Annotated in this window: 46 protein-coding genes and 2 pseudogenes (2 of these 48 only partly in view); 41 read left to right on the forward strand and 7 right to left on the reverse strand. The window is 41.3% G+C overall.

Going from position 1 to position 57,671, the window contains the following annotated elements; all coding sequences use genetic code 11:
• Window positions 1-275, reverse strand: a pseudogene (locus AB1A03_RS03540) (cation transporter); its annotated part reaches 166 nt to the left of the window's first position; the annotation flags it as partial.
• Window positions 276-430: 155 nt separating this feature from the next.
• Between AB1A03_RS03540 and AB1A03_RS03545 the strand changes: the two are divergent.
• From AB1A03_RS03545 to AB1A03_RS03575, 7 genes and pseudogenes are all read left to right on the forward strand, one after another.
• A complete protein-coding gene (locus tag AB1A03_RS03545; RefSeq protein ID WP_354623192.1) occupies window positions 431-793 on the forward strand; it encodes a hypothetical protein in 363 nt (120 codons plus the stop codon).
• Window positions 794-932: 139 nt separating this feature from the next.
• Window positions 933-2,228 carry a TolC family protein gene (locus AB1A03_RS03550; protein WP_354623193.1) on the forward strand — a complete coding sequence of 432 codons (1,296 nt, stop codon included), beginning with the start codon at window positions 933-935 and terminating at the stop codon, window positions 2,226-2,228.
• 12 nt (window positions 2,229-2,240) lie between these two features.
• A complete protein-coding gene (locus AB1A03_RS03555; RefSeq protein WP_354623195.1) occupies window positions 2,241-3,680 on the forward strand; it encodes an efflux RND transporter periplasmic adaptor subunit in 1,440 nt (479 codons plus the stop codon).
• A complete protein-coding gene (locus tag AB1A03_RS03560; RefSeq protein WP_354623196.1) occupies window positions 3,677-6,823 on the forward strand; it encodes an efflux RND transporter permease subunit in 3,147 nt (1,048 codons plus the stop codon). Before AB1A03_RS03555 ends, AB1A03_RS03560 begins: the two co-directional genes overlap by 4 nt.
• Window positions 6,820-7,527: a hypothetical protein gene (locus AB1A03_RS03565; protein ID WP_354623197.1), complete on the forward strand. Its 708-nt coding sequence runs from the start codon at window positions 6,820-6,822 to the stop codon at window positions 7,525-7,527. Before AB1A03_RS03560 ends, AB1A03_RS03565 begins: the two co-directional genes overlap by 4 nt.
• A gap of 343 nt (window positions 7,528-7,870) precedes the next feature.
• The gene (locus AB1A03_RS03570; protein WP_354623198.1) at window positions 7,871-8,926 is read left to right on the forward strand and encodes an efflux RND transporter periplasmic adaptor subunit; all 1,056 of its coding nucleotides are present in this window, start codon (window positions 7,871-7,873) and stop codon (window positions 8,924-8,926) included.
• Window positions 8,926-12,044, forward strand: a pseudogene (locus AB1A03_RS03575) (multidrug efflux RND transporter permease subunit). The gene AB1A03_RS03570 and the pseudogene AB1A03_RS03575 overlap by 1 nt, the downstream one beginning before the upstream one ends.
• Before the next feature lie 55 nt (window positions 12,045-12,099).
• Here AB1A03_RS03575 and AB1A03_RS03580 read toward each other — a convergent pair.
• From AB1A03_RS03580 to AB1A03_RS03600, 5 genes are all read right to left on the reverse strand, one after another.
• Window positions 12,100-12,993, reverse strand: a complete 894-nt coding sequence (locus AB1A03_RS03580) for a GGDEF domain-containing response regulator (protein ID WP_354623199.1) — start codon at window positions 12,991-12,993, stop codon at window positions 12,100-12,102.
• 12 nt (window positions 12,994-13,005) lie between these two features.
• On the reverse strand, window positions 13,006-13,980 hold the full coding sequence (locus AB1A03_RS03585; RefSeq protein ID WP_354623201.1) for a response regulator: 975 nt from the start codon (window positions 13,978-13,980) through the stop codon (window positions 13,006-13,008).
• Entirely contained in the window at window positions 13,970-14,437 is a 468-nt protein-coding gene (locus AB1A03_RS03590) for a DNA-binding transcriptional response regulator (protein ID WP_354623202.1), read from the reverse strand. Before AB1A03_RS03590 ends, AB1A03_RS03585 begins: the two co-directional genes overlap by 11 nt.
• Before the next feature lie 50 nt (window positions 14,438-14,487).
• Complete coding sequence (locus tag AB1A03_RS03595; protein WP_354623203.1) at window positions 14,488-16,023, reverse strand: sensor histidine kinase; 1,536 nt, start codon at window positions 16,021-16,023, stop codon at window positions 14,488-14,490.
• 158 nt (window positions 16,024-16,181) lie between these two features.
• Entirely contained in the window at window positions 16,182-17,204 is a 1,023-nt protein-coding gene (locus AB1A03_RS03600; RefSeq protein WP_354623204.1) for an amino acid ABC transporter substrate-binding protein, read from the reverse strand.
• A gap of 137 nt (window positions 17,205-17,341) precedes the next feature.
• Between AB1A03_RS03600 and AB1A03_RS03605 the strand changes: the two genes are divergently transcribed.
• The 10 genes from AB1A03_RS03605 to AB1A03_RS03650 all read left to right on the forward strand — a co-directional run bounded on the left by AB1A03_RS03605 (window position 17,342) and on the right by AB1A03_RS03650 (window position 28,677).
• The gene (locus AB1A03_RS03605; protein WP_354623205.1) at window positions 17,342-18,049 is read left to right on the forward strand and encodes an SDR family oxidoreductase; all 708 of its coding nucleotides are present in this window, start codon (window positions 17,342-17,344) and stop codon (window positions 18,047-18,049) included.
• A 347-nt stretch (window positions 18,050-18,396) separates the two neighbouring features.
• The gene (gene cysD / locus AB1A03_RS03610) at window positions 18,397-19,305 is read left to right on the forward strand and encodes a sulfate adenylyltransferase subunit CysD (protein WP_354623206.1); all 909 of its coding nucleotides are present in this window, start codon (window positions 18,397-18,399) and stop codon (window positions 19,303-19,305) included.
• A 97-nt stretch (window positions 19,306-19,402) separates the two neighbouring features.
• Entirely contained in the window at window positions 19,403-20,812 is a 1,410-nt protein-coding gene (gene cysN / locus AB1A03_RS03615) for a sulfate adenylyltransferase subunit CysN (RefSeq protein WP_354623207.1), read from the forward strand.
• A gap of 67 nt (window positions 20,813-20,879) precedes the next feature.
• Window positions 20,880-22,607 carry an SLC13 family permease gene (locus AB1A03_RS03620; RefSeq protein ID WP_354623208.1) on the forward strand — a complete coding sequence of 576 codons (1,728 nt, stop codon included), beginning with the start codon at window positions 20,880-20,882 and terminating at the stop codon, window positions 22,605-22,607.
• A 9-nt stretch (window positions 22,608-22,616) separates the two neighbouring features.
• Window positions 22,617-23,255, forward strand: a complete 639-nt coding sequence (gene cysC / locus AB1A03_RS03625; RefSeq protein ID WP_354623209.1) for an adenylyl-sulfate kinase — start codon at window positions 22,617-22,619, stop codon at window positions 23,253-23,255.
• Window positions 23,255-24,208 (forward strand): DHHA1 domain-containing protein, encoded by a 954-nt coding sequence (locus tag AB1A03_RS03630; RefSeq protein ID WP_354623210.1) that lies wholly within the window; start codon window positions 23,255-23,257, stop codon window positions 24,206-24,208. The genes cysC and AB1A03_RS03630 overlap by 1 nt, the downstream gene beginning before the upstream one ends.
• A 765-nt stretch (window positions 24,209-24,973) precedes the next feature.
• Complete coding sequence (locus tag AB1A03_RS03635) at window positions 24,974-26,578, forward strand: SLBB domain-containing protein (protein WP_354623211.1); 1,605 nt, start codon at window positions 24,974-24,976, stop codon at window positions 26,576-26,578.
• Window positions 26,575-27,627: an SLBB domain-containing protein gene (locus AB1A03_RS03640; protein ID WP_354623212.1), complete on the forward strand. Its 1,053-nt coding sequence runs from the start codon at window positions 26,575-26,577 to the stop codon at window positions 27,625-27,627. The genes AB1A03_RS03635 and AB1A03_RS03640 overlap by 4 nt, the downstream gene beginning before the upstream one ends.
• A gap of 77 nt (window positions 27,628-27,704) precedes the next feature.
• A complete protein-coding gene (locus AB1A03_RS03645) occupies window positions 27,705-28,406 on the forward strand; it encodes a Wzz/FepE/Etk N-terminal domain-containing protein (RefSeq protein ID WP_354623213.1) in 702 nt (233 codons plus the stop codon).
• Window positions 28,396-28,677, forward strand: coding sequence for a GNVR domain-containing protein (locus tag AB1A03_RS03650; RefSeq protein WP_354623214.1), 282 nt, complete (start codon window positions 28,396-28,398; stop codon window positions 28,675-28,677). Before AB1A03_RS03645 ends, AB1A03_RS03650 begins: the two co-directional genes overlap by 11 nt.
• A gap of 548 nt (window positions 28,678-29,225) precedes the next feature.
• Here the strand turns inward: AB1A03_RS03650 and AB1A03_RS03655 are convergent.
• The gene (locus AB1A03_RS03655) at window positions 29,226-29,750 is read right to left on the reverse strand and encodes a transposase (RefSeq protein ID WP_354623215.1); all 525 of its coding nucleotides are present in this window, start codon (window positions 29,748-29,750) and stop codon (window positions 29,226-29,228) included.
• Window positions 29,751-30,205: 455 nt separating this feature from the next.
• On the opposite strand from AB1A03_RS03655, the gene AB1A03_RS03660 reads away from it, so the two are divergent.
• The 24 genes from AB1A03_RS03660 to secE form a co-directional block, all read left to right on the forward strand.
• Window positions 30,206-31,606 carry an MBL fold metallo-hydrolase RNA specificity domain-containing protein gene (locus AB1A03_RS03660; protein ID WP_354623216.1) on the forward strand — a complete coding sequence of 467 codons (1,401 nt, stop codon included), beginning with the start codon at window positions 30,206-30,208 and terminating at the stop codon, window positions 31,604-31,606.
• A 1,089-nt stretch (window positions 31,607-32,695) separates the two neighbouring features.
• A complete protein-coding gene (rfbB, locus tag AB1A03_RS03665) occupies window positions 32,696-33,778 on the forward strand; it encodes a dTDP-glucose 4,6-dehydratase (protein WP_354623217.1) in 1,083 nt (360 codons plus the stop codon).
• The gene (rfbA, locus tag AB1A03_RS03670) at window positions 33,778-34,638 is read left to right on the forward strand and encodes a glucose-1-phosphate thymidylyltransferase RfbA (protein ID WP_354623218.1); all 861 of its coding nucleotides are present in this window, start codon (window positions 33,778-33,780) and stop codon (window positions 34,636-34,638) included. Before rfbB ends, rfbA begins: the two co-directional genes overlap by 1 nt.
• A 9-nt stretch (window positions 34,639-34,647) precedes the next feature.
• Complete coding sequence (locus AB1A03_RS03675) at window positions 34,648-35,208, forward strand: acyltransferase (RefSeq protein ID WP_354623219.1); 561 nt, start codon at window positions 34,648-34,650, stop codon at window positions 35,206-35,208.
• Complete coding sequence (gene rffA, locus AB1A03_RS03680; RefSeq protein WP_354623220.1) at window positions 35,195-36,328, forward strand: dTDP-4-amino-4,6-dideoxygalactose transaminase; 1,134 nt, start codon at window positions 35,195-35,197, stop codon at window positions 36,326-36,328. The genes AB1A03_RS03675 and rffA overlap by 14 nt, the downstream gene beginning before the upstream one ends.
• Window positions 36,321-37,358, forward strand: a complete 1,038-nt coding sequence (locus AB1A03_RS03685) for a TDP-N-acetylfucosamine:lipid II N-acetylfucosaminyltransferase family protein (RefSeq protein WP_354623221.1) — start codon at window positions 36,321-36,323, stop codon at window positions 37,356-37,358. Before rffA ends, AB1A03_RS03685 begins: the two co-directional genes overlap by 8 nt.
• Window positions 37,359-37,360: 2 nt before the next feature.
• Window positions 37,361-38,761 carry an oligosaccharide flippase family protein gene (locus AB1A03_RS03690; protein ID WP_354623222.1) on the forward strand — a complete coding sequence of 467 codons (1,401 nt, stop codon included), beginning with the start codon at window positions 37,361-37,363 and terminating at the stop codon, window positions 38,759-38,761.
• Between the two features lie 14 nt (window positions 38,762-38,775).
• Window positions 38,776-40,389, forward strand: coding sequence for an aldolase catalytic domain-containing protein (locus AB1A03_RS03695; RefSeq protein WP_354623223.1), 1,614 nt, complete (start codon window positions 38,776-38,778; stop codon window positions 40,387-40,389).
• Window positions 40,376-41,029 (forward strand): HAD family hydrolase, encoded by a 654-nt coding sequence (locus AB1A03_RS03700; RefSeq protein WP_354623224.1) that lies wholly within the window; start codon window positions 40,376-40,378, stop codon window positions 41,027-41,029. The genes AB1A03_RS03695 and AB1A03_RS03700 overlap by 14 nt, the downstream gene beginning before the upstream one ends.
• Entirely contained in the window at window positions 41,029-41,766 is a 738-nt protein-coding gene (gene kdsB, locus AB1A03_RS03705) for a 3-deoxy-manno-octulosonate cytidylyltransferase (protein WP_354623226.1), read from the forward strand. The genes AB1A03_RS03700 and kdsB overlap by 1 nt, the downstream gene beginning before the upstream one ends.
• Before the next feature lie 85 nt (window positions 41,767-41,851).
• Window positions 41,852-42,784 carry an EpsG family protein gene (locus AB1A03_RS03710; RefSeq protein ID WP_354623227.1) on the forward strand — a complete coding sequence of 311 codons (933 nt, stop codon included), beginning with the start codon at window positions 41,852-41,854 and terminating at the stop codon, window positions 42,782-42,784.
• A gap of 5 nt (window positions 42,785-42,789) precedes the next feature.
• Window positions 42,790-43,686 carry a glycosyltransferase family protein gene (locus AB1A03_RS03715; protein ID WP_354623228.1) on the forward strand — a complete coding sequence of 299 codons (897 nt, stop codon included), beginning with the start codon at window positions 42,790-42,792 and terminating at the stop codon, window positions 43,684-43,686.
• Window position 43,687: 1 nt separating this feature from the next.
• On the forward strand, window positions 43,688-45,100 hold the full coding sequence (locus AB1A03_RS03720; protein ID WP_354623230.1) for a hypothetical protein: 1,413 nt from the start codon (window positions 43,688-43,690) through the stop codon (window positions 45,098-45,100).
• Entirely contained in the window at window positions 45,100-46,134 is a 1,035-nt protein-coding gene (locus AB1A03_RS03725; protein WP_354623231.1) for a polysaccharide biosynthesis protein, read from the forward strand. Before AB1A03_RS03720 ends, AB1A03_RS03725 begins: the two co-directional genes overlap by 1 nt.
• Window position 46,135: 1 nt before the next feature.
• Complete coding sequence (locus tag AB1A03_RS03730) at window positions 46,136-46,321, forward strand: NAD-dependent epimerase/dehydratase family protein (RefSeq protein WP_354623232.1); 186 nt, start codon at window positions 46,136-46,138, stop codon at window positions 46,319-46,321.
• On the forward strand, window positions 46,293-47,240 hold the full coding sequence (locus AB1A03_RS03735) for a polysaccharide biosynthesis C-terminal domain-containing protein (protein WP_354623233.1): 948 nt from the start codon (window positions 46,293-46,295) through the stop codon (window positions 47,238-47,240). The genes AB1A03_RS03730 and AB1A03_RS03735 overlap by 29 nt, the downstream gene beginning before the upstream one ends.
• A 14-nt stretch (window positions 47,241-47,254) precedes the next feature.
• The gene (wecB, locus tag AB1A03_RS03740; RefSeq protein ID WP_354623234.1) at window positions 47,255-48,385 is read left to right on the forward strand and encodes a non-hydrolyzing UDP-N-acetylglucosamine 2-epimerase; all 1,131 of its coding nucleotides are present in this window, start codon (window positions 47,255-47,257) and stop codon (window positions 48,383-48,385) included.
• A 3-nt stretch (window positions 48,386-48,388) separates the two neighbouring features.
• Entirely contained in the window at window positions 48,389-49,591 is a 1,203-nt protein-coding gene (locus tag AB1A03_RS03745) for a glycosyltransferase family 4 protein (RefSeq protein ID WP_354623235.1), read from the forward strand.
• Entirely contained in the window at window positions 49,588-50,544 is a 957-nt protein-coding gene (locus tag AB1A03_RS03750; RefSeq protein ID WP_354623236.1) for a UDP-glucose 4-epimerase family protein, read from the forward strand. The genes AB1A03_RS03745 and AB1A03_RS03750 overlap by 4 nt, the downstream gene beginning before the upstream one ends.
• Window positions 50,545-50,554: 10 nt before the next feature.
• Entirely contained in the window at window positions 50,555-51,103 is a 549-nt protein-coding gene (locus tag AB1A03_RS03755; RefSeq protein ID WP_354623237.1) for a sugar transferase, read from the forward strand.
• Window positions 51,104-51,300: 197 nt separating this feature from the next.
• Window positions 51,301-53,238, forward strand: a complete 1,938-nt coding sequence (locus AB1A03_RS03760) for a polysaccharide biosynthesis protein (RefSeq protein WP_354623238.1) — start codon at window positions 51,301-51,303, stop codon at window positions 53,236-53,238.
• 189 nt (window positions 53,239-53,427) lie between these two features.
• Window positions 53,428-54,909, forward strand: coding sequence for a capsule assembly Wzi family protein (locus AB1A03_RS03765; protein ID WP_354623239.1), 1,482 nt, complete (start codon window positions 53,428-53,430; stop codon window positions 54,907-54,909).
• Window positions 54,910-55,601: 692 nt separating this feature from the next.
• On the forward strand, window positions 55,602-56,768 hold the full coding sequence (locus AB1A03_RS03770) for a nucleotide sugar dehydrogenase (RefSeq protein WP_354623240.1): 1,167 nt from the start codon (window positions 55,602-55,604) through the stop codon (window positions 56,766-56,768).
• Between the two features lie 552 nt (window positions 56,769-57,320).
• Window positions 57,321-57,671 carry the 5' portion of a preprotein translocase subunit SecE gene (gene secE / locus AB1A03_RS03775; RefSeq protein ID WP_354623241.1) on the forward strand. Its footprint extends 30 nt past the window's final position, so the window shows 351 of its 381 coding nt (coding positions 1-351); its start codon is at window positions 57,321-57,323; the stop codon falls past the right edge of the window.

The following is a 57,671-nucleotide window of genomic DNA, read 5'->3' on the forward strand; positions in this document are numbered from 1 at the left end:
CTATCTATCACGGTTAGCGTCGCGCTTTTATCGGCAGAGTCATAATCAGAGGGCGTGGTGGTTTGATAACCTTTAGCGCTGATTACGGCGAGAATCGCATGCACGCTGTTATCGTAATCGACACTCGCCGCGATAGTCAGTTGTGCACTTTTGCTAGGAAAATCGACGGTCGCGCTGACCCCCTCAATCTCATCGAAGGCGCGTTGCAATCGATTGGCGCAGCCATTACAGCTCATTCCCTCTATGGGTAATGTTAAAGTGCGAGATGAAGGCATAGTGAGTCCTGAGTCATAAACAGCGATAATTGAAGTTTAGACCTTACCCTAACGTTAAGGTCAATGGTCAATTAAATAAAATGGACGTATCTCCGTTGACATTCCCCTTGGGGTAAGGCTTATTATAAAAATACCATTTATCTATCGATGTTAATATGAGACAAGCGATTACTTTAATTTTGATGCTGACAATTATGGCGACTTTCACTCAGAAAGCGGCCGCATTTGCATCTTTATTGGATAATGGCATGGTTTCCATGAGCCACTGCCCGATGTCGATGGGATTAAAGCAAGCGCCGATGGAGATGGATAAAACAGATTGTCCAAGCAATGACAGTGCGCAAACGATGGATTGCCAAAGCGATTGTGATTTGATGACGGTTGTCTCTGTTCTCTATTTTATTGATAATGATACCTCTGTTAGCCAACTTATTTTGCTGCAAAGCTATCACCCCGTTACCACTTCCTCCCCCTATTATTTTTCCGAATCCCCATATCGGCCCCCCTTTATAGGCTAATTGTTTTTTTAAACGAAGATTTATTTTCAGGTGTTGATGCACCTAATGATTATAAAAAACAGTTAATTTATTATCCCTAACATCTTTATTTTTATCTGTTTATCGCAAATGAAGTGTGTGGGAGAGAAGGAAATAGAGGATGAAAATTACCTCCTGTTTATTAGTTATAAGTCGTTCATTACTGACGCGTTTGTTGAGCACTGCTATTTTACTTGCTGTCAATCATCTGGCCGCCGCAATGAGTCTTGAGGATGCGGAATATTTGGCGATTAAATCCGATCCTGCACAACAGATCTATCAATCAAAACAGGCCGCCTTGATTGCCCAAGGGGTAGCAGGTTCAACGCTGGCCGATCCGATGATCAAAATAGGCATGGCGAATATCCCGACGGATAATTTTGAGTTAGACCAAGATCCCATGACCCAACTTAGCTTTGGGGTGGCGCAGCAATTTAGCCGAGGCTCACAACGAGAATTGACCCAAGCTGGCTTTAACCAGCGTTCAGAAATAGCCGTTTTGCAAGCCTTAGATCGCCAATTGAGCGTAAAAAAAACGGTGCGTGAACTTTGGTTTAACATTTTATTTATTGATAAATCAATGCAAATCGTTAACGAAAATAAAGCCCTCTTTTTAGGTTTTTATCGCGATCTGCAGTCGAAATTCTCCTTGGGGTTAGCACAGAGTGATGATTTGATTTCTGCAGAAATTGAGATAGGTAAGTTCGATGAAAAATTGGCGTCACTGAATCAGAAGCGCCTTAACTATCGCACCTTACTGAGTGAGTATATTGGTCAATATGCCTACGACAAGCTACCCAGTGATATTCCCCAATGGTCTGAAACCCTCTCCTATGTCAGCACTGCAAAGGTGCAAGGGGATCATTATGATTTATTGACCATGCATCCAAAAACCAAAGCGTTAACGCAAGGCATTAGCGTGGCGGATAACGGCATTGCCTTTGCAGAAGAGAACTATAAACCGAGTTTTAAGGTCGAGGTGGGTTACGGGCAGCGCTTTAGTGAAGATGCGATGGGGCAGTCAAGGTCAGATCTGGTGAGCGCCTTTGTCTCCATGGATCTGCCTATCTTTACCGATAAACGTCAAGATCAGCAGCTTATCTCTGCGCAACATAACAAGGGGCAAAAACAAGCAGAACAGCGTCTCTTATTACGCCAATTGAATGCGTTGCTCAATAGTGAATTGATTAATTATCAGCAGATAAAAGAGCGCATGCAGCGTTATCAAACTAGCTTACTGAAACAGGCAAAGCAGCATAGTCAAATAGTCGAGGAGAGTTATCAATCTAATACGCGTTCCTTTAAAGCGGTGATTGATGCTTACATTCATGAGCAGAGCCTGACATTAGAGTATCAACAACTTTATTTTGAAAGCCTTAATATGCTTGCAAAAATTCGTTATTTACAAGCACTGTAATAGGAAAATAGGATGCGTTATTTAATTATTTTAATCATAGGATTAGTGGTCGGCTTCTTTGCCGCCAATATAGAACAGATCAATGGCCTATTTGCCAGCAGTGAAAAAAACGCTGAACCAGAAATTTTATATTGGGTTGCGCCGATGGACGCCAACTATCGCCGTGATAAACCCGGGAAATCACCGATGGGGATGGATTTAGTCCCTGTCTATGCAGAAACAAATAGTGCTACAAAAGCTGCGCCTAAAATCCTCTATTGGGTTGCGCCGATGGATGCCAATTATCGCCGTGATAAACCCGGTAAATCGCCGATGGGGATGGATTTAGTACCCGTTTATGAAGAGAGCGCGGGGCAATCTGAAGCAGGCCTTGTTACGATTTCGGCGCAAGTTGAGAATAACTTAGGTGTACGTACCGCTGCCGTGGTTAAAGGTGACTTTACAACGGAGATCAACACGCTCGGTACAGTACAGGTGAATGATGACGCCGTTTGGCAGATTAATAGCCGCGTATCGGGATGGATAGATAAACTTTACGTGAAATCGGTGGGCATTGAGGTTGGCAAAGGCGATCCGCTATTTGCATTATATTCACCAGAGTTAGTGCAAGCGCAAGAGTCGTTATTAAATGCCATGCATTTGCAACGCAGTGAACTGATTCGTTCATCGAAAGTGCGTTTACAAGCCTTGGGGGTGAATAGTGAGCAGATTGAAAAAATCGCTAAAAGTAAAAAAGTTTCCCAGAACATTACGATCTATGCACCGCAAAAAGGAACGATCTCAGAACTGAAATTAAATGAAGGTGCCTTTATTTCACCCGCCACGCAGGTTATCAAAGCGGTCAATTTAGACACGGTTTGGGTGGACGTAGAAATTTTTGCAGGGCAGGCTTCTCTGGTCAACTTGGGCGATAAGGCCGTTATGCAGCTAGACTATTTTCCCGGTCAGGCGTGGCAGGGTATTGTTAGTTTTATTTATCCAGAAATGAATGTTAATAATCGTACCTTGGTCGCACGTTTACAGTTTGATAACCCCAATGCGCAATTAAAACCGAACATGTTTGCACGCGTCCTTTTACAGCCTGAAATTGAGAAAAACAGATTACAAATTCCACGCCAAGCGGTTATCTATGCGGGCAATATGAACCGTGCTGTTTTAGCCTTAGGCAATGGTCAGTACAAATCGGTACTCATTAATTTAGGGTTAGAGAATAGAGACTCGGTCGAGGTGTTATCGGGTTTAAATGAAGGAGATAAAATCGTCACCTCGGCACAATTTTTACTCGACTCCGAGTCCAGTATTAGTGCCGATTTTGAGCGAATGTTAGAGCTTGAAAAAGCCAAACCAGTCGAGCCTGAATATGATTCGACCATTCCCGATGATTCCCTCGATTGGTTAGATTTAGGGGTAAATTGGCCGGCTAGTGGAGTAGCGAGTGAGGTGACCTCATGATTGCCAAGGTCATAAATTGGTCCATTAAAAACCGCATTATGGTGCTATTGATAACCGTGGCGATTGTTGCCTATGGGATATTTGCCGTACAGAAAACGCCGATTGATGCGATTCCCGATCTTTCCGATGTACAAGTCATCATCAAGACGAGTTATCCGGGGCAAGCGCCGCAAGTGGTTGAAGATCAAGTCACTTATCCTCTGACGACCGCGATGCTCTCGGTGCCGGGGGCAAAAACGGTACGTGGTTACTCCTTTTTTGGTGACTCCTACGTCTACATCATTTTTGATGATAATACCGATATCTACTGGGCTCGCTCGCGGGTATTGGAGTACCTTTCGCAAGTTGCCCCAAATCTCCCTAAAGAGGCGCGTTCAGCCTTGGGGCCTGATGCCACGGGCGTTGGTTGGATATTCAGTTATGCGCTGGTGGACAAAAGTGGTCAACACGATTTAAGTGAACTGCGTAGTTTACAGGATTGGTTCTTAAAATTTGAACTGCAAACCGTTGCGGGTGTTTCCGAAGTGGCAACGGTTGGCGGCATGGTAAAGCAGTATCAGGTACGGGTTGATCCGAATAAGTTACGTGCTTACAACCTATCGCTTAGCAAAATCATGGCGGCAATCCAGAGTGCCAATCAAGAGAGTGGTGCTAGCGTTATTGAGATGGGCGAAGCAGAATACATGGTGCGAACATCCGGTTATCTCTCATCGATAGATGATCTCAAGGCTATTCCATTACAGGTCAATAGGCGAGGGACGCCGCTATTATTGGGGGACGTGGCAACGATTAATCTAGGCCCACAAATGCGCCGTGGTATTACTGAACTTAACGGCGAAGGGGAAGTGGTCAGTGGCGTGATCGTGATGCGCTTTGGTGAAAATGCACAGGGTGTCATCGCAGCGGTTAAAGAGAAACTGAATGAGTTGCAAAAAAGTTTGCCGAGTGGTGTTGAAATTGTGCCAACCTATGACCGTTCTGAACTCATTGCCGATGCGGTAGAGAATCTTTACCATAAGCTACTGGAAGAGTTTATTGTGGTCATTTTGATCTGTGCCGCTTTCCTATTCCATTTCCGCTCCTCCTTGGTGGTCTTACTCAGTTTACCCATAGGTATTTTTGTCGCCTTTATTATTATGTCTTGGCAGGGAATTAACGCTAATATTATGTCCCTTGGCGGCATTGCCATTGCCATCGGCGCGATGGTTGATGGGGCGATCGTGATGATCGAAAATGTCCATAAGCATATGGAGAAAACCGAGCTAAACGATGAAAATAGGTGGCAGGTAATTAGCAAAGCAACCCTTGAAGTGGGGCCAGCACTGTTTTTCTCACTGCTAATAATCACCTTTAGTTTCCTACCAGTTTTTGCCTTGGAAGGGCAATCGGGCAAAATGTTTTCGCCACTGGCCTTTACTAAAACCTATGCGATGGCGGCCTCCGCAGGGCTGGCGATCACCTTGATCCCAGTATTAATGGGCTATTTTATTCGCGGCAAAGTGTTAGCTGAACATAAAAATCCATTGAATCGCCTGTTGATTGCTATTTACATGCCTGCGTTATCCCTGAGTTTACGTTTCCCAAAACTCGCGATCAGTGCTGCATTCACTATTTTATTAGTGGGGTTCTATCCGATCAGTCACATTGGTAGTGAGTTTATTCCACCTCTCGATGAGGGTGATCTGATGTATATGCCAACTACTTATCCGGGGATCTCCATCGGTAAAGCGCGTGAGTTGTTACAGCAAACCAATAAGCTGATTAAGACCGTGCCTGAAGTGAAAACCGTTTGGGGGAAAATAGGCCGTGCTGAAACAGCCACCGACCCTGCACCATTGACCATGATTGAAACCACCATACAATTTAAGCCCAAAGCGCAATGGCGCACGGGCATGACTAAAAAAATGATCATCGATGAACTCGATAGTTTGATTCAATTTCCGGGGTTAACTAACGCTTGGGTGATGCCGATAAAAACACGTATTGATATGTTGGCAACGGGGATTAAAACACCCATCGGGATTAAAATTGCGGGAGCAGATTTAGCGGAAATCGAAAAAATCGGCAAGCAGGTTGAGCTGATTTTAAAAGAGGTTAAGGGAACCGCCTCGGTCTATGCTGAGCGAGTCTCCGGTGGACGCTATGTGAAGGTCGACATTGACCGAGAGAAAGCTGGACGTTATGGGCTTAATATTGCGGAAATTCAGCAGTTAGTTGCCGTGGCGATTGGGGGTAAAAACATTACCGAAACCATTGAAGGGTTAGAGCGGTACCCCGTTAATTTACGTTATCCGAATGATTATCGTGATTCCGTCACTGCCTTGAAAACACTGCCGATAGTCACAGCAAATAAAATGAACATCAGTTTAGCCGATGTCGCCAATGTTTATATCGAAGCGGGTGCGCCGATGATAAAAACAGAAAATGCGCGTCTTAACGGTTGGATTTTTGTAGACATCGAAAACCGTGATTTGGGTTCCTATGTGCAAGAGGCAGAGCGGCAAGTCAATGAGCAAATTAATTTACCAGCGGGTTATTCGTTAGCTTGGTCTGGGCAATATGAGTACATGGAAAAAGCCAATGCGCGTCTGGCCAAGGTGATCCCTGTGACCCTCGTTATTATTGTTTTGTTGTTGTATTTCGCTTTTCGTCGAGTAGCTGAAGTATTGTTGATTCTTTCGACCTTGCCCTTTGCCTTAATGGGGGGGATTTGGTTGATGTTTTTACTTGACTATAACTTCTCCGTTGCCGTTGGTGTCGGCTTTATCGCGCTCGCTGGCGTTTCGATTGAAATTGGCGTTATTATGCTATTGTATTTAAATCAAGCATTAAGAGAAAAACAGGATAAGCGGCTTGAAAAGTTTAATCTTAATGATCTCAAAGAGGCTGTTATGGAAGGGGCTGGGCTGCGTGTGCGCCCAATCATGATGACGGTGGCCACCGTGGTCATCGGCTTAATACCTATTATGTACGGTGATGGTACGGGATCATCGGTGATGCAGCGTATCGCGACACCGATGATCGGCGGCATGGTTAGTGCCATCATATTAACGCTGCTGATTTTACCCGCAGTCTATTTTCAGTGGAAAAAAATGAGCTATACCCCTATTTTCAAAGGTCATTATAAAAAGGAAACATTATGAATATCAGAAAAAGTAAAATCGCATTAGCACTAACAGGCGTACTCTTTATGGCTATGCCACTTTCTAGCGCCTTCGCCGATCAAGACAGTTGTGAAATAAAAGAGACACGATTGGGTGAAAACATGAAGCACATGAAAAGTGAGTTGCGTGCCTATGTAAAAGCGTTTAAAAAAGATGATGCTAAAATGATGCAGGACCATCTTGATAACTTGTTGAAGTTAAGCGAGCAGGCTGCGCAGGAAACACCCGTTAAAATAAAAAACATGCAGGCGATGCACGATGATCACATGGAAGAGATGGACCATAGTGATATGGACAAGATGTCCCATGATGAGAAAAAAGATAAGAAAGATAAGAAAGATAAGAAAGATAAAAAGGATAAAAAAGAGAAAAAAGATAAGAGCGATAAAAAAGATAAAGACGCACATAACCATATGAAGGATAAACATGATCATGAAACGGATCACGACATGGACCTTGATATGGAGATGGATCATGATATGTCCGCTATGCCGACAATGGAGGGAATGAGTGCTGAGCAACATCATCAACATATGAAGTATTCTCAGGGAATGATGGAACTACAGGATCTCTTTAAAGCGTTAAATCAAACCAAAGATAAAGCTAAAATTAAAGAGATTTTAGAAAAAATAAAAGAGCACAGTAAAAAAAGTCATCAAAAATTCCGTCAACATTGTGATTGATTTTAACCCGTAAAATTGATCTGCGATTTATACCAACTCCGGTAAGTATGTGATCTAAATTTCGCGTAGGATAAACAGCTTAATTCAAGGCGTAATTTGACGTAAATGGTTATTCCCTTTGCGAAAATTACAACGCAGCAGTAAGTTGTTTTAACCAGTAAAATAGATCAGCTATTTATCGGAATTGGTATTATTCCGATTGCTATAATAATGAAAGCAACCGTTGCAGCACGGTTGCTTTCTTTTTTAAACTGGGCAAGGTTATTGAGGGTATTTCTGCTAAAATAACGCGATTGTATCTATTTGTTCCCCTCAATTGGGGCTATTTATTCAGAAGAGAGTTATGAATAAAAAACTATTTGCGCTTAGCTGCGTATTATTTTCCCTTGTGATTACCCCGTTTAGTGTCGCCAAGCAGGCAGCCCCTGCGCCACGTGCCGTACCCGTCAAGACCGAAGTTGTTGGACTGCAAGAGAGGGCGCAATCGATCTCCTTAATCGGTAAGTTGCAATCGCAGCACTTTGTGAATTTGGCCTTTGAAGTATCAGGTAAAATCAGTGCTATTCATGTTAAAGCCAATCAACAGGTAAAAGCTGGACAGTTATTGGTACAACTTGATGATCAAACGGCACAAACGGAACTACTTGAAGCGCAAGCCTATTTGGCGGATGAAAAACGTAAGTTAGCTGAATTTAGTAAGTTATTGTTAAAAAATGCCACTTCACGAACACAGGTCGATGCCCAGTCGGCGTTGGTAGAAATTGCAGCGGCCCGTTTACAGGCGGCAAAGGTTCACCTCGATTTACATTATTTACGCGCTCCATTTTCAGGTACCTTGGGCTTTATTGATTTTAGTTTAGGTAAACTCGTTAATGTAGGTGAAAGCTTACTAACCTTAGATGACTTGTCAGTAATGGATCTTGATTTACATATCCCTGAGCGTCATCTTTCTCAGCTTAGGATTGGCATGCCCGTTAGTGCAACGACCTATGCCTGGCCTGATAACCGTTTTATCGGAGAGATCAAAGCGATCGACTCTCGTATTAACAGCGATACACTTAATTTACGTGTACGAGTACAGTTTGCTAATCAGCAGCTACAACTGAAACCGGGCTTAATGATGTCAGCGAAAGTGAATTTCCCTGCCGTGGAACAAGCTATTATCCCTATTCAAGCGCTTGAATATTCAGGTAGTAAACGTTTTGTGTATGTGATTGATAAAGAGAGTCGTGTAACACGCCAAGAGGTGATACTCGGTGCACGTATCAATGATAGTGTGCTCATTGAAAAAGGCGTTAACGTCGGCGATGTGGTCGTTGTACAGGGCTTAGTGAATATGCGTGATGGCCTATTGATTAAAGATTTAGGTGACCCAAAAGATAACCGGGAGGTGCACTGATGTGGCTCTCTGATACAGCGGTAAAACGACCCGTTGTCGCGATTGTATTGAGTTTATTGCTCTGTGTCTTTGGTGGTGTCTCTTTTTCAAAACTCGCAGTGCGTGAAATGCCCGATGTAGAAAGCCCCGTGGTGACCATTAATACCCGTTACGATGGTGCTGCTGCCTCGATCATGGAAAGTCAAATAACCTCGGTGATTGAAGAGCAAATCACCAGTATTAGTGGTATTGATGATATCACTTCGGTGTCGCGTAATGGCATGTCTCGTATTACCGTTACCTTTGAACTCGGTTGGGATTTAACGGAAGGTGTCAGTGATATACGTGACGCGGTCTCAAAATCGATACGCCGTTTACCCGATCAAGTGGATGCGCCCATTGTCTCTAAAAATAATGGCGCGGGTGAGCCTTCTATCTACATAAATCTTAATTCAACGGTGATGGATCGAACACAGTTAACAGATTATGCGGAGCGTGTCCTAGAAGATAGATTTAGCCTCATTTCTGGTGTCAGCTCGGTATCATTGTCCGGTGGCTTGTATCAGGTAATGTACGTGAAATTGTTCCCTGATTTGATGGCGGGGCGTGGGGTGACGACCAAAGATATTCTCGATGCACTGAAAAGCGAAAATATTGAAAATCCCGCGGGTGAAGTGCGTAACGATACGACTGTTATGTCAGTGCGAGCGGCACGTTTATATGAAACCCCTCAGGACTTTGATTATCTGGTGGTACGCACCGCTAATGATGGCACACCAATCTATTTAAAAGATGTTGCTAAGGTGTCCGTTGGTGCTGAGAATGAAAATTCCTCCTTTAAAAGTAATGGTGAAATTAATCTTAGCTTAGGTATTATTCCGCAAACCGATGCAAACCCTTTGCAGGTGGCGCAAGCGGTGCAGCAAGAAGTGGACAATATCCAACAGTTCTTACCGGAAAATACCACGCTCAAAGTTGATTACGATGCGACTGTATTTGTCAAACAATCGATAAGTGAAGTTTATCAGACCCTGTTTATTACTGGCGGTTTGGTGATTCTGGTTTTGTATATTTTTATCGGGCAAGCGCGTGCTACGTTGATCCCCGCTATCACCGTTCCTGTCTCTTTGATCTCCTCTTTTATTGTTGCTTACTCCTTGGGCTTTTCCATTAACTTAATCACCTTAATGGCACTCATTTTAGCCATCGGTTTGGTCGTGGATGATGCCATTGTGGTGGTCGAAAACATATTTCACCATATTGACCGAGGTGAAAAACCGCTATTAGCGGCGTACAAAGGGACGCGTGAAGTGGGGTTTGCGGTTATTGCCACCACGCTTGTGTTGGTGATGGTCTTTTTACCTATCTCTTTTATGGATGGCATGGTTGGTCTATTGTTCACTGAGTTTTCGGTATTACTGTCGGTGTCAGTTATCTTCTCTTCACTTATTGCGTTAACTTTAACGCCCGTATTGAGCAGTAAAATTCTTTCCGCTAAACGCAAACCGAATGCTTTTAACCGTTTTACAGATGAACTTTTCCAGCGCTTAGAAGGTTTTTATCGAGATATCGTGAAGCAGGCAATCCGTTTCCGTTATGCTGCTCCTTTTGTGATTATCGCCTGTATTACAGGCTGTCTGTTTCTCTTTAAGGCGATACCGAGTCAATTAGCACCACAGGAAGATCGCGGTGTTATTTTTGCTTTTGTTAAAGGCGCGGAAGGAACCAGTTATAACCGTATGACGGCCAATATGGATATTGTCGAGGCGCGTTTGCTACCTCTATTAGGGGAGGGGTTGATCAAGTCAATCAGCACCCAAGCGCCCGCCTTTGGAGGAAACGCGGGCGATCAAACTGGTTTTGTGATCATGGTGTTGGAGGATTGGGCTGCACGAGATAAGAGTGCCCAGCAAGCCCTTGGCGTGGTACAAAAGGCGCTTGCCGATATTCCTGATGTGAAAGTCAGACCGCTTCTGCCCGGATTCCGAGGTGGCTCCAATAATCCAGTGGAATTTGTCTTAGCTGGTTCTGATTATAGTGAACTGAATGAATGGGCTGAATTACTCAAGGATAAAGCAGAACAAGCTGGTTACTTAAGCGATGGGCAACTCAATTATTCAGAGAAAACACCTGAATTGGTGGTGTCTATTGATAAAGAACGCGCGGCAGAATTGGGCATTAGTGTCAGTGATATATCCAGTACCCTTGAAGTGATGCTAGGTGGACGATCTGAAACAACCTATGTTGAGCGCGGTCAAGAGTACGATGTCTATCTACGTGGAGATGAAAATAGTTTTAATAATGTTACCGATTTAAGCCAAATTTATATGCGCAGTCGCAGTGGGCAATTGATCACCCTCGATACCGTGACAAACATAGAAGAACAAGCAGGTGCCAATAGACTCTCTCATACTAGTAAACAAAAATCGATCACTATCGAGGGGAATATGGGGGGCAGTTACTCTCTGGGGCAGGTATTAGATTATTTAGATGCGCAATCCGCATCATTGTTACCGGGGGATATATCTATCTATTATTCCGGTGAATCGAAGGATTTTAAGGAAAATCAAAGTAGCGTCTTAATTGTCTTTGCTTTAGCTTTGTTGGTCGCCTACTTAGTGTTGGCGGCACAATTTGAAAGTTTTATTAATCCGCTAGTTGTTATGTTAACCGTACCAATGGGCGTCGTAGGCGGGTTTATTGGCTTGAATTTGATGCAGCTGGGACTCAATATATATAGCCAAATCGGCATGCTAATGCTGATCGGCATGGTTACTAAAAATGGTATCTTAATTGTCGAGTTTGCCAATCAATTGCGTGATAAAGGGGTGAGTTTAGATAAGGCGATTATTGATTCTTCTGCGCGTCGTTTAAAACCGATCTTAATGACTGCATTTACTACTTTAGCAGGCGCTATACCGCTTATTTTATCAACGGGAGCAGGTTATGAAAGTCGAATTGCCGTGGAACTGTGGTCTTTTTTGGTATGTCCTTTGCTACCTTCATCACCCTCTTGGTCATTCCTGCAATGTATCGCCTCATTTCTGGCAACACCCATTCTCCGGGTTATGTACAGCAATTATTAGAAGCAGAACTTGCTGAAAATCAAATAGATAAACAGGCGAGAAATATCGATTAATAATGATGGATTGTGACACTAAGCCCGTTAATCATTAACGGATTTAGTGTTGCTGTTACATGACGCGGTTTCTACCTGCTTTTTTAGCAAGGTACAGGTTTTCGTCAGCCATTTTAATTAAAGTGGCTGCATCCCCGTTTTGCTCACCTATGGTGGTGGCAACTCCAATACTAATGCTGAGGCAATTTGAGACCTGAGAGCCTTGGTGTGGAAGTGCTAAATTTTCGATACCAAGGCGCAGCTTTTCCGCTATCTGCATGGCAGCCTCAGGTGTTGAATCGGGTAAAATAACGGTAAACTCTTCACCACCATAGCGGCAAACAATATCGGTTCTCCGTGCGATTAAACTTGATAGCGTTTGTGCAACGCTCAGCAAACATTGGTCACCGGCTGCATGGCCATAGGTGTCGTTATATTGTTTAAAATAGTCAATATCGATCATTAATAATGATAATTGCGAGTGATAACGTTGTGAAAGCAACCATTCTCTTGCTAAAAACTCATCAAACTTACGACGATTAGCAATACCCGTAAGCGCATCTTCATTTACTAGCTGCTGCAATAATTTACTCTGTTCTATCAGTTTTAAATGGTTTTTTATGCGCAGTTTAATCAAAGGTAAACGAAAGGGTTTGGAAAAAAAGTCGACGGCGCCAAGCTCTAACCCTCTAATCTCATTATCCATTTCATCTAACGCAGAGATAAAAATAACCGGTATTTTAGCGAATAGGGGAGACTCTTTTAGAGATTCACAAATTTCATAACCACAGACGTCGGGCATCACGATATCTAGTAGTATTAAATCTGGAATGGTGTTTTTCAGCCGCTGTAGCACCTCTTTAGAGTTACGAGCGACAATAATATGATAATCAGCGGATAAACACTGCGCTAGTACATCAATATAAAGCGGCTCATCATCAACGATAAGAATGGTGCTTTTGCTGGTCATTTTCTTTTGTTCCTAGCTAATATCTATTGCAGATGCCTTGAGCATCTCTAGCAGTTTGCTATGTGCGGCCTCAAATTCAAAGTTATCGAGCAAGATTGTTAAGGGTGTCATATCGATATTACTATCATCATCATTGAGCAGGCATTGTAGCTCAGATAGATGCTGCTTCGCCTCAAATGCCCCATCACGGAGCGATTTTTCAAGGAGCTTAAAAGTATGAGTTACTTTTTCTCTGTTAGGAATTTTGTTACCTGCAAGGTTATCACATGACTTACTGTGAACTGTAATATTATCAAGTAATTCCTGGAGGGTATCTTTAACTAGTTTAAAGCTCATGGCTAGTTTGTCAATTGCGACTTTAGATGAAGATGCACTCTGTCCCGCGAGGTTTTCTAGGTTTTTAGCGTCTTGGTAAAGTGTCTCGGCAGCAATGGTTGCCGCTACTCCTTTTAATGTATGCGCTATTCTTTTGATCTCTTGGAATTTATGTTCAGCGAAGGCATCGTTAATCGCCACTATGTCATCGCCATGGTTGTCGTAAAATTGCAGCAATAATTTTTTTAAAAAAAGTGCATCACCACCGACATTTTTTATGGCTGAGGCAATATTAATTGGCGAGTCTGTGCTTAATAGTTGAGCTGGAAATAGCGATTGCGTTGCTGGCACCTGTTTATTTAAAGGGAGTGGAAATTGGTCTGATTTTAATTTTGCGACGGAGGCTAATATGGCGGTAAACAATGTCTCTGGATCGAAAGGCTTAGCAATAAATAGATTGAATCCTACATCTAAAATCTCTTTCTGTACATTACATGCGGTTATCGCAGATAACGCGATAATGGGTAATTGCTGTTGATCATACTGCTTGCGTATTTGTGTACAGGTTTGGTAACCATTCATGCCCGGCATGTGAATATCCATCAGTATGACATCAAATTCGCCATCGCTTTGCTTGACTAGCTCTAATGCTTTTAAGCCATTATTTGCCACATAGACAGCCGCCCCTTTTTTCTAACAACTTGGTCGCTACTTCTTGATTGATAGGATTATCTTCGACCACTAAAATATTAATACCCTGTAACTTATTGCTGTGTTCTCTGTTTTTCTCTAGTAGTGGTGGCATGCCATTACTGAGGTTTTCCAGTTGTATTAAAAGGTTTTTTATGGTTATAGGTTTTTTTAATATGGCATCGATAGCATTTTCAAGCCCATGATTATCGGCCAGTTGCGAAGTCATTAAGATAACAAAGGGGGGATTTTCTCCTGCAAGTTCTTGGTTTACTTTAATTAGCTCGAGTATAGACGCTTTGCCCATTTTTTGATCCACCAATATGAAACCATAGCGATGGTGTGGGGCATTAAAGCTATCAGATAATTTTGCGATACCATCCTGTATTGATTGCGCAGTGTCGCTTGAAAACTGTAACCGTGTTGCGATATCAGTCATTTCCCGTCGAACGGTTTCATTACCATCAATAATGAGTAAGTGGCAATTTTTTATTGCCCCGTCATACAGGGAACCTGTAAGTGGCGCCGATGATAGAGAATCAGTAGGCAAGGCGAGCGGCAGGTCAAAAGAGAAGGTGCTACCTGTATTAAATTCACTATCAACCCGTAAATTTCCCCCATTAAGGTGATCAGGTTCTGGCTAATAGTGAGCCCCAATCCTGTTCCACCAAAACGTCTGGTTGTCGATGAGTCGGCCTGCGCAAAAGGGCGAAAGAGCCGTTTAAGTTGCTCATCGGTTATTCCAATACCGGTATCCTGTACGGAAAACTGAATACGCAGCGGTTGCTCTTTTCTCTTTAGCTGTTTAAGGGAAAGAATAACATGGCCCGAATTGGTAAATTTTATGGCATTATTCAGTAAATTTAATAACGCTTGGTGGATACGAAATCTATCACCGTAGAGTTGGTCGGGAACATCATGTTGCCCAACAATGATAATTTCAATATTTTTTTCATTGGCATTGACAATAACGAGGTTGATTAAATTGTTAAGAAGCGTATCGAGGCTGAAAATTTGTTTATCAATGATCAGCTGCTGCGCCTCTATTTTTGAATATTCAAGAATATCGTTAACAATATGTAACAATGTTTGAGAAGCGTTATTAACTTTACTCAGGTAATTGTGAGTCTCGGTGTCTACTTTACCCTGCAACGCGAGGTGATTTAAGCCAATAATAGCGTTTATTGGTGTACGAATTTCATGGCTCATATTGGCTAAAAAGTTAGCTTGAGCTTGCTCTGCTTTATTGGCCTTTTTTATCGAATCGAATAATTTTGTCATGGTGCGATTGATGTGGTCAGATAAAAACTGAAACTCACTGATCCCTTTATAAGAGGGGGGCTGTAACTCGGTTATCGCCTTGGTTATTTGTAAAATGGGTTTAAAAATAGAGAAATAGCTGATAGCAGCAAGACTGAATATAAAGAGGGCAAGTAAAATTAGAGTATTAGATATTTTTTTTGTAAGGGTAGTATTGTTCGTATAACTTTCACTACTTTTAACAAATAGAATATCCCATTGCCAAGGTTTAAAGGAACGTTTATAGATAAAATAAGGGGTTTCTTGAATATTCACGACCTGTAATTTTTCGTATTTTAGCTCTTTATTAATGAAACTTTGTAAGTCCGTTAACTGCTCTCCATTATAAACAGTGGTAACATTTTTTTCTTTAAAATTGGTGTAGATAAATTGCCCCTCTTTAAGGATCCCCGCTTTTAAGTCGTAGCGTTTAAAAAAGGTATCTAAGCGACGTATGGCCTTTGTATGGGCAATACGCGATACCACCGGGGTTATGACCTGATTATTGTTAAGCATTTCGTTTAGAGCGTGGTCGTTGATAAGAGAAACGTGGTCTGCCAATAAGGTATATTCCTGCTGCACCTGTGCGAGGGTAAATTTAGTATAGGCATCTTCGGCGTTATTAAATATGAATATAGCGCTGATAATTAAGAGTATCAGTATCTGCAAAAAGAGCCGGCTGACTAGGCCGTTGCCGAGGTATCTTTTATTTAGTTTGAAGGTCATTGCCACCGCCTATTTTTCAAGCACAATAGTGGTTGATGAAAGAGATTTTGGCCAGACGGTTTGCAGTACCCCATTTTGCCATTGACTTAAAAATTGGCGCTGTTTGATTTGTTTCCCCGTTTTGTCAACGGCAAATCGTCCAATGACGGTCACCGTATTCAGGCTAAGAATAGTCTCTGAACCTGCTGTGCATTAATGCTACCCGCTCTCTCTATTGCTTCTTGAAAAATTTCACCGGCGGCATAACTTAATGCAGAAATATAGGAAGGAGGCTGCTTAAACTGAGTGTGATAGGCATTTTTAAAGGAGGTAACATTCGCGTCATCATATTGTACATTTGTCACCCACCAAATGGAGGTGACGGTATGTTCAGCTAATGGCCCTAGCTCTGCTTGGTAGTATGCATCAGCAGCGCCCGACGCAGCACTAAAAAAGGTCATAGGCCTAGACGGGTTATTCGCTAATGCCCGACGCATGGCGATAGTTTCCTCTAATGAACCAGTAAAAATGAGATCGGTCGCATTGGTTTGGATAACTCGTTTCGCTAATTTATTGAAAGAGAACTCATTTTTATTGAATATATGATTGAGCACAATATCTACGCCAATGCTATCGGCCCATTCTTGAGCACCATCAGCAACCGAACGGCCGAAGGCATCATCAATACCGAGTATGGCTAGCTTGTGATCGCCATCAAGGGCAAGTATTTCAATAAAATCATTGGTAATATTGGTGGATACTTGTAAAAGTCCAAAGATATTTTTATAACCCTTACTCCATAATTCACTGCTATTGGCTATCATCGCGATTAGTGGGATTTTAGCTTGTTCAACGATGGGCATGATGGCCCCTGTTAATTTGCTGTTGTAGGGGCTGAAAAGAAAATTTATATTTTTGTTGCGAACATAATCTTGATAGATTGTCATGGCGCGCTTAGGGTCACCTTGATCATCTGTAAAGATCAGTTTAACGGGGTGGCCTAAAATCCCTTGGCCGCTATTAACTTGTTTTTGCCATAGTAGAAGACCATTTTTTATTGATGAGCCTATTCTGCTATTTTCGCCCGTTAGGCTTAATGACAATGCAAATGTAATCGGTTTTTTATCTAATGCTTGGCATAGCGGAGCAACCGAAAAAATGAGTATAAAAGAGAGCAACAAGCGAATATATTTTTTTAGCACCAGGAATCATCCATTATTAATGTTTCAATTATATTGTCTAATTAGCTGATTTTTATACTGATAAGTTGGCGAGGCATTGTATGCTAGTATTAATCATTGAGACCATTATCGCCAGCGCATTTTATAAGAGGTATAGCATGAGTCATTTACAGGGTAAAGTTATTTTAATTACAGGCGCGACATCGGGAATAGGGCGAGCTATCGCCCTGCAAGCGATTGCTAAGGGGGCGCGTTTAGCATTGTGTGGCCGAAGCGATGTTAAAATGCAAAAATTGCGTGCCGACTTGAGTAAGTATCAACATGTTTATAGTTCCTTCTTTGATATTACCAATGAGTCATTGACGATGGCATTTATTGGCGATGTGATTAACCACTTTGGGAAAATTGATATATTGATAAACAATGCCGGTGCTAATACCGCAAAAAATAGTGTTGTGGATATTAAAACTTCCGATTACGAATATATGATCAAACTCAACCAAGTCGCTCCCTTTGTGGTGATGCGCGAAGTGTTTAAGGATATGCAACAGCGTCAAGCTGGCCATATTGTTAACATTCTATCCTCGGTTTGTAAGTTTTCCAATCCAAGTATGGGTGCTTATACGGGATCTAAGGATGGTTTTGAGGGGATGACAAAGGTCTTTCGCAAGGAAGCTGCCGAAGATAACGTGGTGGTCACTGCGGTATACCCTGGTGGTGTCGATACTGATTTTCGAGCAATGGACCGCCCTGACTATTTAAGCTCTGACACCGTAGCACAAGCTATTATATCGATGCTTGAACTACCCGCTGAAGCCGCAGTTCATGAGTTATTACTGCGCCCGCATGTAGAGCGAAATTATTAACATTCTGTTGCCAGAATTTTGCATTCATCTAGGGCGAAAGCTTTAGTCATAGTGTTGCAATTACCGGGGCGCAGGCTTTAGCCTGCTAGTTGTTTGTGGGCTGAAGCCCACGCCCCTTGTGGAATTGTTTGCCGCTGGGGCGCAGGCTTTAGCCTGCTAATTGTTTTGGTGGGCTGAAAACAGGATGCGCAGAGCTTATCCGCTCATGATACTAAACTGTCGTTTAATTCGCTCCACGCATCTTCATAACACATTGCTTATATCATATAACATATCACTCTAATCTATCCGCTTATATTTCATGCATAATAAATTCCAGTTAAATCATGTGCAGTTGAAGGAATATCATGGACAAAAATAAACTCACTCACCTCAAGGCGCTTGAGGCAGAATCAATTCAAATTATGCGTGAAGTGGCAGCTGAGTTTGATAACCCAGTCATGCTTTATTCGATTGGTAAAGACTCATCAGTGTTATTACATCTGGCTCGTAAAGCATTTTATCCGGGTAAAATCCCTTTCCCATTAATGCATGTCGATACTAACTGGAAATTCAAAGAGATGATTGAGTTTCGGAACAAGTTAGCTGAAAAGTATGATTTCGATTTAATCGTTCATAAAAACCCACGTGGTTTAGCGATGAACATTAACCCCTTTGAACATGGTAGTGCTAAACACACTGATATCATGAAAACAGAAGGGTTGAAGCAAGCACTCGATAAATATGGCTTTGATGCCGCTTTTGGTGGTGCACGACGAGATGAAGAAAAATCGAGAGCCAAAGAGCGAGTCTATTCTTTCCGTGATAAAAAGCATCGCTGGGATCCTAAAAATCAACGCCCTGAGTTATGGAATATTTACAACTCTAAGGTGGATAAGGGCGAAAGTATCCGTGTGTTTCCGCTATCTAATTGGACGGAACTCGATATTTGGCAATATATCTATCAAGAAGGTATCGATATGGTGCCACTCTATTTTGCTGCGAAACGTCCCGTTGTGAAGCGTGATGGCGCGCTTATTATGGTTGATGATGAGCGTATGCCGCTTAACGAAGGGGAAGTGCCTGAAATGAAAATGGTGCGTTTCCGTACACTAGGCTGTTATCCATTAACGGGTGCCGTTGAATCGCAAGCGACAACATTACCGGAAATTATTCAAGAGATGTTGCTAACCACAACATCGGAACGCCAAGGCCGAGTTATCGATAACGATTCAGCTGGGTCAATGGAGAAGAAAAAGATGGAAGGGTATTTCTAATTAGCAATGCTAATGGAAATAGTGCCTTCAGCTTTCGGCTCTCACGAGCTATTGAGCAGATTTAATAACTGAAAATTATATTTTTCAAGGATTTAAAATGTCGAATGATACAAATTTAATTGCGACAGATATCGAAGAATATCTACGCGTACATGAAAACAAAGATCTGATGCGCTTTATCACCTGTGGTAGCGTGGATGATGGTAAATCAACACTGATTGGTCGTTTGCTCTATGACAGCAAGATGATTTTTGAAGATCAAATGGCTGCCATTGAAAAAGATTCGAAAAAATTCAATACCACCAATGAAGAGTTCGATTTGGCCTTGTTGGTTGACGGTTTGCAGTCAGAGCGTGAGCAAGGCATCACGATTGATGTCGCTTATCGTTATTTTTCCACGGAGCAACGCAAATTTATCATTGCTGACACTCCGGGGCATGAACAGTACACACGGAACATGGCAACGGGGGCTTCGACCTGTGATTTAGCCATTATTTTGATTGATGCGCGTCATGGTGTGCAGGTACAAACACGTCGTCATTCTTATATCTGTTCTTTATTAGGTATTAAGCATGTTGTGGTTGCGGTTAATAAAATGGATGCCGTGGAATACAGCCAAGATGTGTATAAGAAAATTAAAGCTGATTATCGTGCGTTTGCAGAGCAGTTAAATATTGCTGATATCCGTTTTGTGCCGATTTCGGCATTGAAGGGGGATAACGTTGTTAACGAAAGCGAAAACATGCCTTGGTATCCCGGTTCGCCTTTATTACGTTTATTAAATTCGATTCAAATTAAAACCGATACGAATGAGAAATTCCGTCTGCCAGTGCAGTATGTTAATCGACCAAACTTAGATTTTCGTGGCTTTTGTGGCACGGTTGCATCGGGTGAAATTCGCGTAGGCGATACGATAGAAGCACTGCCATCGGGTAAGCAAAGTAAAGTTAAATCGATTGTTACTTTCGATGGCAACCTTGATAGCGCTTTTGCGGGGATGGCGATTACCTTAACGCTTGAAGATGAAATTGATATTAGCCGTGGAGATATGATTGTTCGTCCCCATGAAAAGCCTGAATCGACAAAAAGTTTTGTTGCTGATGTGGTGTGGATGTCAGAGGAAAATCTTCATGTTGACCGTGAATATATTATAAAAGCGGGCCCTCATTCGACCTATGGTTCAGCGGTTGCTATCAACTATAAAGTTGATGTCAATAGCATGGAAAAAGGGGAGACGACTCAGTTAGCCTTGAATGAAATTGGTAACTGCCATTTTGAAGTGGCAGAGGCTCTACAGTTTGATGCCTATGCAGAGAATCGCAATACGGGGGCTTTTATTATCATTGACCGCCTCAGTAATTCAACCGTAGGTGCTGGTATGATAACCGGTTCAATTGAGTCTCAACTGAACAACAAACCAGCCTATAGTGCCTTCGAACTTGAGTTTAATGCCTTAGTACGTAAGCACTTCCCGCACTGGAATGCGAAAGACCTTCTTAAAGGATAATTGCTAAATGCTATCCACTGGCCGCGTTAGGCTAACAGTGGATAGCCCTAGCTAATGGCTGATTTATATGACGATTCAAGCGTATTTTGTTTTAGCGGTTTTTATAGGCACGATCGTTGGCCTGATTAAATTTCAGCAGCGTCCCAGTCTAGTGCTTGGCGTGACATTGTTGCTGTTATTTATTTCCGATACGGTGACCACTGAGCAGGTATTAAAAAGTATCTCTAATCAAGGTTTAGCGACCTTAGTTTTACTGTTGCTTTGTTCGCTAGCGCTTGAAAAAACGCGTTTGTTGCGCATTATTGCTGCGCGTGTTATCCAAAAAAATTATGCGTCAACATGGCTTCGCCTATTTGCCTTAACGGTATTTTCATCTGCTATTTTAAATAATACCGCGGTCGTTGCCACCATGTTAGCGCCGATTCGTAATAACCCCTATCATGCGGCAAGTAAATTACTGTTACCGCTCTCGTTTGCTGCTATTTTGGGGGGAACATTAACCTTGGTTGGTACCTCTACCAATTTAATTGTGAATAGTTTGGTGTTAGAGGCTGGATTGCCCTCACTTGCTTTTTTTGATTTTACGCTGGTGGGGGGATGCTTGGTTGTCTCATGTGGTTTGCTGCTCTGGGGATTGTGCCGTTTTCTACCCGAGAATAAAGTCTCCGCGGACGTGCAAAAATCCTACTTTATTGATGCGGAAGTGACGCAAACATCGGCACTGATTGGGCGTTCTATTGATGAAAATGGGTTGCGTCATTTAGAATCACTGTTTCTTGTCGAAGTGGTGCGCAATGGGCATCTGTTAAGCCCCGTTGCACCTTCAGAGATAATCCAAGGTAATGATAGATTAGTGTTCAGTGGAGATGTTTCTAAGGTCAAGCAGCTCAATCAGTTTGATGGTTTATCCATTTTTGCTGACCATCAGGGGTTGTTGGTGGATGATTTAACGGAGGTGGTGATCCGTCCCGAAAGTGTCTTGCTTGGAAAAACCTTAAAAAAAGTGGGCTTTAGGGCGCTCTTTGATGCCGCCGTTGTTGCCATCAAACGCGATGGTGAGAAAGTTTCTGGAAAATTGGGCGATGTCGTTTTAAGGGCGGGCGATTACTTGGTGTTAGCCGCTGGTGAAGACTTTAAATCGCGCCGTAATATCAGTAAGAATTTTATTCTAGTGAGTGATGTGGAATTAGATTCCATGCTCAGTGGTGCGAAGGAACTATTGGCTATCGTTGGCTTCTTTATCGCGATTGCCTGTGCCGCATTGGGATTAATTACTCTGTTTAAAGGCATGTTGTTGCTGTTGGGCGTATTGCTGATGAGCCGCTGTTTAACCTCTGGGGAATTATTACGCCGTTTACCCATTGATATTTGGCTCATTATCTCATCCGCATTGTTGTTGTCTAATGCATTGAATAACAGCGGTTTATTAGCTATTTTAAATGAGTTTGTGAATGGCAATGCAATGGGTTTTTCTCCTTTGCTAGCATTAATTGTTGTTTATATTCTCACTTGGACATTAACTGAGTTGGTGACTAATAATGCAGCAGCGGCGCTTATCTTTCCGATTGCCTACGGTTTGGCGAACAGTTTGGATGCTAATCCAATGGCGTTTATTATGGCGGTTGCCTTTGCGGCAAGTGCCAGTTTTGTTAGCCCCTATGGCTATCAAACCAACTTAATGGTGTTTAATGCAGGGCAATATAAACTGCTCGACTTTGTTAAAATTGGTTTACCCATTAGCCTTGTCTATGGGGTGGTGGCAATTACTGCGATTACGTTCGTTTTTGGACTGTAAAGGAAACATATGAATACTCCGTATATAGAAAAAGAAGTGCTTGGCGATAAATCATCGGATGTTGTTTGGCATCAAGCCGCGGTTTCCCATCAAGATCGTATTCAATTAAATGGGCATAAACCAGCGGTGCTTTGGTTTACTGGGTTGAGCGGATCGGGTAAATCGACCGTCGCCAATGCGGTTGACTTAATGCTTTATAATCTTAACGCAAGCACCTATGTTTTAGATGGTGATAATGTGCGCCATGGGCTTAATGGTGATTTAGGTTTTTCTGATGTTGACCGTGTGGAAAATATTCGCCGTATCGGGGAGGTCGCTAAACTGTTTGTGGATGCTGGTTTGATCGTGTCAACGGCATTTATCTCGCCCTTCATTGCCGACCGTGAAATGGTGCGCAAGCAATTGCCAGAGGGGCAATTTATCGAGGTGTTTATTGATACACCACTGGCCGTTTGTGAATCACGCGACCCTAAGGGGTTGTATAAAAAAGCGCGCGCGGGGGAGATTAAAAATTTCACAGGTATTGATTCCGCCTATCAAGCACCGGTTAATGCCGAAGTGCATGTGCAAACCGCAGATAAATCAATTCAAGCCTGTGCTCAACAGGTTATCGATTATTTACAAAAACAGGGTTATTTAGGCCGCTAATGAATTACGATATTTTTAATGGTGATGCCGACGGCATTATTGCGCTTTTACAATGGCGGCTCGCTTTCCCGCTACAGAGCCAGTTAATTACTGGGGTGAAACGTGATATTCAGCTAGTTGAAAAAATCACACCAGCGAAGGGTGATTCACTAACGGTGTTAGATATCTCCATGGAAAAAAATAGCACCGCGATAAAAGACGCATTAGCGGTTGGTGCTGCTGTTTTTTATGCCGACCATCACCGTGCGGGTGACATCCCAGAGCACCCAAAATTACAGGCGCATATCGACCTTGACGCCAATACCTGTACTTCATTAATTATTGATAAGCTTCTTGATGGGCAGTTTCACGATTGGGCGATTGCCGCTGCCTACGGTGATAATTTAATTGTTAAAGCCGACCAGCTCGCAGAATTGGCGGGGCTATCGCGTGAACAGGCTGAACAGTTAAAGGAGCTAGGGACATTAATCAATTACAATGGTTATGGAGCAAGTGTTGACGACCTGCATTATCATCCCGCGCAATTATTTAAAATGTTACGCAATTATCCTTCTCCCTTTGATTTACTAGCAGATAGCGAATCGCCTTTTTATGTTTTACAAAAAGGATATAACGCAGATATGGCAAAAGCGTTGGCCATTACGAATAGTTATCAAAGTGAGAAACTTGCTATTGTTGAATTGCCCGTTAAGGCTTGGGCGCGACGTATTAGTGGAGTTTACGGTAATTTATTGGCGAATAACGACCCTGACAGAGCACATGCCGTACTAACTGAAAACAGTGATGGGAGTTACTTACTTTCGTTGCGTGCGCCGTTAAGTAAAAAGCAAGGTGCAGGTGAAATATGTAGCCAATTCGCCACGGGTGGTGGACGAGCCGCCGCAGCTGGTATTAACGCCTTAGATAAAAAAGAGCTACAACGCTTTATCGATGTAGTCGAAAACACCTACTGACCTTCAGAATCGCAAGTTTCGCTTTGTGGCGCAGGCTTCAGCCAGAGTGTTGCAATCACCTGGGGCGCAGGCTTTAGCCTGCTTGTTGTTTTGGTGGGCTAAAAACAGGATACGCAGAGCTTATCCGCTCATGGCACTAAACTGCTGTTTAATTCACATACAGGGAATTGCACTTGGGGCGCAGGCTTTAGCCTGCTTGTTGTATTTGGTGGGCTAAAGCCCACGCCCCTTGTGGGCTGAAAACAGGATACGCAGAGCTTATCCGCTCATGATACTAAACTGCCGTTTAATTCGCCCCACGCCCCTTGTGGGCTAAAAACAGGATGCGCAGAGCTTATCCGCTCATGGCACTAAACTGCTGTTTAATTCACATACAGGGAATTGCACTTGGGGCGCAGGCTTTAGCCTGCTTGTTGTATTTGGTGGGCTAAAGCCCACGCCCCTTGTGGGCTGAAAACAGGATACGCAGAGCTTATCCGCTCATGATACTAAACTGTCGTTTAATTCGCCCCAGGCTCCTTTGTATAACTAAAAACAATATGTGTAAGGCTGATTTTGTGTAATTAATGTAGAAAAAAACTAAAAAAATCTGCTAATATCCGCACTTAATTTATCTAAATAAATTTTTTTGCAAACAGAGCATCAACCAACATTTATAACGGAATATACATGACGAAGCCGCAAGTTGGACTAACTACACTCTCTGTTCGCAATAAAAACAACCCCTTATCAGTTCACCGCTCACTAAGACTAAAAGATATGATAATGAAAAATATAATGCGAAAGATAGGCTTGTCGATGCTGTTTTTTACGACAACCCTTTTTGCTCAAACCCCGACTGCAGCACAAATGGCACAATTTAAACAGTTGCCAAGAGCGCAGCAAGAACAACTTGCAAAGCAGTATGGTGTTGATTTAAGCGCGAGCGGAAGTAGCGAGGTGGCTGAAAAAAAGCCGTATATCCCTCCAACTAAAACAGTGGCAGAAAGAAATATAGAAAATGTTGATATAAAAGTTGACTACCAAAGTGGCAAGCAATTAAAACCTTTTGGTTATGATGTGTTAGCAGGGCAGGCAACTAATTCACCGATTGATGATATTCCCATTCCTAATGATTACATTATGGGGCCTGGCGATGAAATTAAAATAGAACTCTACGGTAAGGTGAATAATACCTTTAATCTTAAAGTAACGCGTGAAGGTAAAGTCCATTTACCCGAATTAGGTCCTATTAATTTATCAGGCTTAACCTTTCAAGAAGCTCGTGAAGAGCTAACTAATAGCATTAATAATAAAATTATCGGTGTTGATAGCAGTATCACCATGGGCAGTTTGCGTTTAATGCAAGTCTATATTGTTGGCGAGAGTGCTCAACCGGGCGCCTACAACGTTAACCCTATAACTACGGTGACGCAGGCGCTTGTTGCCTCTGGTGGCGTAAAAGTGACGGGCAGTTTGCGTAATATCCAACTAAAACGAAAAGGTCAAATTGTGACCACGTTAGATATGTACGACCTTATTTTAAAAGGTAATACAGCTAATGATGTGCGCTTGCAGGGTGGAGATACTTTATTTATACCCCCGCGAGAGAACACCGTTGTTGTTGACGGTGCAGTGATGCGTCCTGCAATTTACGAGTTAAAAAATAATACCTCGTTAAATGAGTTGATTGAGCTTGCAGGTGGCACGCAAATGGATGCCTTTTTGCAAAATGTTACCGTACGCCGTCTAACCACTGAGGGTGTTGAGGTTAAATCCGTTGACCTTAGCAATAAACAAAGCACTAAATTTAGTATAAAAAATGGCGATGTAGTGCAAGTAAGCCAAGTAAATAAAACGCTGACAAACGCAATAGCAGTGAGAGGCGAAGTTATTCGCCAAGGTGTTTATCAGTTCGTTCCTGGTATGAAGGTGAATGATGTCATTACCTCTATTGCATCGGATTTAAAATTAACCACGGACCTTAACTATGCATTAGTCGTGCGAGAAATTAACGCACAACATGATATTGAAGTGCTGCAATTTGATTTAGGTGAAGCGATTAAAACGCCACACTCTCGTGAAAACTTAACCCTGCAGAAACTCGATCAGATTTTTGTCTTTAGTAATAGTGTTAATAGTCAATTTTGGCGCGGTGAAACCGAAAAATCGGCATTATTATTAGAACAAGAAAGAAATAAAGAGCAACTGTCTCAAGCGGCTAAAGAAAAAATTCAACAAGATGGCATGCCTGAGAAAATGATTGATGATGTCACTGGTGCCGAAGTTGAAGTTTCTTCTAATCAAGATAGCAAGGCGATGGTTGGCAGCGAGTTAGCAAGCCAATCGGTTCAGAAAACCTTCGCGAATCGCAACTTGAACCTATTTTGACCCGTTTACGTTCTCAGGCATCATTGATTAATCCTATACAAGTTATCGAAATTGGTGGGGATGTAAAATACCCTGGCACTTACCCCTTAGTTAAAAATGGGCATGTTAAAGATGCGATTAAAGCCGCGGGGGGGTTATTAGAGTCTGCCTACTTAAATGAAGCTGAATTAACGCGTACCAGTTATGTTGAAGATGATTTGAAAATCAAGCAATATCGTCTTGATTTGCATCAATTAGATGCCGCAAATAGCAAGTCTAATTACCAATTAAGATCAAAAGATCGCCTTAACATACTCACCAAACCGGGCTGGAATGATGAATTAGTCGTGACCCTGCAAGGAGAGGTTCGTTTCCCTGGGGAGTACTCCTTCAAACGTGGAGAAACGATTAAGGATATAGTGCTACGAGCGGGTGGTTTGACTCGTTTTGCAAATGCGGAAGGGGCTGTTTTTGCCCGTGAACAGTTAAAAATTCGCGAAGCAAGGGAGATGAAATACCTAAAGGCGCAGATGCAACAGCAAATTTCAGCCATGACTCTACGTAAAAATAGTGTCACGGGGAGTTATGCATCATCTCCTCAGGATGCGCTTAATGTGGTTAATGAATTAGAAACATTGCCAGCACTCGGGCGTATGGTGATTAATCTACCTGAAATACTCAATAACAATGAAAAATTGGATGTACAGCTAGCGAATGAGGATAAAATTTATATCCCTGAGTTAGTCAAAGCTGTTTCAATTATTGGTGAAGTACAGTTTAAGTCAACGCATACCTTCGATGAAAATTTAACTCTTGATGATTACATTGATTTAGCAGGGGGCATGAAAAAACAAGCCGATAATGACCGAATTTATGTAATTCGCGCCAATGGCTCTGTGATGGTGCCAAAAAGCTCTTACTGGTTTAACAATCAAAATCAGCCATTAAAGCCCGGTGATACTATCGTCGTTCCGATCGATGTTGATTACATGGATGGCTTAAGCGCAGTTGCAACGGCAACACAAATTGTTTATCAATTGGGTGTTGCTTGGAGCGCAATTAATAATTAATCGCAATCACGCAAATAATTTTGTTTATAAAGATACAGGCATTGCTTAACTAAGTGATGCCTGTCATAGGCTAATCAATGAATCATAACTACCCTGAAAATATGCAACCTTTTATGGCTGCACAAGCTGATGATGAAATCGACCTGCGTGAATTGTTTCATGCACTATGGAAAGGCAAATGGATCATCATACTCTGTACCGCTGTGCTTGCCGTTGGCGGTGTTTTTTTTGCTTTATCGCAACCCAATACCTATAAATCTGATGTGTTACTCGCTCCCACGCAGGGCAGTTCTGGCGGAGGTTTGTCAGGACAACTTGGTGGCTTAGCTGCATTAGCAGGAGTTAATATCGGTGGTGCACAAGCGGATGATCCTAAGGTTGAGGCATTAGCCGTTTTACAATCGCGTAAATTTATCGACGCTTTCATTGTTAAACATGACCTGTTAGTGCCCCTGATGGCCAGTACAAAATGGATAGAGGATAGTAACACCCTGATTTTAGATGAAGAGCTATATGATGCCGCCACTAAGGAGTGGTTATTTGACCCAGAAGAAAATGAAACGTTAAAACCGACCCTCTGGGATGCTAATAAAGCATTTAAGGAATTACTTGCAGTATCGGAAGACAAAGAAAGTGGTATGGTGACTATCAGCGTTACGCACTTTTCTCCTTTTGTTGCACAGCAGTGGGCGACATTATTGGTTTCTGAGCTTAATGAGTGGATGAAACAGAACGAATTAGACAATATCCAGCAAAAATCTTGGCTATTTGCAGTCTAAAATAGACGAAACATCTATTGCTGAATTGCGTACGGTATTTTATCAAATGGTAGAAGAGCAGATTAAAAAAAGAATGATTGCCGAAGTACAGGATGAATACGTTTTTAAAACCATTGACCCTGCCGTGGTTGCAGAGGAAAAAGCTGGACCTAAACGCGCCTTAATTTGTGTATTAGCAACCCTGTTAGGTGGTATGTTAGGTGTCGCCATCGTACTCGTGCGGTTCGCCTTTAATAAAAAAGAGCCAACAGAGCTCACTACAACCGTATAGTCAAGCAAAGCTCAAATTAGCCTGCCAGAGTATTGTAATAATTAGGGGCGCAGGCTTTAGCCTGCTTGTTTTTGGTGGCCTAAAAACAGGCTGCGTAGAGCTTATGTTGGTTATGGGGCGCAGGCTTTAGCCTGCTTGATTTTGGTAGGCTAAAAACAGGCTGCGCAGAGCTTATGTTGTTATGAGGCGCAGGCTTTAGCCTGCATATTTAGCACTGTCATTATTCATATTCATAAGCACCATAAAAGCGTAGTTCAGCATTATTTAGACCACCTGTTTTTTGGGTGGGCTAAAGCCCACGCCCCTTGTGAGCTAAAAACAGGATACGCAGAGCTTATGTTGTTATGGGGCGTAGGCTTTAGCCTACATATTTAGCGCTGTCATTATTCATATTCATAAGCACCATAAAAGCGTAGGTCAGCATCATTTAGCCTGCTTGTTGTATTTGGTGGGCTAAAGCCCACGCCCCTTGTGAGCTAAAAACAGGCTGCGTAGAGCTTATGTTGGTTATGGGGCGTAGGCTTTAGCCTACATATTTAGCACTGTAATTATTCATCTTCATAAACACCATAAAAGCGTTGGTTAGCATCTTTTAGCCCTGCTTTTACCGCATTGTTTTTAATATATTGATAAGTCATTACAAATTGCTTTTCCGTTCTGACGACCTTATCAAAATAACTCCGATCCCAGACAATCCCTCTTCTTTGATAGTGTTGGTTTATCAAAAAAGCACTACCACCCTTTATTTTTTGCATAATATTAACAAGTGGCAATATTTGCTGAAAAAGCAGGTGGATATGATTGGGCATAATCGAGACTGCAATAAGTTCATAACAACTGGTATTTTTTGCTTTAAAAAAAGCGATAAGTTTGCCAATGATTTCATCATTTAATATTGCCCCTGCATTACAAATATCTAAAAATTGGTCTTGTTTAAATTGTTGCTCTGAAACACTTTGGCTTATATCCGGCCTGTTTTTGTGAAGATAGTAGCGAACACTCTCCTGTGTTCTAAATGTCACGAACTGAATTGCATTAATTTGATCGATATGAAAAAGAGTTTTATGAAGCATAATATAGTGCCATTAAAAATGGATTCATTATTGGTTTAAACAGCTAAGTCTAGAACAGCAAAGCAACATCGACAATTAACGGTTCCCCGCAGTTTATATTGCTCACTAGACTCAGACTTCAGTCAGAGTATTGCAATCACCAGGGGCGCAGGCTTTAGCCTGCTTATTTTTGGTGGGCTAAAGCCCACGCCCCTTGTGAGCTAAAAACAGGCTGCGTAGAGTTTATGTTGGTTATGGGGCGTAGGCTTTAGCCTACATATTTAGCGCTGTCATTATTCATATTCATAAGCACCATAAAAGCGTAGGTCAGCATTATTTAGACTACCTGTTTTTTTGGTGGGCTCAAGCCCACGCCCCTTCACTGCCCCTCATTCGTAACGCTACGGTGGCAAAAAATCAATATTTACCTAATATTATTCCTATTAATTTGAAAATTAGATAGGGAAATCAAGCGTATGCAGATACTCCATCACGGTGCGACTTGTGGCGTAACTGGCTCTTGCCATCAACTGATGATTGATTCGCAAAACAGTCTACTCATCGATTGTGGCTTGTTTCAGGGGGCTGAAATTGCCAATCACAAAAATGAACAACACTTAACCATTGAGTTTGATATTAGCACCGTGCAAGCGTTATTAGTTACACATTGCCATATCGACCATGTTGGTCGCATTCCCTACCTACTCGCCGCAGGTTTTACCGGGGCGATTCTCGCAACAGAAGCCACTGCTTCCTTGTTGCCCATGGTGCTAGAAGATGCGTTAAAAGTTGGCGTGACGCGTAATAAATCGATTATTGATGCTTGTTTAAAACGGTTAAAAAAGCAGTTAGTTTCGGTGCCCTATAAGCAATGGTTCAATGTGGCGCTCACTGGCAATAGTAAAACTAAAATTAAGTTCCAACCTGCAGGGCATATTCTTGGTTCGGCTTACATTGAAGTTGATGTGAAAGTGTATAATAGTCAGACACAACGAGTCGTCTTTTCTGGAGATTTAGGCGCTACCTATTCGCCCTTGTTGGCATCACCCAAAAGCCCCTATAAAGCGGATATATTGGTATTGGAAAGTACCTATGGCGATAAAAATCATGTTGGGCGCAAACAGCGTAGTGAAGCCTTGCGTAAGGTGCTAGAAAAAGCGGTGGCAGATAATGGCGTAGTGATCATCCCCGCATTTAGTATTGGCCGCACCCAAGAGCTATTGTATGAACTTGAAGCGCTTATTTCATCCGCTAAAAATAAAAAACTAGCAGAAATTGAGATCATAGTGGATTCTCCAATGGCAGCTAAGTTCACTAAATACTATCAACAATTCCAATCACTGTGGGACGCCGAAGCGAGGCGACGTATTACGCAAGGGCGGCAACCACTCAACTTTGATTCACTCTACACCATTGATACCCATCAACAACATTTACAAGTTATCGACTATTTAGCGAAGCGCGATAAACCCGTCATTGTTATTGCTGCTAGTGGCATGTGTAGTGGTGGGCGAGTCGTTAATTATTTACGTCGATTTTTAGCAGAAAAAAGTACCGACGTGCTATTTGTTGGTTATCAAGCCGAAGGAACATTAGGGCGCGATATTCAGCATTACGGTCCGCGTGGCGGTTATGTGTTTATTGATGGCCAGAAAATAACGATTAATGCGGGCATACATACCCTATCAGGGTACTCTGCCCATGCAGACCAAAGCAACTTAGTTAACTTTGTAAAACGAATGCGACATAAGCCAGAAAAAGTGATCCTAGTGCATGGTGACGCAGAGGCTAAGCAAATATTAGCTAAACAATTGCAACAACAGGGAATTAGCGTTGTTTTTGGTGGCCTGAAAACAGGATGTGAGAGTTTATGTTGATTTTAGGGCGTAGGCTTCAGCTAGAGTATTGCAATCACCTGGGGCGCAGGCTTTAGCCTGCTTGCGTTGGTGTTTTTTTGGTGGGCTCAAGCCCACGCCCCTTGTGGCCTGAAAACAGGATGTGAGAGTTTATGTTGATTTTAGGGCGTAGGCTTCAGCTAGAGTATTGCAATCACCTGGTGCGCAGGCTTTAGCCTGCTTGTGTTGGTGTTTTTTTTGGTGGGCTAAAGCCCACGCCCCTTGTAGGCTAAAAACAGGATGCGAGAGTTTATGTTGATTTTAGGGCGTAGGCTTCAGCTAGAGTATTGCAATCACCTGGTGCGCAGGCTTTAGCCTGCTTGTGTTGGTGTTTTTTTGGTGGGCTCAAGCCCACGCCCCTTGTGGCCAGAAAACAGGATGCGAGAGCTTATGTTGATCTTGGGATGCAGGCTTCAGCTAGAGTCTTGCAATCACCTGGGCGCAGGCTTTAGCCTGCTTGTGTTGATGTTTTTTTTGGTGGGCTCAAGCCCATGCCCCTTGTGGCCTGAAAGCAGGGTGCTAGAGCTTGTTTTGATATTAAGTTCAGTTCCTTTTTTGTGAAATATTTGCTTTTTACAGGTATTCAACTAGAATACTGCGACCCCAAAAGCATGCGAATTTAAAAATCAATACTTATTGTGCATTAATGTGTGCTGATGGTGGGAAAATTTCAACATTTTTAAACATAGTACTTTTATAGTGCTTATCTTAAATACTTGCCTTTAGGAGCGATGAACCTAAGGGCGGTAGTGTACCTATTTTTAACTGACTACGTCCAAAGTTAAAAATAGGTCAATGTGTAAAATCATTATGTTTTTAGCGACAAATATTAAGTTAGCCTCTGAAACTGGGACATTATTTCAATGATTTTCGCGGCCTATTGGGGCTGTTTTGATAAAAGTAGTAAAAGCTAGGGTTTATAAGGGATGGTAAGAAATGGACCGTCTCAAAATGAATAAAAAGCGTCTCAGTGTGGTTTGAAAGGCTGAGGTTGAAAGTTGTAAAAAATCAATTCACTTAAGTCCAGTAGAATACTTATTTGGACAATGAAGATAGATGGAAAGCATAAAAATGAAAATTCTTGTTACTGGTGGCGCTGGATTTATCGGCTCTGCTGTTGTTCGTTATATCATTAATAATACTCAAGATAGCGTTATTAATGTAGATAAACTCACTTATGCTGGAAATCTTGAGTCCTTAATCAGTGTTGAGTCTAATAAGCGCTATTCATTTGAGAAAGTTGATGTCTGTGACCGCACTGAATTAGATCGTGTTTTCAAAACATACCAACCAGATGCAGTGATGCACTTAGCTGCTGAATCTCACGTTGATCGTTCAATTACTGGGCCATCAGACTTTATTCAAACTAACATAGTTGGTACTTATACAGTGCTTGAAGCGACTCGTGCGTATTGGAATCAGTTGACCGATGAAGCAAAGAAAGCATTTCGTTTTCATCATATTTCAACGGACGAAGTGTATGGCGACTTACCCCATCCTGATGAACAAGAAGGTGAATTACCATTATTTACTGAAACAACGCCTTATGCGCCAAGTAGCCCTTATTCAGCATCTAAAGCATCAAGTGACCACTTAGTACGTGCATGGTTACGCACCTATGGTTTACCGACAATAGTAACCAACTGTTCAAATAATTATGGTCCATATCATTTCCCTGAAAAATTGATTCCATTAGTTATCCTTAATGCGTTGGAAGGTAAAGATTTGCCTATTTATGGCAAGGGAGATCAAATTCGTGATTGGCTATATGTTGAAGATCACGCTCGCGCATTGTATACAGTTGTCACTGCTGGTAAAGTCGGAGAGACTTATAATATTGGCGGTCATAATGAAAAGCAGAACCTAGAAGTCGTGCAGACTATATGCGCTATTTTAGACGACTTAGTGCCGAAAAAAACTAAGTATGTTGAGCAAATAACGTATGTAACGGATAGACCAGGACATGACCGCCGTTATGCTATTGATGCAACTAAAATGAGTTCTGAATTAGACTGGCAACCAGAAGAAACCTTTGAAACGGGACTTCGCAAAACAGTCCTGTGGTATTTAGATAATTTAGAATGGTGTAATAACGTTCAGGACGGTAGTTATCGGCGTGAGCGTTTAGGTGTTTTTACTGGAGATCTAAGTTAATGAAAGGCATTGTACTGGCTGGAGGCTCTGGCTCGCGTCTATATCCCATAACGATGGGGGTTTCTAAGCAACTGCTGCCAGTCTACGACAAACCAATGATTTATTATCCGCTGTCGGTTTTGATGTTGGCTGGGATAAGAGATATTCTTATCATTACTACACCGGAAGATTTGGATAGCTTTAAGCGTCTGTTAGGTGATGGCAGCCAGTTTGGGATTTCCTTAGAATACGCTATGCAACCAAAGCCAGAAGGATTAGCTCAGGCATTCTTAATTGGTGAAGAGTTTATTGGCAATGAGTCAGTATGTTTAGTGTTGGGTGATAATATATTCTGGGGACATGCGTTCTCACCTAAACTGGTGAAAGCCGCAAGTAATGAATCAGGTGCGACAGTATTTGGTTACAAGGTTAAAGATCCGGAGCGTTTTGGTGTCGTTGAATTTGATAGTAATAGCCGTGCTATATCAATAGAAGAAAAGCCACAACAGCCCAAGTCTGATTTTGCGGTAACCGGCCTTTACTTCTATGATAACCATGTTGTTAAGTATGCTAAATGTGTCGAGCCTTCCGAAAGAGGAGAATTAGAGATTACCGCAATCAACGAAATGTATTTGAAGGCAGGTAATCTAAATGTAGAGCTATTGGGGCGGGGGTTTGCGTGGCTTGATACTGGAACTCACGATAGCTTACTAGAGGCGGCAACGTTTGTTGAGACGCTAGAAAAGCGACAAGGATTTAAAATAGCTTGTCTAGAAGAAATAGCCTTTTCGCAAGGTTGGATAGACAAAATTCATCTTCAAGAATGTGCCGCTTTAATGAGTAAAAACAGTTATGGGCAGTACCTGCTAACAATTAAATAGGATTTATGTATGGCATTTTTGACAGAACAAGAATTGGCGGCGTTGAACTTCAAAAGTTTAGGGGGAAATGTCAAGATTAGTGATAAAGCATCTTTGTATAATACTGAAATGATATCCATTGGTGCTAATTCTAGGATTGATGATTTTTGTCTTATTTCTGGAAATGTTACTATTGGTAGAAACGTTCATATAGCGGCATATTGTAATATTGCAGGTGGGGCTCCTGGTGTTAAGTTTGACGATTTTAGTGGGCTAGCATACGGTTGTCATGTTTTTTCTCAAAGTGACGACTACTCCGGAAAAACGCTTACAAATCCAACAGTCCCTGATAAGTACAAAAGTGAAACATATAAGTCAGTGACCATTGGGCGGCACGTAATTGTTGGAGCTCAAAGTATAATCCTGCCGGGGGCTAATTTAGCAGAGGGGTGTTCCGTTGGAGCAATGAGTATGGTTACAAAGCCAACGAAAAGCTGGGGGATTTATTTCGGCATACCAGCTAAAAGGATTAAAGAACGTTCAAACGATTTACTGAAATTGGAAGAGGGGTACCTAAATGAAAACTGTTAAGTTTAGTGAACCTGCAGTTTTAGGTAGAGAACTTGGATACATTTCTGAAGCGTTAAATAGTAAGAAACTATGTGGAGACGGGCCCTTCACTAAGCGGTGTCAAGAATTTTTTGAGAAAAGATATGGTGTAAAGAAAGCATTGTTAACGACATCGTGCACTGATGCGCTAGAAATGGCTGCAATCTTGCTCGATATTGAAGAGGGGGATGAGGTAATTGCTCCATCCTACACTTTTGTTTCTACAGTTAATGCGTTTGTTCTTCGTGGTGCAAATATCATGTTTGCAGATAGTGAAGAAACATCTCCTAATATTTCTGTGAGTGAAATTGAGCGTTTAATTTCTCCGAAAACTAAAGCGATTGTTGTTGTTCATTATGCGGGTATGGCCTGTGATATGGATGCGATCATGGATCTAGCACAACGGCATGGTATTTCAGTCGTCGAGGATGCAGCGCAAGCGATAGAGGCTACCTATAAGGGCCGCCAACTTGGTACAATTGGTGATTTTGGTACATTTTCTTTTCATGAAACTAAAAATATAGGTTGTGGGGAGGGGGGGGTATTATTTGTCAATAATGAACGCTATATTCAACGGGCTGAAATAATTCGTGAAAAGGGCACGAACCGCGCATCATTCTTTCGTGGTGAGATAAATAAGTACGGTTGGGTAGATAAAGGTTCCTCGTTCCTACCTTCTGAGCTAAATGCTGCGTTTTTATGGGGGCAGTTAGAGAGCCTGGAAGAGATTCAATCAAAGAGAGTCGCTGTATGGGAGCGTTATTATAATAACCTTAACGGCAGATTGAAAAACTTTACATTAGCAAGTTTCGCATCAGAGCAGAGCAATAATGCACATATGTTTTTCTTAGTTGCAAAGATGCCAGAGTGTCGATGCGAGTTGCTTAAGTGCTTGAAGGAAAAGGGGGTTTTGGCTGTGTTTCATTATTTGTCACTTCATAAAAGTGAGTACTATCGAGCCAAGTATAATGGGCCAAAGTTGCCACAATCAGATAGGTATACTGATTGCCTAGTCCGATTGCCTTTGTTCTATTCTCTTAGTTTGGAGCAGGTTGACTATATTTGTGATGTTATTCTTGGTATAGGGGGTGATTGTGAATAAAGTTGTTCACCTGTGTCCGGTAAATAAGTTTATGCCAGCCTTTATTGAATTGATAAACAGTCGTTTATGTTGTGCTCACGAGTTTTTTGTTTATTCCAATGAGGAATACTCAGGAGATGCTGAGAATGTAACATCGCCATTTTATAGTGGTTTTTCATTGTCGAAGTTTTATACGATGGTTAGGTCTATGAATAGAGCTGACATAATCATTATTCATGGACTGTTTGATGTTAAAGTTATGTTTACTTTGGTGTTTATGCCGTGGCTGATCCGAAAGTCAAAGTGGATTGTTTGGGGTGGAGACTTATACGTATGGACGGGTAGATATACCTTTCGAGACAAGCTGTCTTCTGCACTCAAAAAGATAATCGTTCCTAACCTAAACTCAATGATTACCTATGTAAATGGTGATTATGCATACGCAGTGTCGCAATATAGCTCAAAAGCTAAGTTTGAAGAATGCATTGTGTATCCGAGCAATTTTTTTCGCTATGGCTTCGTGGATAAAGCCGTAAATGAAAGTAACATAAATCAAGTCCTTTTAGGAAACTCAGCGGATCCCCAAAATAACCATTTGGAAGCATTAGAAAAACTAAAGTCGATTGACGATGGAATAATGGAACTAACGATACCACTTTCCTATGGTTGTAAAAAAAATGCGGTTATTGTAGCACAAAAAGCGTCAGAAATGTTTGGTGACAGGGTTAGGATTATTAGTGATTTTATGACTCTGGAAGAATATTCCTCTTTACTAGCATCAATTGATTTTGCTGTTTTTTGTCATGACCGTCAGCAAGCAATGGGGAATATCATTACGCTACTTGGAATGGGTAAAACAGTCGTTCTTAAAAGCGGTTTATCGCATTCGAACTTCTTGACCTCTAAAGGGCTTGTATACAAGGATATTGCTTCATTATCCTTAGATTCAATCTCGAGAGAAGAAGGTATTCGCAACTCAGAGATTGTGTCTGCATATTTTAATGAAAGTAACTGTGTAATGCAGCTTAATAGAATATTTGGCGATAACTAGGGATGGATAGAAAGAGTGTATTGTATTTTGCTTTAGGTCCAATAGGAAGTGCAGCGATAAGTCTTATTACGCTGCCATTAATAACGTGGTATTTTTCCATTGAAGACGTAGGTAGGTTTTCACTATTGCAAACCTTCACTGGTTTTGCAACATTGGTGTTCTGTCTTGGCTTTGATCAAGCATTTGTTCGCTCTTTTTACACAAGTAAATTACCTCGGTCTTTATTCCTGAGTGCGTACGTACCACCTTTAATCTTGTATGCTAGTATTGTCACGGTAGCGTTGTATTTCTCTGATGCTCTGGACAGCTTACTCTTTGGGGAAAGTGGGACGCCTGAGCTGCTACAGGTGCTGGTTGTTTGCTGTGGATTATCATTTTCTGTAAGGTTTCTCTCTCTTATTCTCAGAGTAAGCGAAAGAGGGTTAGCATATTCTATTTCCCAGATGTCACCTAAGTTGTTGTTTTTGTTGTTGGTTTTTATTTCGGTTTACTATGTAAATGGCAACTTTATGGCATTGGCTATATCATATATGGCCTCATTGCTTGTAGTGTTTATTGTATTACTTTTTAATAATCGAGATTTTTTGTTTTGTTCGTCAGGTCCCTATAGTTACCTTTTGACAAAAAGTATGTTTGCTTTTGGTTCCCCCTTAATTATATCTAGTGTCGCGTTTTGGGGGCTGACAGTTTCAGATAAAATATTGATTGGCAGGCTATCTAGTTTAACCGAGCTGGGAGTGTACTCGGTTGCTGTAAGTTTTGCTGGTGCAGCTATCGTACTTCAAAGTATATTTTCTACAATTTGGGCTCCCCTGATTTATCGCTGGATTGATAAAGATAATATGGCTAAAGATGAAGTAGCTACACATATTAATATGATGGCTGATTTAATGCTGTTGATTATTGTGCTTGGTGTTTCTTTAGCAGGTAGTTTGTCTTTCGTTTTGGATTACATTCTTCCTGAGCAATATAGTCAAGCAAAGTACGTAATGTTGTCGTGTATGTGTTACCCTTTGTTTTATACACTTTCGGAAGTGACTGTTGTCGGGTTGCATGTAAAAAAACGAACAATAGTTTCGATGCTGATTACTCTGGTATCTTTTATTGTGAACTTATTTGGTAACATTATTCTAATTCCAGAATTTGGTGCAAAAGGTGCGGCATTGAGTACGGCAGTTTCATTTTGGTTATTTCTATTTTTGAGAACGGAATTTAGTTCTAGATATTACAGCAAGCTGCAAAGAATAAAATTGTACTTTATTACGCTTTTAGTGGTATGCCTTACTACGGTTAATTTGTTTTATGGTTCCGCGCAGGTAGCTTGTTTTTCAATTTTATGGTTAGCCATTGGCGTAGTTTATTTATCGCTAAATTATAAAACACTTGCTTATCTTAGACGATAACGTGGAGATGATTAATGATTGATTTTAAAATTTTAGATTGCACCCTTCGTGATGGAGGTTATTACAATGACTGGGACTTCAACGGTGAAGTGCTAACGAATTACTTAAATGCTATCGCGGAATCTGGAATAGAATATGTCGAGCTAGGTTTACGTAACTTCCCTAAAGGTGGCTTTCTTGGGGCATTTGCCTATACGACAGATCGTTATATTAATACGATAGACTTGCCTGATGGGCCAACCTACGGGGTAATGGTCGATGCGAAGACGATTTTAAATAGTGATATGTCAGTAGAGCTGGCAATTGATAGTTTGTTCGCTGATGCTGCTGATAGTAAAGTCAGCTTGGTTCGCGTGGCTGCTCATTTTGGCGAAGTCGAAGCATCTGGGCCCATTGTTAAGCGTTTAAAAGAAAAGGGGTACATTGTAGGTTACAACCTGATGCAAGCTGGTGGCAAACCGACTGAGGTGATTGCAGAAAAAGCGCGAATTGCCGCGAGCTGGAATGTTCTCGATGTATTGTATTTTGCTGACTCGTTGGGCAACATGGACGCAGACGAAGTACGTAGAATCGTCAAAACCCTGCGAACTGAATGGCATGGTGAACTAGGTATTCATACTCATAACAACATGGCTAAAGCTCTGGATAATTGCTTAGCTGCGAAGCATGCCGGCGTGACTTGGTTGGATGTGACAATTACTGGTATGGGGCGTGGCGCAGGTAATGCGCAGACAGAGAACTTGCTTGCGGTTGTTAGTCAAGAAACAGGACGCTATCAGCCTAAGTCTATTTATGAACTAGCTATCCGTGATTTCGAACCAATGCAGAAAAAGTATGGTTGGGGTAGCAATCTGCTTTACTTTATTGGTGCGCAACACAATGTGCATCCAACCTATGTACAGAATTTGTTATCAGACACCCATTACGGGCCTGATGAAATTGTAGGTGTCGTAAAGTATCTTAGCTATTTAAACAACAGCGAGTCATATAGTGATGAGACGTATGCAGCATCACTAATGTTTTCGGCCGCTTCTTCAGAGATATCTGGTAGTAATGCTTTAGCTGGTTCAGCCAAAGGTAAAAACGTTGTTATTTTGGCCAGCGGCCCGTCTCTATTTCGTTACAAGAAGGATATCGAGACATATTTGTCTGCATTGTCGGAAGACAGTCTCGTCATTGCAATTAACACTCTTATTGATTTTGAACAGTACATTGATTACTATTGCTTATCTGGTAATTCAAAGATGTTATCGCAATCAGGAGATTACAGTTCTCTGGGTAAGCCTATTATTCTGCCTGCTCATCGCTTCTCAACTGAGGAATTGGCTGGAATCAAAGCTAACGGTCAAATATTTGATTACGGTGTCGAAGTTAAGTCCGATACCTTCCTCGCCGGAGAGTCTAACTGCATACTACCTTATGACATCACCGCTGGCTATTTGTTCGCACTTTGCGAAAGCATGCAAGCTACGCAAGTTAAACTCATCGGTTTCGATGGTTACAGCAGTGGTGATTCGCGACAATCTGAGATGATTGAGATTTTTTCGAAGGTTAACAGTGCTCATTATACAGCATTAACACCAACAACGTATCCAATTTCACAAGGCTCTATTTATGGTGAAATTTAGCCAATATGATGTCATTGTTTTTGACTGTGATGGGGTTATTCTTGATTCGAATAACCTCAAAATTGACGCCATGCGAGTGGCGCTAGAGAATTTAGCTTACCCTCAATCTGAAGTTGATGCTGCAGTAGGCTATTTCGCAGTCAATTTCGGCAAAAGCCGATTTCATCATATTGCATACTTTGTTGATCATATACTCTCTGGCATTTACGACAGAGAGGCAGCCTATGATGCTTTGCTTTCCGATTACTCTAAAGCTTGCAAACAGTTATACATGACTGCTGAAATGACGGAGAACTTTAACTTAGTATTAGAGAATGTTAGTGCAGCTAAGCATGTTGCCAGCGGATCAGAGCAGGAAGAGTTGCGCCAAGTTTTCGAAGAACGCGGCTTAGCAAGACATTTTGGTTATATTCTTGGCTCTCCAACAGCCAAATCTGAAAACGTCGCACAAATTATTTCTGAATACAAAGAAAAAAAAATACTGATGGTTGGTGATGCGAAGTCAGATTTCGATGCGGCCAGAGTAAATAGTATTGATTTCGCATTTTATGCGCCCTACTCCAATGTGCAAGGGCAAATGTTAAACCACGCCTCAATGTACGGGTTTCCAGTCATACACAGCTTTAAAGAGGTACTCTAATGAATAAAGATAACTACGCAGTTATCATTCCGGCTCGTTTCAAATCTAGCCGTTTTCCAGGGAAGCCATTGGTCGATATCTGTGGTAAACCAATGATACAGCATGTATGGGAGCGTTGTGTTAGTGCTGTAGGACTAGCTAAAGTTTATGTAGCCACTGACGACCATCGAATCTCAGATGCAGCAATGAGTTTTGGCGCTCAAGTTGTCATGACCAGTGATAACTGCTTGACAGGCACCGATCGATTGGCTGAAGCGAATCATACATTGGATTTGGATTTTGTGATTAATGTTCAGGGGGATGAACCGTTGATCAATCCTGATGATATTCGCATGGTACGAGACCGCTTTTTGCAAACGGGTAATATTACCAATGCGATGTGCCGCATTCATAGCAAGGAAGAGTTCTTTAGCTTGACTGTGCCTAAGGTGGTTACATCTAAATCAGGAAAACTGCTTTACATGAGTCGAGGAGGGGTGCCGTTGAATAAAGCAGGCGAGTTCAAAGAGGGCTGGAAACAGGTATGTATTTATGCCTTCTCTCGTGAGCAGTTGAACTTCTTTGCCAGCAATGCAAAGAAAACACCGCTGGAACAGCATGAAGATATTGAGATCCTGCGTTTCTTAGAGAATGATTATCAGATAGATATGGTGCAAGTTGAGTCTGGTTCTATAGCCGTGGATGTGCCAACAGACTTAGATGTCGTTTTACAATTGATGCGAAATGAATCTAAATAGCAGAGTGAGAAGATATTCTTTAGTATATCGACTTTACTTTATCTTGATTAGTATAGCTTTATCTTTAATATACTCTCAGAGATCATTGTATAACGATAGAAATGATACTTTAGCCTATTTTAAACAGTTTTCATGTGAATTTGTTGCTAATCCGAATTGCTATCTTTTTGCTTCTGAATCAATAGCTGTGTTTTTCAATTTTTTTGTCGAAGCAAGTGCTAAAGTGTTGTCAGGGCTACCGCTCGACGCTCTACTTTCTTACAAGTTGTTTCTCTTTCTTTTTGCACTACTAGTAACGTTAAGCGCAGTTGCATTTTCTGTATGTCATGCACGTAATTCTATATTTGTCTTTATGTTGATTTTTCTTGATCCAAGATTTTTTGAATTATCAACTAATACATTAAAGCAAGGCTTGGCTTTTATTGCTATATTAATTTCTTTTGAACTTGCAATGAGAGGTAGTAAATATTCATTACTAGTAAAATTAGTGTCTTCTTTTTCTCATGTCTCGGGTGCAGTAGCCTTTTGTCTTGTTAGAAAGAAAATTAGCTTTCTTTCTATTTTTTGCATTATATTGTTTCTTGTTGTTTTTGAATTTATCGGCGGGCTGTCCTTTTTAGCAAAGTATTTAGACTATGGTAAGTTGCACTATTATTTAGCTCAGTCTGAAGGTGAGATTTATAGCTTTACTAGTGTTTTTTCAATGGTTTATATTTTTGTTATGGTGGCGGCTATTCCACTTTACCTAAAAACAAATGATGTCAAGTTTTTGTCATCATTTAACTTTGCTTTTTTTTGTTTTGTAGCTGCTTTAATAACTTATAAAATTGGTATTGGATATCGTTTTACATTCTACATGGCACCTTTTATTTCTCTTCTTGTTGACCGCTTAATGTGGAATGTTAAATCTCTATATGGGAGTGGCTATTACTACTTTTTTGTTTTTATTGTGCTGGTTGTTTTTGGTTCACGTTTTTTGGGTAATTACAAATTTATAATGGGACATATAGCGGGTTAATTATTATGAAAACACTCCCAGTTTTAATTCTGGTTTTTAATCGAATTGATGCCTTAGCACGACAGATAGCCGTACTAAAAATTTATAAAGCGCAACGAATTTTTATTGCTTGCGATGGTGGTAGACCAGAGAAAGAAGGTGAATTAGAGAACGTTGAAAAAGTTAAGCAAGAGTTGTTACACCTTATTGACTGGCCTTGTGAGATAAAAACCCTTTTCCGTGATGAAAATCTCGGTTGTAAACTTGCCGTGAGTCAAGCTGTGCAATGGTTTTTCGCTCAGGTTGGTGAAGGTATCGTGCTAGAAGATGACTGCATTCCGTCCCCCGCTTTTTTTTCTTATGTTGCCGAAATGCTGGATGTTTACCGCAATGATAAACGTGTGGCAACTATTGGTGGGCGGCGTGAGCTATTAGGTGAAGGGACCCCTAAGTTTTCATCAAAATTTTTTTGCTGGGGTTGGGCGAGTTGGGGCGACCGTATTAATGGAATAGATGTTGAGTTTGGTTATCAAAAGCATCTTCCTGCCAATATAAATACAGAGCTGAGCTTTGCCGAAAAACAGCATGTTAAAGGGATACACAATTTGATGCTGACAGGAATGGTTAATTCTTGGGCATATTCTTATGATTTGTGGTTTCGTGCGCAGGGGCAATTGCATTTAGTGCCCGCCAAAAACTACATATCAAACGTTGGCATCGGCAGTGGCACGCATGACACTAAGCAAAAAGAAGATGGTATTGCCTCACATGACACTTACGACAGTCTAACTGAACTGATTCCAGTGCAGCGTGATGCCGACTACATGCAAGCGTATTTTCGTCAAGTTTATTCACCGTTAAAAATATTACTGTTTCCATTTGTTGGTGATATTAAACGATTCTTAAGAAAGTTGAGCGCATAAGGTGGAATATTTATATTATACTGTTTCACCTGAAGGTGATCTTATTCTAGTTGATAGTAATGGTGGTGCACATAATGCAGATTATTCCTCCTTTGCACACCAGCAATTTGTTAATACTGTCGGGAATAATTACTCTAGTAGTCTGAATGCTTTAGGTGTCAGTGATTATTCGAATGAGATATTTTTACAATATTTTGTTCGCCAACAAGAGTGGAACAATGTTGCTAAAAAACATGTAAAACGACAGGCTGCTAAGGGCAAGAGCTTAAATGAGCGGTTGTGGAATGATTTATTAGTCCGGTCACCAAGATTAAATAAACCATTTAGTATGGGCATGTTTTATACAAAGCTGTTGGTGGCTGCACTAGCAATTTGGTTATTAGTTGTAGCGCGCAAGCTCAAATGCAAGTCTGATGTGCTAGCCCCTAACGCAAAATTATGTGTTGTAAGGTCCAAGGCCAGCTTATCTAAACTGCGTGCCGTAAAAGAGGAGCTTGGACTGACGATCATAAGTGAGGACATAGTATATAAAACGGACCTTATGCCATCAATGTTGTCGTACCTATCATATGGTGCTGTACTTAAAGCATTGCCTATTCTGATATTAGCCACTATTAAAGATGGAAAAGCAATTAATCGTGAGCTTGGCGTGTTATTTGGGGATGACTTACGGTTAGCGATACTAAATACTTACCCTGCTAGAATTGTCCTTAAGTGCTGGTATCAGTATGCCCTCGGTGGAATTGTTGATAAGTCCAATCTAGGTGCTCTTTACACTGGCAATAAAGAAGATCGCTTTGCAATGGTAGAACAAAAAATTGCTAACCGACAAGCTATAGAGTTGGTGTGTGTTCCTCATGGTTTAGAGTATAGCTTCTTGTTTCCAGGCGGGGTGGCGGGTAATAAGTTTTATTGTACATCACTGAATGCATTAAATAAATTCTCGGAAATTTATCCTCATGTAAAGTCTGTTTTCAGTAATGAACTGCAGGAAAAACTCTATTCGTTGGGTGGATTAGTTAATCTTAATGAGCCTAAACGAATAGTTTTTTTTACCGAGTCGCGTGATGTAGATGTTAACCGTAAAATTATCGAAGACCTGAAAAATGCAGGGTTATCATTTTCACTAAAGTTACACCCTAAAGATGATGAAACTAATTATGCCTGTTTTCCAGATATTGATATCGAGGAAGACTATTCTAGAGCAATTACGAGTGTTATCTGTATAGCTCGAAAATCGACAGTGCTTATTGAGGCATTATTTAATCAATCTTTACCCATTGCTTATATTAGAGATTCAAAAGATACATATTATGTCACTTCGGTTTTTCCATCATTAAATGATGCGTCAATTGTAAAGTGCAATAATTATTTTGAATTATTAGATTTCATAAAGAATAATGCGAGGAAATAATGTTTTCAGAGAAAGTACTACTTATTACCGGTGGAACAGGATCTTTTGGTAATGCGGTTTTGAATCGCTTTTTAGAAACAGATGTTAAAGAAATACGTATTTTTTCCCGTGATGAGAAAAAACAAGATGATATGCGCAAGAAATATAAATCGGATAAATTGAAGTTTTATATCGGTGATGTCCGTGATTATCAAAGCGTGTCTAATGCTATTCGTGGTGTTGATTATATTTATCATGCTGCAGCATTAAAGCAGGTTCCATCTTGTGAGTTTTATCCGTTAGAAGCGGTTAAAACCAACGTGTTGGGCACAGAAAACGTACTTGAGGCCGCTATTCAACACGGTGTTGAAAGAGTTGTTTGTTTAAGTACAGACAAAGCTGTTTACCCCATTAATGCGATGGGGATCTCTAAGGCAATGATGGAAAAAGTGATTGTTGCAAAATCTCGTAATGTGCCCAAAGGCATGACGATCTGTACCACTCGCTACGGTAATGTGATGGCTTCACGCGGCAGTGTTATCCCTCTTTTCTGTCGTCAAATTATTGAAGGTAAATCGTTAACGGTAACTGATCCCAACATGACCCGTTTTATGATGACTTTAGACGATGCTGTAGACTTGGTTCTACATGCATTTGAATACGGCGATAACGGTGATATTTTTGTCCAAAAAGCGCCAGGTGCGACCATCGATGTGCTGACCAAAGCTATCTTTAACATTATGGATAAGCCTAATCATGAAGTGAATGTGATTGGTACACGCCATGGTGAGAAGTTGTATGAAGCACTTTGTAGTCGTGAAGAAATGTTTGTCGCTGAAGATCAAGGCGGCTATTATCGCATTCCTGCTGACAATCGTGATTTGAACTATGCGCAGTATATGGAAGAAGGCGAGAAAGACCTTTCTGTCGTTGAAGATTATAACTCGCATAATACCGAGCGTTTAGATGTCGCTGGAATGGAAGCATTACTGCTTAAGTTAGATTTTATGCGCGAGATTAAAGCTGGCAACTTAAATGTACCAGAGGGCGTATAGCATGAATATTGTCGTTACGGGGGCAAATGGTTTTATCGGTAAAAACCTCTGCACCATGCTCGCTGAACAAGGCTATACCGATTTAATTAAAGTTGACATTGAAACTTCTCGTGATGAGCTCGCTGGCTATTTGCAGTCTGCTGACTTTGTGTATCATCTTGCTGGTATTAACCGGCCGAAAAGATGACTCTGAGTTTCAAGAAGGTAATGCGCATCTAACAACGTTTATTGTTGATGAATTGCGTAAAGCAGGCAAGCGTACACCGATAATGGTGAGCTCTTCGATTCAAGCAGAACACGACAATCCCTATGGCACGAGTAAGGCTCAAGCTGAACAAGCTTTAGTTGAATATAGCTCTGAAACTGCGGCTGATTATTATATTTACCGCTTTCCAAATGTATTTGGTAAATGGTGCCGACCAAACTATAACTCTTTTGTTGCTACCTTTTGTCACAACATCGTAAACGATATTGAAATAACGATAGATAACCCTGAAGCCCCTGTTACCTTGGTTTACATAGATGATGTTTGTGCAGAGTTAGTTTCTTTACTATCGAGTAAGAAAGAGACAGGTTTAAATTTTGTTAAGCCTGAATACCCGACTACTGTTGGCGATGTTGCGAAGCAGTTACGCGCATTCAAAGCTAGCAGAGAAAACTTAGTGACTGAAAATGTCGGTACTGGGTTAACCCGTACACTTTATTCTACTTACCTAAGTTATTTTTCGCCTTCACAGTTCAGTTATACCGTACCAAGCTATGGTGATGAACGTGGTGTTTTCTGTGAAATGCTTAAAACAAAGGAATCGGGGCAATTTTCTTTTTTTACTGCTCATCCTGGCATCACTCGTGGTGGCCATTATCACCATTCTAAGAATGAGAAGTTTTTGGTTATCAAAGGTAAGGCTCTGTTTAAATTTGAACAAATCATTACTGGCGAGCGTTATGAATTAGTCGTTGATGCTATTCGTCCCGAAATTGTTGAGACGGTGCCTGGTTGGTCTCACGATGTCACGAATGTGGGCTGCGATGAATTAGTTGTAATGCTGTGGGCAAATGAGATTTTTGACCGAGAAGCCCCCGATACGATTGCCAAGCCACTTTAAGAGCGACTATTGAAATGAAAAAATTAAAAGTTATGTCTGTGGTCGGTACTCGACCTGAAATTATTCGCCTGTCACGCGTTTTAGCTAAGCTAGATGAGCACTGTGAACATATTTTAGTCCACACTGGCCAAAATTATGACTTCGAGCTTAATGAAGTTTTCTTTAATGACTTGGGTGTGCGTAAGCCTGACTACTTTCTTAGTGCGGCAGGTAAAAATGCAGCGGAAACGATTGGGCAAGTCATCATTAAAGTTGACCAGGTGCTCGAAGAAGTAGAGCCTGATGCCATGTTAGTGCTAGGCGATACCAACTCGTGCATTTCAGCTTTACCGGCTAAACGTCGTAAAGTACCTATCTTTCATATGGAAGCAGGTAACCGTTGTTTTGACCAACGTGTTCCAGAAGAGACAAATCGCCGTATAGTGGATCATACTTCAGATATAAACCTTACCTATAGCAGCATTGCTCGCGATTACTTGCTTGCCGAAGGTTTGCCTGCTGATCGTGTTATAAAAACAGGCAGCCCGATGTTTGAAGTGCTGAATCACTATATGCCGCAGATTGATGCCTCTGATGTATTAACCCGATTGGGTCTCGAAAAAGGTCAGTTTTTTGTTGTGAGTGCCCATCGTGAAGAGAATGTCGACTCACCTAAGCAACTAGCAAAGTTAGCTGAGACCTTGAATACGGTCGCTGAGCATTATGGTCTGCCTGTTATTGTCTCAACACACCCTCGAACGCGTAATCGAATTGAAGCGCAAGGTTTGCAGTTCCATCCGAATGTTCAATTACTGAAACCGCTGGGATTCCATGATTATAATCACCTGCAAAAGAGTGCAAAGGCAGCCCTTTCAGACAGCGGCACGATTAATGAAGAATCTTCAATTATGAATTTCCCTGCGCTTAATTTGCGTGAAGCCCACGAGCGACCAGAAGGTATGGAAGAAGCATCCGTTATGATGGTTGGCTTAGGCGTTGAGCGGGTGATGCAAGGTTTACAGATTTTGGAGTCACAGCCATCAGGTGATGAGCGACTGCTTCGACCAGTTTACGATTACAGCATGCCTAATGTATCTGATAAGGTTGTCCGGATACTTCATTCGTATACTGACTATGTTAAACGTGTTGTTTGGAAGGAATACTAACCAGTGCGTATAGCTATGTTTCCAGACGATTATTTGCCCGATAGTACGCTTGTTCATGCTAAAATGTTCCATGAACTAGCCATTGAATTAAAAAGACTAGGTCATGAAGCAATAATTATTACCCCTAGTCATGGAAAGCAAGCTGAACATTTGAAAATTGATTTTATTGATGATATTGAAGTTTGGCGTTTTAGAAACCCACCGATGCGAGGGCAAGGTAAAATAAAAAGGCTCATTAGTGAGTCTTTATTATCTTATAATTCATATAGAGCGTTGAAAAATTTTGATAAGCTTGGTACATTTGATGCGTGCATTAATTACTCCCCCTCTATATTTTTTGGTGCGTTAATGCACTGGTTTAAAAAAAAACAGAACGCTTACATTTACCTTATTTTAAGAGATATATTTCCTCAATGGGTAATTGATGAAGGAATTATTTCCCCTAGATCTCCTTTAGCATATTATTTTCGTTTTTTCGAAAAATTAAACTACAAGTCTGCTAACTCAATAGGGCTTATGTCGCAAGCAAATATAGACTACTTTTCGAAATTTTATCCACATATAAGTAATTTGCAAGTTTTAAGAAATTGGGCAGATATTACCCCTTATAATTCTTCATTGGATAGGAATATTCGGAAAGAGTTTAGCTTAGAAAATAAAGTTATCTTTTTTTATGGAGGTAATATTGGTCATGCTCAAGATATGGGCAATATTTTACGTTTAGTTAAAAAAATGAAGGTACATAAAAATGCTCATTTTTTGTTAGTAGGGCAAGGTGACGAAGTAGATTTAGTTTTGAAAACTAAGTTAAGGGATAATCTTGATAATATTACTTTCCTACCGTCTGTTAACCAAGATCAATATAAACAATTATTACTCCAAGTTGATGTTGGATTATTTTCTTTAGCAAAAACGCATAAAGCACATAATTTCCCGGGTAAATTATTAGGTTATATGGTGCAATCTTTACCTATTTTAGGAAGTGTGAATGAAGGGAATGATCTAATTAAATTTATTAATGATGAAGGAGCTGGTAATGCTTTCGTTAATGGTGAAGATGAAAATTTATTTAATGCGGCAGTTTTATTATTTAAAAATAAAAGTTATCGAATAGCTGCTGGGTTACAGGCAAATAGAGTATTAAAAGAAAGCTTTTCAGTTGAAGCGGCTGCAGCTCAGTTAATTGAAACTATAGGAAAAAAATGACAATGAAAGTTCTGATGACGGGAGGAACTGGATTTCTCGGTTCTCACTTATTACGTGCTATAGAAAGTCAATTTTCAATAGTAATGGTAGGAAGGACTAAACCGAAAAGTTATGATGGTTGTTTTTTAAACTACGAATTAGAGGCGCAAGATTTATCTTATTTAAATATTGCTGATATAGATGTTGTAATTCATTCAGCAGCTAGAGTTCATATAATGGATGATACTGCAGATAATCCATTACGTGCTTTCACTTTATCAAATACTGATGGTACATTACGTTTAGCAAAATATGCTGCAAAATCGGGAGTTAAACGATTTATTTTTATTAGTTCTATTAAAGTAAATGGTGAGTCAACAGCGCTGGGCTTACCATTTAAACCAGATGATCCTTTTGTCCCGACTGACCCTTATGGCTTAAGTAAGTATGAAGCCGAATTAGGATTGCTTAAAATAGCTGAGCAAACTGGTATGGAAGTGGTCATTATTCGCCCTCCATTAGTTTATGGGCCTGGTGTTAAGGCTAACTTTGCTTCTTTACTAAATTTAGTTTCTAAAGGGCTACCTCTTCCGTTTGCTTGTATTAACAAAAATAAGCGCAGTTTGGTGTCAGTCAACAATTTAGTTGATTTGATTGTTACTTGTATTGATCACCCTAAAGCAGCTAATCAAGTATTTTTAGTCTCAGATGATCATGATATATCTACTGCTGATATGATACGTCATATGGGGAAAGCATTAGGGAAACCAAGTCGCATGTTACCTATTCCTTTATGGTGCTATCATTTAGCTGGTAAATTTTTTGGCAAACAAGATGTCGTGGATTGTCTAGTCGGATCACTACAGGTTGATATTACCCACACTAAAGAAACATTAAATTGGGCTCCTCCGCAATCATTAGAGGATGGCTTTAAAGAAACTGCCGAAGCCTTTCTACAAAGTAAAAATAAATAGAGTATATTGTATGATCCGTATTATAGATTTCCTAGCCGCTTTCTTCGGTTTATTATTCCTTTGGCCAATATTGCTTATTGTCACTATTATTGGCTTGTTCGATACTGGTTCTCCGATTTTTGTGCAAACTCGTGTTGGGCGAAATCAAAAACCTTTTAAGCTCATTAAGTTTCGTACCATGAGTGTTGAGACGAAATCTGTTGCTAGTCATCTAGCGAATAACGCATCTATTACTAAGTTAGGTAATTTTTTGCGTAAAACGAAGATTGATGAATTGCCGCAATTGATTAATGTGGTTAAAGGTGAGATGAGTTTAGTCGGGCCTCGTCCAAATTTATTCAATCAAGAAGAGTTAATTGTTGAGCGCGATAGTCGCGGTGTTTATCGTGTGTTACCTGGAATTACTGGGCTTGCGCAAGTGCAAAATATCGATATGTCTACGCCAAAGCTTCTCGCTGAAACAGATAAGCAGATGATAGATACACTTACCCTTAAGCATTATTTTAAATATATAATGATGACCGTTACTGGTAGCGGATCAGGTGATGCGGTTAAATAGCTTTACCTATAATATTGCTATACTACTTCAAGATGTAAAATCTGCAATGAAAATAGAGTCTAACAAAGCATTTTGAGGTAACATGGCTATAATATCACTTGGTGATTGTGACTTATAAGTGATGTTGTTTATAAATCATTGATATTCATCCCCTGTTTTAATTTATCATATTCATGACGTTTTATTTGGAGCGAGATATGTCTTTATTTCAAGATCTATTTAGGTTGAAACGCGCTCAAAAACGAGTTGTTAGTCTGTTGATTGATACATTGTTTTTGTGTGTGGCATATTGGTTGGCACTGTTCGTTCGAACGGATGATTTTTCTGTGCTGTTAAATGGTCAATACTGGTTATTACTTCTTATTTTAATTCCTATCAGTTTAATTGCATTTGCCAAGTTGGGCTTATACCGTGCTGTATTACGTTATATGGGGTTGCAAGCGCTTAGTGCAATTGCTATGGGGGTTTTTCTTTCTACTCTCACTTTGATTTTTCTTGCCTATTATCTTGATGCGCACCTACCACGTACGGTACCCGTTATTTTTGCTGCGTTTTCGCTGGTTTTTATCGGTGGAACTCGTGCAACTATTCGTTCGTTGGTTGAGTCGGGCATAAAGCGTGTTGGTGAGCCTGTTATTATTTACGGTGCAGGTGTCAGTGGACGGCAGTTGCTCTCTTCGCTTGTCTTAAGTCATGAATACTACCCCTTTGCCTTTGTTGATGATGATGTAAGCTTACATGGGCGCGTTATTGAAGGGGTGCATGTCCATTCGCCTTCCATTATTCGTAAACTGATTGAGCAAAAGGCAGCGACAAAAGTACTGTTAGCTATACCAAGCGCATCTAGAGCGCGCCGCCAAGAAATTCTTACTAAGCTAGAGCCATTGGCTGTACAGGTGCTTACCTTACCTTCGATGGCGGATTTGGTCTGTGGCAATAAGCTTTATAGCGATATTAAAGAAGTTGAAATTGATGATTTATTGGGGCGAGATCCCGTAGCTCCACGAGGAGACCTGTTAGCTGCTAATATTCGCGATAAAGTGGTTATGGTGACAGGAGCGGGTGGTTCGATCGGTTCCGAATTGTGCCGTCAAATATTAAAACAGTCGCCTAAAAAACTGGTGCTTTTTGAATTGTCAGAATTTGCGCTTTATGCCATTGAGCGCGAATTAGTTGCGACGGCTTCACAGCTTGGTTTAGACGTTAGAATTTTACCCATGATGGGGTCGGTACAGCGAGAGAATCGTGTTAGAGGGGTGATGCAGGCTTTTGGTGTGCAAACCGTTTATCATGCTGCGGCCTACAAACATGTTCCACTTGTTGAGCATAATGTGATAGAGGGGATTCGAAATAATGTATTTGGTACGCTATATACCGCTCGCGCTGCCATTGAAAGTAATGTTGAAACTTTTGTACTAATTTCTACCGACAAGGCTGTTCGTCCGACCAATGTAATGGGGGCGACTAAACGGATGGCTGAGTTGGCTTTGCAAGCATTTGCGAATGAAAAAAATAAAACGCGTTTCTGTATGGTTCGTTTTGGTAATGTGCTTGGCTCTTCAGGTTCTGTGGTTCCGGTGTTTAGAGCGCAAATTGCTAGTGGTGGCCCGGTTACGGTGACACATCCTGAAATCACCCGTTTCTTTATGACTATCCCTGAAGCTTCGCAGTTAGTTATCCAAGCTGGTGCGATGGGACGCGGAGGTGATGTTTTTGTGCTTGATATGGGCAAATCGGTAAAAATTGTTGATTTAGCAGCTAAAATGATTCATTTAAGTGGTTTTGAAGTCAAGAGTGATACCAACCCTGAAGGGGATATTGCCATTGAATATAGTGGGTTACGTCCTGGGGAGAAACTCTATGAAGAGTTGTTGATTGGTGATGATGTCACTGGGACAGAGCACGAACGCATTATGACTGCTAATGAAACCTATTTGCCTTGGTCAGAATATTCAAAAATAATTGAACGGTTGGATAATGCTTGCCATACATTTGACCATGAAGCCATTCGACATATTTTGCTGAATACGCCAACCGGATTCAATCCAACCGATGGGATTTGTGATTTACTTTACCAGCAACATAAAAAAATTTTTGAAGCGAAAAAAAATGTTGTTAACTTAGCTGTTAAGTAACTTTTATTCCCATTTACCTTTAGCGTAAATGACAAGAGTGTTTTTTAATCATGCTGTTGTTATTTGAGTTGCTTAGTGGATCTATTTGTTTTTAGTAACTACGGTGATATTTGCTAGGTGTAATGGCAATCATTCACTCCTATAGTACAATATTACTTTTATATATTGCTCTTATTAAGCGGATTAAACATGAATAAACAATGCCTTAGTGGTGCGCTGTTCTCCCTTTCTCTTTTTGCAGCGAATGCGAGTGCCTCTTATCACTGGATTGATGCCGACGATATTTTTATTCGCGCTGATATTCAGTTACTCGCCGATGTCGGTGTAGTGACCGTGCCAACAACCACTTACCCGTTAATGTGGAGTGGTGTAATGGAGGGGATTAATCGCGCCAATGTTGCGACGCTCTCGCCAGATGCGCAGGATGCTTATCACCGTGTGCGCCACCGTTTTAATCAGTATAAAAAAAATAAATCGACAACAAAAGTGTCGATGGCGGGGGCTAATGATTCGGCGCGTTTTCAACACTATGGTTCACCCGTTCGTGAAAAGGGTGAAACCACCATGTCGCACATGGGGGGAGCAGGGCGCTTTGCTTATAATATACAGGCAAGTTATGCCTACGATGCGCAAGACGATGAAGATGTTCGTATTGACGGCAGTTATTTAAGCATGGGGATCGGTAATTGGATTGTTAGTGCTGGTAGTTATGGAGAATGGTACGGCCAAGGCTGGGATACCACGCTGATAAAAAGCACCAACGCTCGCCCGATGCAACAAATCAGCTTGACCCGTAATAATCCCGAAGCATTCACTGTACCCGTTTTACAATGGCTAGGGCCATGGACACTTACCACTGGCGTGTCGTGGATGAACGATGATGATTATCGTGCCGTTGAAAATACCCTGCTTTGGTCATTTAGAACCTCCTTTAAGCCACACCCTAACTTTGAGTTTGGCATTTCCCGTACCGCGCAAATCTGTGGTCAGGGTAAAGGTTGTGGCGTTGGCACTTGGTGGGATATGTTTACTGGTGATACCAATGACTATGAAACTGAGAATCCTGCTAACCAACTCGCAGCCGTGGATATGCGTTGGGGGGCAACTTACAATGGCATTCCCTATGGTATCTATTGGGAGAGTATGGGGGAAGATAGTATGCGCTTAGATACCTTTCCGCCATTTCAGGCGAAAAGTGATTTATTTGGAGCGGATATTAGTTATCGTCTCTATAACCACATGATACGTACTTTTATTGAATATACGGAAACCAATGCTAAATGTAGTGGTTTTCATGGTAACTGTACCTACGAGCATAGTACCTATCGTGGTGGTTATCGTTATAACGGCAATTCTATTGGTTCAACCTACGATAATGATGCTAAAACTTACACCATCGGCTTTATAGGGCACACGCCAATCGGGCATCGCTGGAAATCTAACTTCCGCTATTTAGATTTGAATGTAGATAACACAAATGCACCGAGCCCAGGGGGGAATCCAGTCGCCCCGATTGCTGAGAAAGCGACCCAAGTTGATTTTTCTTATATTTGGCCGCTGTTTAAAGGACAAATGGAGGCTGGCGCAAGTTACACCCATTCGACCTATGAAGATGATATTAGCAACGATAATAACTTCGATATATGGGGTAAATGGTCTTACGTCTTTTAGTTTTGGTTAGTGACCACTACAGTGATAAGCCTAAAAAAGGCAGCTCAGCAGGTTGCTTACCTGCCTTTTTTCGTAGTGGCGTTGTAATTTTTAGCGCAGGTTTTACTGGGGGCCGGCTTTAGGCAGAGTGCTGCAATCACTGGGGCGCAGGCTTTAGCCTGCTAGTGTTTTCTTGGTGGGCTTAAGCCCACGCCCCTTGTGGGCTTGAAAACAGGATGCGCAGAGCTTATCCGCTCATGGCACTAAACTGTCGCTTAATTCGCCCCACGGCCCGATATGGGCGTTGTTATTTGGGGCGCAGGCTTTAGGTGGTGTGTTGCAATCACTGGGGCGCAGGCTTTAGCCTGCTAGTGTTTTCTTGGTGGGCTTAAAACAGGATGCGCAGAGCTTATCCGCTCATGACACTAAACTGTCGTTTAATTCGCCCTGCGCCCCGATGTGACACTAAACTGTCGTTTAATTCGCCCCTCACCCCCGACATGACATTATCTATATAAGGTTGTGTTTCGTTTTTTGCGCCTACTTTCGAGCAATGGGGGTAAAGCTTCATAGTGCTCTTTGTTGATATCACCGCAGTTTCTCCTCAGTACTTGGTTTGTTTGCATTTTTGGAGTAAGGTTTACGCATTTATATGTAGCGGTGCTTACATAGTCATTGTTTATGTTTAAAATTTAATCATAGTGGAAAAAAATATGAAAATAGCTATTGCTGGAACGGGTTATGTTGGTTTATCAAATGCGATGTTATTGGCGCAACATCATGAAGTGGTTGCCGTTGATATTGTGGCTGAGAAAATTGAATTGCTGAATAATAAGCAGTCACCGATAGTCGATGCTGAAATTGAAGATTTCTTAGCAAATAAAGAATTAAATTTTACTGCTACGTTATTTAAAGAGCAGGCCTATGAAAACGCGGACTTTGTGATTATCGCAACACCAACCGATTATGATGTGGAAACGAATTATTTCAATACACGTTCCGTTGAAGCGGTTATTTGTGATGTGATGAGAATTAACCCTAAGGCGGTAATGGTGATCAAGTCCACTGTGCCAGTTGGGTATACGCAGTCTGTTAAAGATAAGTTTAACTGTGAAAATATTATATTTTCACCTGAATTTTTGCGTGAAGGACTTGCTCTTCATGATAACTTATATCCTTCTCGTATCATTGTTGGCGAGCAGAGTGCGCGTGCGAAAGTTTTCGCTAATTTGCTAGTTGAAGGTGCGGTCAAAGAAGATATTGCGGTGCTTTTTACTAATTCAACGGAAGCGGAAGCGGTTAAGTTATTCTCTAATACCTACCTTGCACTGCGTGTTGCTTATTTTAATGAGTTAGATACTTATGCTGAGTCCCATGGCCTCGATTCTCGTCAGATAATTGAAGGGGTGGGTTTAGATCCGCGCATTGGTAACCATTATAATAACCCTTCTTTTGGTTATGGTGGTTATTGTTTACCTAAAGATACCAAACAGTTACGTGCGAACTATGCGGATGTTCCGAATAACCTTATCGGTGCCATTGTTGATGCAAACACGACACGTAAAGATTTTATTGCCGATTCTATTTTGAAACGCCAACCTCGCCGTGTGGGAATTTATCGTTTGATCATGAAGTCAGGATCAGACAATTTCCGTGCATCGAGCATTCAGGGGATCATGAAACGTCTGAAGGCGAAGGGGGTAGAGGTTATTATCTATGAACCTGTGTTTGAAGAGTCGGAGTTTTTCCATTCTAAGGTGTATCGCAGTTTAGCTGATTTCAAAGCCGATTCAGATGTTATTGTATCGAACCGCATGAGCGCAGAGTTGGCCGATGTGGCTGATAAAGTTTATACACGCGATTTGTTTGGTAGTGATTAACGAGCAAACCTGAAAGGGTGATTGTAATTTTGTGGCAGGGCTTTAGCCAGAGTGTTGCAATCACTTGGGGCGCAGGCTTTAGCCTGCTTGTGTAGGTGTTTTGTGGGCTAAAGCCCACGCCCCTTGTGGGCTTGAAAACAGGATGCGCAGAGCTTATCCGCTCATGAGACTAAACTGTCGTTTAATTCGCCCTTGCTCGTAGTGGTTGTTTTTGGGTGCTGGCTTTAGCCAGAGTGTTGCAATCACTTGGGGCGCAGGCTTTAGCCTGCTTGTGTAGGTGTTTTTTGGTGGGCTGAAGCCCACGCCCCTTGTGGGCTAAAAGGTATGTGTCGGACTATTTTCATCATTTTTATTAAAAAGTCATTATTATAGCGTTACAAAAGTAAGAAAAATCCTTATACTAACGTGCTTTATTTTCTGGTGTCGGTGATAAAAGGTTATTTTTACATCTATACACCCTTTACTTTCTCTCGATAGTGATGAGATTGTTTACCGGTCATTGCCCTTTTTTGGCGGGTATTAATTAATTATTAACAGTGGATACAATGAGTTATGAGCACAACAAATACTGAAAACACTAAAAGCTCAATGGATGGGCTTAAATGGGGTGTCACAATTTTATTATTAGCAGCAATCATTGTTGGTAATTTTTTATATGGTGAAAGTTTACACGTTGTAGCACGTGTTACTGTGTTACTTCTACTAGCTGGGCTTGCGTTACTATCTGCTGCGATGACCGAAAAAGGTAAAATTTTTGTTGGTTTTGCTAAAGAGTCTCGTTTAGAGGTTCGCAAGGTCGTTTGGCCGACACGCCAAGAGACAATACAAACAACATTGATCATTCTTGCTGTATCAACCATTGTTGGTTTGGTTTTATGGGGGCTTGATGGTGTTTTTGTTCGC

Source organism: Psychromonas sp. MME2 (genome assembly GCF_040566515.1).
Taxonomy (GTDB): Bacteria; Pseudomonadota; Gammaproteobacteria; order Enterobacterales; family Psychromonadaceae; genus Psychromonas.

Excerpts from the sequence above, each read along its gene's own strand:
- AB1A03_RS03645 (WP_354623213.1), top strand. The coding sequence starts at position 27,705 with ATGAATCATAACTACCCTGAAAATATGCAACCTTTTATGGCTGCACAA.
- AB1A03_RS03550 (WP_354623193.1), top strand. The coding sequence starts at position 933 with ATGAAAATTACCTCCTGTTTATTAGTTATAAGTCGTTCATTACTGACG.
- AB1A03_RS03545 (WP_354623192.1), top strand. The coding sequence starts at position 431 with ATGAGACAAGCGATTACTTTAATTTTGATGCTGACAATTATGGCGACT.
- AB1A03_RS03565 (WP_354623197.1), top strand. The coding sequence starts at position 6,820 with ATGAATATCAGAAAAAGTAAAATCGCATTAGCACTAACAGGCGTACTC.
- cysN (WP_354623207.1), top strand. The coding sequence starts at position 19,403 with ATGTCGAATGATACAAATTTAATTGCGACAGATATCGAAGAATATCTA.
- AB1A03_RS03755 (WP_354623237.1), top strand. The coding sequence starts at position 50,555 with ATGATCCGTATTATAGATTTCCTAGCCGCTTTCTTCGGTTTATTATTC.
- AB1A03_RS03580 (WP_354623199.1), bottom strand. The coding sequence starts at position 12,993 with ATGACCAGCAAAAGCACCATTCTTATCGTTGATGATGAGCCGCTTTAT.
- AB1A03_RS03635 (WP_354623211.1), top strand. The coding sequence starts at position 24,974 with ATGAAAAATATAATGCGAAAGATAGGCTTGTCGATGCTGTTTTTTACG.
- AB1A03_RS03765 (WP_354623239.1), top strand. The coding sequence starts at position 53,428 with ATGAATAAACAATGCCTTAGTGGTGCGCTGTTCTCCCTTTCTCTTTTT.
- AB1A03_RS03750 (WP_354623236.1), top strand. The coding sequence starts at position 49,588 with ATGACAATGAAAGTTCTGATGACGGGAGGAACTGGATTTCTCGGTTCT.
- AB1A03_RS03690 (WP_354623222.1), top strand. The coding sequence starts at position 37,361 with ATGGATAGAAAGAGTGTATTGTATTTTGCTTTAGGTCCAATAGGAAGT.
- AB1A03_RS03590 (WP_354623202.1), bottom strand. The coding sequence starts at position 14,437 with ATGACTGATATCGCAACACGGTTACAGTTTTCAAGCGACACTGCGCAA.
- AB1A03_RS03655 (WP_354623215.1), bottom strand. The coding sequence starts at position 29,750 with ATGCTTCATAAAACTCTTTTTCATATCGATCAAATTAATGCAATTCAG.
- rffA (WP_354623220.1), top strand. The coding sequence starts at position 35,195 with ATGAAAACTGTTAAGTTTAGTGAACCTGCAGTTTTAGGTAGAGAACTT.
- AB1A03_RS03595 (WP_354623203.1), bottom strand. The coding sequence starts at position 16,023 with ATGACCTTCAAACTAAATAAAAGATACCTCGGCAACGGCCTAGTCAGC.
- AB1A03_RS03620 (WP_354623208.1), top strand. The coding sequence starts at position 20,880 with ATGACGATTCAAGCGTATTTTGTTTTAGCGGTTTTTATAGGCACGATC.
- AB1A03_RS03570 (WP_354623198.1), top strand. The coding sequence starts at position 7,871 with ATGAATAAAAAACTATTTGCGCTTAGCTGCGTATTATTTTCCCTTGTG.
- AB1A03_RS03605 (WP_354623205.1), top strand. The coding sequence starts at position 17,342 with ATGAGTCATTTACAGGGTAAAGTTATTTTAATTACAGGCGCGACATCG.
- AB1A03_RS03700 (WP_354623224.1), top strand. The coding sequence starts at position 40,376 with ATGGTGAAATTTAGCCAATATGATGTCATTGTTTTTGACTGTGATGGG.
- cysC (WP_354623209.1), top strand. The coding sequence starts at position 22,617 with ATGAATACTCCGTATATAGAAAAAGAAGTGCTTGGCGATAAATCATCG.
- cysD (WP_354623206.1), top strand. The coding sequence starts at position 18,397 with ATGGACAAAAATAAACTCACTCACCTCAAGGCGCTTGAGGCAGAATCA.
- AB1A03_RS03730 (WP_354623232.1), top strand. The coding sequence starts at position 46,136 with ATGAATATTGTCGTTACGGGGGCAAATGGTTTTATCGGTAAAAACCTC.
- rfbB (WP_354623217.1), top strand. The coding sequence starts at position 32,696 with ATGAAAATTCTTGTTACTGGTGGCGCTGGATTTATCGGCTCTGCTGTT.
- AB1A03_RS03760 (WP_354623238.1), top strand. The coding sequence starts at position 51,301 with ATGTCTTTATTTCAAGATCTATTTAGGTTGAAACGCGCTCAAAAACGA.
- AB1A03_RS03630 (WP_354623210.1), top strand. The coding sequence starts at position 23,255 with ATGAATTACGATATTTTTAATGGTGATGCCGACGGCATTATTGCGCTT.
- AB1A03_RS03675 (WP_354623219.1), top strand. The coding sequence starts at position 34,648 with ATGGCATTTTTGACAGAACAAGAATTGGCGGCGTTGAACTTCAAAAGT.
- AB1A03_RS03660 (WP_354623216.1), top strand. The coding sequence starts at position 30,206 with ATGCAGATACTCCATCACGGTGCGACTTGTGGCGTAACTGGCTCTTGC.
- AB1A03_RS03725 (WP_354623231.1), top strand. The coding sequence starts at position 45,100 with ATGTTTTCAGAGAAAGTACTACTTATTACCGGTGGAACAGGATCTTTT.
- AB1A03_RS03715 (WP_354623228.1), top strand. The coding sequence starts at position 42,790 with ATGAAAACACTCCCAGTTTTAATTCTGGTTTTTAATCGAATTGATGCC.
- AB1A03_RS03770 (WP_354623240.1), top strand. The coding sequence starts at position 55,602 with ATGAAAATAGCTATTGCTGGAACGGGTTATGTTGGTTTATCAAATGCG.
- wecB (WP_354623234.1), top strand. The coding sequence starts at position 47,255 with ATGAAAAAATTAAAAGTTATGTCTGTGGTCGGTACTCGACCTGAAATT.
- rfbA (WP_354623218.1), top strand. The coding sequence starts at position 33,778 with ATGAAAGGCATTGTACTGGCTGGAGGCTCTGGCTCGCGTCTATATCCC.
- AB1A03_RS03560 (WP_354623196.1), top strand. The coding sequence starts at position 3,677 with ATGATTGCCAAGGTCATAAATTGGTCCATTAAAAACCGCATTATGGTG.
- AB1A03_RS03555 (WP_354623195.1), top strand. The coding sequence starts at position 2,241 with ATGCGTTATTTAATTATTTTAATCATAGGATTAGTGGTCGGCTTCTTT.
- kdsB (WP_354623226.1), top strand. The coding sequence starts at position 41,029 with ATGAATAAAGATAACTACGCAGTTATCATTCCGGCTCGTTTCAAATCT.
- AB1A03_RS03695 (WP_354623223.1), top strand. The coding sequence starts at position 38,776 with ATGATTGATTTTAAAATTTTAGATTGCACCCTTCGTGATGGAGGTTAT.